The 57,671-nt window shown below is 39.7% G+C and carries 57 protein-coding genes (2 of these 57 cut by a window edge); 23 read left to right on the plus strand and 34 right to left on the minus strand.

Translation table 11 applies throughout. The annotated features are described in order from the left end of the window. Nucleotides 1-277, minus strand: the 5' portion of a protein-coding gene (locus tag FDK13_RS13145; protein ID WP_137340444.1) for a fumarylacetoacetate hydrolase family protein. 335 nt of this gene lie to the left of the window's left edge; only the first 277 of its 612 coding nucleotides appear in the window; it begins with the start codon at nucleotides 275-277; the stop codon falls past the left edge of the window. Between the two features lie 261 nt (nucleotides 278-538). Here FDK13_RS13145 and FDK13_RS13150 point away from each other — a divergent pair, with 261 nt between their 5' ends. From FDK13_RS13150 to FDK13_RS13160, 3 genes are all read left to right on the plus strand, one after another. Next, nucleotides 539-1,177: a C40 family peptidase gene (locus tag FDK13_RS13150; RefSeq protein WP_137340445.1), complete on the plus strand. Its 639-nt coding sequence runs from the start codon at nucleotides 539-541 to the stop codon at nucleotides 1,175-1,177. 128 nt (nucleotides 1,178-1,305) lie between these two features. After that, nucleotides 1,306-2,526: a hypothetical protein gene (locus FDK13_RS13155; RefSeq protein WP_137340446.1), complete on the plus strand. Its 1,221-nt coding sequence runs from the start codon at nucleotides 1,306-1,308 to the stop codon at nucleotides 2,524-2,526. Further along, nucleotides 2,523-4,184, plus strand: coding sequence for a DUF8832 domain-containing protein (locus FDK13_RS13160; RefSeq protein WP_137340447.1), 1,662 nt, complete (start codon nucleotides 2,523-2,525; stop codon nucleotides 4,182-4,184). The genes FDK13_RS13155 and FDK13_RS13160 overlap by 4 nt, the downstream gene beginning before the upstream one ends. 170 nt (nucleotides 4,185-4,354) lie before the next feature. On the opposite strand, the gene FDK13_RS13165 is transcribed toward FDK13_RS13160, so the two are convergent. Then, nucleotides 4,355-5,014 (minus strand): HAD family hydrolase, encoded by a 660-nt coding sequence (locus FDK13_RS13165; RefSeq protein ID WP_137340448.1) that lies wholly within the window; start codon nucleotides 5,012-5,014, stop codon nucleotides 4,355-4,357. Nucleotides 5,015-5,363: 349 nt separating this feature from the next. Between FDK13_RS13165 and FDK13_RS13170 the strand changes: the two genes are divergently transcribed. The 4 genes from FDK13_RS13170 to FDK13_RS13185 all read left to right on the plus strand — a co-directional run bounded on the left by FDK13_RS13170 (nucleotide 5,364) and on the right by FDK13_RS13185 (nucleotide 8,181). Then, nucleotides 5,364-5,819 carry a hypothetical protein gene (locus tag FDK13_RS13170; RefSeq protein WP_137340449.1) on the plus strand — a complete coding sequence of 152 codons (456 nt, stop codon included), beginning with the start codon at nucleotides 5,364-5,366 and terminating at the stop codon, nucleotides 5,817-5,819. A 12-nt stretch (nucleotides 5,820-5,831) separates the two neighbouring features. Continuing rightward, complete coding sequence (locus FDK13_RS13175; RefSeq protein WP_137340450.1) at nucleotides 5,832-6,311, plus strand: hypothetical protein; 480 nt, start codon at nucleotides 5,832-5,834, stop codon at nucleotides 6,309-6,311. Between the two features lie 201 nt (nucleotides 6,312-6,512). Then, on the plus strand, nucleotides 6,513-7,001 hold the full coding sequence (ispF, locus tag FDK13_RS13180; protein WP_137340451.1) for a 2-C-methyl-D-erythritol 2,4-cyclodiphosphate synthase: 489 nt from the start codon (nucleotides 6,513-6,515) through the stop codon (nucleotides 6,999-7,001). A 37-nt stretch (nucleotides 7,002-7,038) separates the two neighbouring features. Further along, nucleotides 7,039-8,181, plus strand: coding sequence for an amidohydrolase family protein (locus tag FDK13_RS13185; protein WP_137340452.1), 1,143 nt, complete (start codon nucleotides 7,039-7,041; stop codon nucleotides 8,179-8,181). Nucleotides 8,182-8,243: 62 nt separating this feature from the next. Here FDK13_RS13185 and FDK13_RS13190 read toward each other — a convergent pair whose 3' ends face one another. Then, the gene (locus FDK13_RS13190) at nucleotides 8,244-9,362 is read right to left on the minus strand and encodes a tetratricopeptide repeat protein (protein WP_137340453.1); all 1,119 of its coding nucleotides are present in this window, start codon (nucleotides 9,360-9,362) and stop codon (nucleotides 8,244-8,246) included. Between the two features lie 147 nt (nucleotides 9,363-9,509). On the opposite strand from FDK13_RS13190, the gene FDK13_RS13195 reads away from it, so the two are divergent. Next, nucleotides 9,510-10,754 (plus strand): M16 family metallopeptidase, encoded by a 1,245-nt coding sequence (locus FDK13_RS13195; RefSeq protein ID WP_137340454.1) that lies wholly within the window; start codon nucleotides 9,510-9,512, stop codon nucleotides 10,752-10,754. Between the two features lie 81 nt (nucleotides 10,755-10,835). Then, on the plus strand, nucleotides 10,836-11,159 hold the full coding sequence (locus FDK13_RS13200; protein ID WP_137340455.1) for a hypothetical protein: 324 nt from the start codon (nucleotides 10,836-10,838) through the stop codon (nucleotides 11,157-11,159). A gap of 522 nt (nucleotides 11,160-11,681) precedes the next feature. Here the strand turns inward: FDK13_RS13200 and FDK13_RS13205 are convergent. From FDK13_RS13205 to FDK13_RS13215, 3 genes are all read right to left on the minus strand, one after another. Then, the gene (locus FDK13_RS13205; protein ID WP_137340456.1) at nucleotides 11,682-12,608 is read right to left on the minus strand and encodes a glycoside hydrolase family protein; all 927 of its coding nucleotides are present in this window, start codon (nucleotides 12,606-12,608) and stop codon (nucleotides 11,682-11,684) included. A gap of 30 nt (nucleotides 12,609-12,638) precedes the next feature. Then, on the minus strand, nucleotides 12,639-13,958 hold the full coding sequence (locus tag FDK13_RS13210; protein ID WP_137340457.1) for a purple acid phosphatase family protein: 1,320 nt from the start codon (nucleotides 13,956-13,958) through the stop codon (nucleotides 12,639-12,641). Between the two features lie 213 nt (nucleotides 13,959-14,171). Next, on the minus strand, nucleotides 14,172-15,461 hold the full coding sequence (locus tag FDK13_RS13215; RefSeq protein WP_137340458.1) for a M16 family metallopeptidase: 1,290 nt from the start codon (nucleotides 15,459-15,461) through the stop codon (nucleotides 14,172-14,174). Nucleotides 15,462-15,646: 185 nt separating this feature from the next. Here FDK13_RS13215 and FDK13_RS13220 point away from each other — a divergent pair, with 185 nt between their 5' ends. Continuing rightward, nucleotides 15,647-16,642: a glycosyltransferase family 9 protein gene (locus FDK13_RS13220; RefSeq protein WP_137340459.1), complete on the plus strand. Its 996-nt coding sequence runs from the start codon at nucleotides 15,647-15,649 to the stop codon at nucleotides 16,640-16,642. A 40-nt stretch (nucleotides 16,643-16,682) separates the two neighbouring features. Here the strand turns inward: FDK13_RS13220 and FDK13_RS13225 are convergent, their stop codons facing one another. From FDK13_RS13225 to FDK13_RS13290, 14 genes are all read right to left on the minus strand, one after another. Further along, nucleotides 16,683-18,089, minus strand: coding sequence for a tetratricopeptide repeat protein (locus tag FDK13_RS13225; RefSeq protein WP_137340460.1), 1,407 nt, complete (start codon nucleotides 18,087-18,089; stop codon nucleotides 16,683-16,685). Between the two features lie 77 nt (nucleotides 18,090-18,166). Further along, nucleotides 18,167-19,165: an NAD-dependent epimerase/dehydratase family protein gene (locus FDK13_RS13230; RefSeq protein ID WP_137340461.1), complete on the minus strand. Its 999-nt coding sequence runs from the start codon at nucleotides 19,163-19,165 to the stop codon at nucleotides 18,167-18,169. Nucleotides 19,166-19,180: 15 nt separating this feature from the next. Continuing rightward, a complete protein-coding gene (locus FDK13_RS13235; protein WP_137340462.1) occupies nucleotides 19,181-19,672 on the minus strand; it encodes a hypothetical protein in 492 nt (163 codons plus the stop codon). Further along, a complete protein-coding gene (locus tag FDK13_RS13240; RefSeq protein WP_137340463.1) occupies nucleotides 19,665-20,801 on the minus strand; it encodes an AAA family ATPase in 1,137 nt (378 codons plus the stop codon). The genes FDK13_RS13235 and FDK13_RS13240 overlap by 8 nt, the downstream gene beginning before the upstream one ends. A gap of 104 nt (nucleotides 20,802-20,905) precedes the next feature. Further along, the gene (locus FDK13_RS13245; RefSeq protein WP_137340464.1) at nucleotides 20,906-21,475 is read right to left on the minus strand and encodes a carboxymuconolactone decarboxylase family protein; all 570 of its coding nucleotides are present in this window, start codon (nucleotides 21,473-21,475) and stop codon (nucleotides 20,906-20,908) included. 94 nt (nucleotides 21,476-21,569) lie between these two features. Next, nucleotides 21,570-22,718, minus strand: coding sequence for a DUF3179 domain-containing (seleno)protein (locus FDK13_RS13250; RefSeq protein ID WP_137340465.1), 1,149 nt, complete (start codon nucleotides 22,716-22,718; stop codon nucleotides 21,570-21,572). Nucleotides 22,719-22,804: 86 nt separating this feature from the next. Further along, nucleotides 22,805-24,055 (minus strand): MFS transporter, encoded by a 1,251-nt coding sequence (locus FDK13_RS13255; protein ID WP_137340466.1) that lies wholly within the window; start codon nucleotides 24,053-24,055, stop codon nucleotides 22,805-22,807. Nucleotides 24,056-24,062: 7 nt separating this feature from the next. Beyond that, nucleotides 24,063-26,321 (minus strand): CRTAC1 family protein, encoded by a 2,259-nt coding sequence (locus FDK13_RS13260; protein WP_170982790.1) that lies wholly within the window; start codon nucleotides 26,319-26,321, stop codon nucleotides 24,063-24,065. Between the two features lie 5 nt (nucleotides 26,322-26,326). Then, nucleotides 26,327-29,098, minus strand: a complete 2,772-nt coding sequence (locus tag FDK13_RS13265; RefSeq protein ID WP_137340468.1) for a TonB-dependent receptor — start codon at nucleotides 29,096-29,098, stop codon at nucleotides 26,327-26,329. A 28-nt stretch (nucleotides 29,099-29,126) separates the two neighbouring features. Then, nucleotides 29,127-29,687, minus strand: coding sequence for a carboxymuconolactone decarboxylase family protein (locus FDK13_RS13270; RefSeq protein ID WP_137340469.1), 561 nt, complete (start codon nucleotides 29,685-29,687; stop codon nucleotides 29,127-29,129). 42 nt (nucleotides 29,688-29,729) lie between these two features. Beyond that, nucleotides 29,730-30,269: a carboxymuconolactone decarboxylase family protein gene (locus FDK13_RS13275; protein ID WP_137340470.1), complete on the minus strand. Its 540-nt coding sequence runs from the start codon at nucleotides 30,267-30,269 to the stop codon at nucleotides 29,730-29,732. A 223-nt stretch (nucleotides 30,270-30,492) separates the two neighbouring features. Next, nucleotides 30,493-31,047, minus strand: a complete 555-nt coding sequence (locus FDK13_RS13280) for a hypothetical protein (RefSeq protein WP_137340471.1) — start codon at nucleotides 31,045-31,047, stop codon at nucleotides 30,493-30,495. 152 nt (nucleotides 31,048-31,199) lie between these two features. Further along, nucleotides 31,200-31,400 (minus strand): helix-turn-helix transcriptional regulator, encoded by a 201-nt coding sequence (locus FDK13_RS13285; RefSeq protein WP_137340472.1) that lies wholly within the window; start codon nucleotides 31,398-31,400, stop codon nucleotides 31,200-31,202. Further along, complete coding sequence (locus FDK13_RS13290; RefSeq protein WP_137340473.1) at nucleotides 31,378-31,902, minus strand: hypothetical protein; 525 nt, start codon at nucleotides 31,900-31,902, stop codon at nucleotides 31,378-31,380. Before FDK13_RS13290 ends, FDK13_RS13285 begins: the two co-directional genes overlap by 23 nt. A gap of 267 nt (nucleotides 31,903-32,169) precedes the next feature. On the opposite strand from FDK13_RS13290, the gene metG reads away from it, so the two are divergent. Continuing rightward, nucleotides 32,170-34,242, plus strand: a complete 2,073-nt coding sequence (gene metG / locus FDK13_RS13295; RefSeq protein WP_137340474.1) for a methionine--tRNA ligase — start codon at nucleotides 32,170-32,172, stop codon at nucleotides 34,240-34,242. A 99-nt stretch (nucleotides 34,243-34,341) separates the two neighbouring features. Here metG and FDK13_RS13300 read toward each other — a convergent pair whose 3' ends face one another. The 4 genes from FDK13_RS13300 to FDK13_RS13315 all read right to left on the minus strand — a co-directional run bounded on the left by FDK13_RS13300 (nucleotide 34,342) and on the right by FDK13_RS13315 (nucleotide 36,359). Then, nucleotides 34,342-34,677, minus strand: a complete 336-nt coding sequence (locus tag FDK13_RS13300) for a hypothetical protein (RefSeq protein ID WP_137340475.1) — start codon at nucleotides 34,675-34,677, stop codon at nucleotides 34,342-34,344. Between the two features lie 190 nt (nucleotides 34,678-34,867). Continuing rightward, entirely contained in the window at nucleotides 34,868-35,272 is a 405-nt protein-coding gene (locus FDK13_RS13305; RefSeq protein WP_137340476.1) for an Hsp20/alpha crystallin family protein, read from the minus strand. A gap of 327 nt (nucleotides 35,273-35,599) precedes the next feature. Beyond that, complete coding sequence (locus tag FDK13_RS13310) at nucleotides 35,600-35,875, minus strand: Rdx family protein (RefSeq protein WP_137340477.1); 276 nt, start codon at nucleotides 35,873-35,875, stop codon at nucleotides 35,600-35,602. 67 nt (nucleotides 35,876-35,942) lie between these two features. Further along, nucleotides 35,943-36,359: a hypothetical protein gene (locus tag FDK13_RS13315; protein WP_137340478.1), complete on the minus strand. Its 417-nt coding sequence runs from the start codon at nucleotides 36,357-36,359 to the stop codon at nucleotides 35,943-35,945. A gap of 313 nt (nucleotides 36,360-36,672) precedes the next feature. Here FDK13_RS13315 and FDK13_RS35390 point away from each other — a divergent pair, with 313 nt between their 5' ends. The 6 genes from FDK13_RS35390 to FDK13_RS13340 all read left to right on the plus strand — a co-directional run bounded on the left by FDK13_RS35390 (nucleotide 36,673) and on the right by FDK13_RS13340 (nucleotide 40,707). After that, on the plus strand, nucleotides 36,673-36,831 hold the full coding sequence (locus tag FDK13_RS35390) for a hypothetical protein (RefSeq protein ID WP_170982791.1): 159 nt from the start codon (nucleotides 36,673-36,675) through the stop codon (nucleotides 36,829-36,831). A gap of 373 nt (nucleotides 36,832-37,204) precedes the next feature. Next, nucleotides 37,205-37,594, plus strand: a complete 390-nt coding sequence (locus tag FDK13_RS13320) for a hypothetical protein (RefSeq protein ID WP_229216032.1) — start codon at nucleotides 37,205-37,207, stop codon at nucleotides 37,592-37,594. Between the two features lie 186 nt (nucleotides 37,595-37,780). Further along, nucleotides 37,781-38,311 carry a hypothetical protein gene (locus FDK13_RS13325; RefSeq protein WP_229216033.1) on the plus strand — a complete coding sequence of 177 codons (531 nt, stop codon included), beginning with the start codon at nucleotides 37,781-37,783 and terminating at the stop codon, nucleotides 38,309-38,311. Then, the gene (locus FDK13_RS13330; protein ID WP_137340479.1) at nucleotides 38,298-39,158 is read left to right on the plus strand and encodes a sensor histidine kinase; all 861 of its coding nucleotides are present in this window, start codon (nucleotides 38,298-38,300) and stop codon (nucleotides 39,156-39,158) included. Before FDK13_RS13325 ends, FDK13_RS13330 begins: the two co-directional genes overlap by 14 nt. Nucleotides 39,159-39,160: 2 nt before the next feature. Next, the gene (locus tag FDK13_RS13335; protein WP_137340480.1) at nucleotides 39,161-39,817 is read left to right on the plus strand and encodes a response regulator transcription factor; all 657 of its coding nucleotides are present in this window, start codon (nucleotides 39,161-39,163) and stop codon (nucleotides 39,815-39,817) included. A gap of 209 nt (nucleotides 39,818-40,026) precedes the next feature. Then, nucleotides 40,027-40,707, plus strand: a complete 681-nt coding sequence (locus FDK13_RS13340) for a type 1 glutamine amidotransferase domain-containing protein (RefSeq protein WP_137340481.1) — start codon at nucleotides 40,027-40,029, stop codon at nucleotides 40,705-40,707. 48 nt (nucleotides 40,708-40,755) lie between these two features. On the opposite strand, the gene rfbC is transcribed toward FDK13_RS13340, so the two are convergent. Then, nucleotides 40,756-41,298, minus strand: a complete 543-nt coding sequence (gene rfbC / locus FDK13_RS13345; protein WP_137340482.1) for a dTDP-4-dehydrorhamnose 3,5-epimerase — start codon at nucleotides 41,296-41,298, stop codon at nucleotides 40,756-40,758. A 109-nt stretch (nucleotides 41,299-41,407) separates the two neighbouring features. Between rfbC and pyrF the strand changes: the two genes are divergently transcribed. Together pyrF and lysA are read left to right on the plus strand one after the other, a co-directional pair. Beyond that, nucleotides 41,408-42,235: an orotidine-5'-phosphate decarboxylase gene (gene pyrF / locus FDK13_RS13350; RefSeq protein ID WP_137340483.1), complete on the plus strand. Its 828-nt coding sequence runs from the start codon at nucleotides 41,408-41,410 to the stop codon at nucleotides 42,233-42,235. Between the two features lie 48 nt (nucleotides 42,236-42,283). After that, the gene (gene lysA / locus FDK13_RS13355) at nucleotides 42,284-43,519 is read left to right on the plus strand and encodes a diaminopimelate decarboxylase (RefSeq protein ID WP_137340484.1); all 1,236 of its coding nucleotides are present in this window, start codon (nucleotides 42,284-42,286) and stop codon (nucleotides 43,517-43,519) included. A 108-nt stretch (nucleotides 43,520-43,627) separates the two neighbouring features. Here the strand turns inward: lysA and FDK13_RS13360 are convergent, their stop codons facing one another. The 5 genes from FDK13_RS13360 to FDK13_RS13380 form a co-directional block, all read right to left on the minus strand. Beyond that, nucleotides 43,628-45,010, minus strand: a complete 1,383-nt coding sequence (locus FDK13_RS13360; protein WP_137340485.1) for an aldehyde dehydrogenase family protein — start codon at nucleotides 45,008-45,010, stop codon at nucleotides 43,628-43,630. 28 nt (nucleotides 45,011-45,038) lie between these two features. Beyond that, a complete protein-coding gene (locus tag FDK13_RS13365) occupies nucleotides 45,039-45,812 on the minus strand; it encodes a glucose 1-dehydrogenase (protein WP_137340486.1) in 774 nt (257 codons plus the stop codon). Nucleotides 45,813-46,118: 306 nt separating this feature from the next. Then, on the minus strand, nucleotides 46,119-47,498 hold the full coding sequence (locus FDK13_RS13370; RefSeq protein WP_137340487.1) for a glutamine synthetase family protein: 1,380 nt from the start codon (nucleotides 47,496-47,498) through the stop codon (nucleotides 46,119-46,121). Nucleotides 47,499-47,511: 13 nt separating this feature from the next. Continuing rightward, nucleotides 47,512-48,135: a DUF4230 domain-containing protein gene (locus tag FDK13_RS13375; RefSeq protein ID WP_137340488.1), complete on the minus strand. Its 624-nt coding sequence runs from the start codon at nucleotides 48,133-48,135 to the stop codon at nucleotides 47,512-47,514. A gap of 45 nt (nucleotides 48,136-48,180) precedes the next feature. After that, nucleotides 48,181-49,188 (minus strand): bile acid:sodium symporter family protein, encoded by a 1,008-nt coding sequence (locus tag FDK13_RS13380; protein ID WP_137340489.1) that lies wholly within the window; start codon nucleotides 49,186-49,188, stop codon nucleotides 48,181-48,183. Nucleotides 49,189-49,379: 191 nt separating this feature from the next. Here FDK13_RS13380 and FDK13_RS13385 point away from each other — a divergent pair, with 191 nt between their 5' ends. Beyond that, complete coding sequence (locus FDK13_RS13385) at nucleotides 49,380-50,582, plus strand: hypothetical protein (RefSeq protein ID WP_137340490.1); 1,203 nt, start codon at nucleotides 49,380-49,382, stop codon at nucleotides 50,580-50,582. Between the two features lie 8 nt (nucleotides 50,583-50,590). Further along, nucleotides 50,591-51,412, plus strand: a complete 822-nt coding sequence (locus FDK13_RS13390; RefSeq protein WP_137340491.1) for a glycoside hydrolase family 16 protein — start codon at nucleotides 50,591-50,593, stop codon at nucleotides 51,410-51,412. A 56-nt stretch (nucleotides 51,413-51,468) separates the two neighbouring features. Here the strand turns inward: FDK13_RS13390 and can are convergent, their stop codons facing one another. The 4 genes from can to FDK13_RS13410 all read right to left on the minus strand — a co-directional run bounded on the left by can (nucleotide 51,469) and on the right by FDK13_RS13410 (nucleotide 53,810). Then, nucleotides 51,469-52,101 (minus strand): carbonate dehydratase, encoded by a 633-nt coding sequence (gene can / locus FDK13_RS13395; RefSeq protein ID WP_137340492.1) that lies wholly within the window; start codon nucleotides 52,099-52,101, stop codon nucleotides 51,469-51,471. A 149-nt stretch (nucleotides 52,102-52,250) separates the two neighbouring features. Further along, on the minus strand, nucleotides 52,251-52,505 hold the full coding sequence (locus tag FDK13_RS13400) for a hypothetical protein (protein ID WP_137340493.1): 255 nt from the start codon (nucleotides 52,503-52,505) through the stop codon (nucleotides 52,251-52,253). Nucleotides 52,506-52,579: 74 nt separating this feature from the next. Further along, nucleotides 52,580-52,771: a hypothetical protein gene (locus FDK13_RS13405; RefSeq protein WP_137340494.1), complete on the minus strand. Its 192-nt coding sequence runs from the start codon at nucleotides 52,769-52,771 to the stop codon at nucleotides 52,580-52,582. Continuing rightward, nucleotides 52,755-53,810, minus strand: a complete 1,056-nt coding sequence (locus FDK13_RS13410; RefSeq protein ID WP_137340495.1) for an AAA family ATPase — start codon at nucleotides 53,808-53,810, stop codon at nucleotides 52,755-52,757. The genes FDK13_RS13405 and FDK13_RS13410 overlap by 17 nt, the downstream gene beginning before the upstream one ends. A gap of 157 nt (nucleotides 53,811-53,967) precedes the next feature. Between FDK13_RS13410 and ileS the strand changes: the two genes are divergently transcribed. Together ileS and FDK13_RS13420 are read left to right on the plus strand one after the other, a co-directional pair. After that, nucleotides 53,968-57,399: an isoleucine--tRNA ligase gene (ileS, locus tag FDK13_RS13415; RefSeq protein WP_137340496.1), complete on the plus strand. Its 3,432-nt coding sequence runs from the start codon at nucleotides 53,968-53,970 to the stop codon at nucleotides 57,397-57,399. A gap of 231 nt (nucleotides 57,400-57,630) precedes the next feature. Next, nucleotides 57,631-57,671, plus strand: partial view of a DUF6934 family protein gene (locus FDK13_RS13420; protein WP_137340497.1) — the beginning only. 400 nt of this gene lie beyond the right edge of the window; only the first 41 of its 441 coding nucleotides appear in the window; it begins with the start codon at nucleotides 57,631-57,633; its stop codon lies off the right edge, out of view.

The following is a 57,671-nucleotide window of genomic DNA, read 5'->3' on the forward strand; positions in this document are numbered from 1 at the left end:
ATTGCAGATCGCGTGCTGTAAAATCAATTCCTATACCGATTTCATCATAATATTTATGCGCAAATCGTTCTTCTATATTTTTGCCAACACGATTTATTTTGATAACCAGTTCAACTTCGTGATGAATATCTTTTGAAAAATCCGGGTAGAAAAATGGTTCTCCGGCACGGATCTGGGCAGTTTCAGGTTTAAGGAAAATAACAGGCGCATCCGGGCGTTCATTTTTCAATTCTTCGATATGTTCCGTATAATTACGGCCTACACAAATAATTTTCATTAAAAAAGATTTGAGATTTAAAGGATAGTAAGATCAGAAAATCGATTCTGATTAAGACAAAACTACTGACAAAGCAGGCTCCCACATAATATTTCCTTCATTTTTTCAATCTGAAAAATATGTTTGAAATTTGAAGTTCAATGTATTAACGAATCCTTTCCTTCTTTTTTCAAATTTTGATTCAACAATTTTTAGCAGAAGTATCGTTATTTGTAGGTGTTATGGTAAGATTGAAATGAAATTAATCAACAAAAATTAGATATGAAGAAGCAGATTTCCTTTTCTTTATTCACTACGATTTGCCTTTTCGTTTTTACCATTATACTATCTTCATGCGACACGCTTCGCAAAAATCCGGCCCCGGTAGCGCAGCCCCGCAGGACGAATACAACAGCTAATAGCCGAAGACCGGCCAGCGCTCCTGCAAGAAAACCTGTCAATAGCCGCCCAACTGCACCAAAAGAAAAACCAGCTTATTCAAGTACCAGTCCATCAGGAAATTACAACCGTGAAATCCCACAAGTGGTAGAAGTTGCCAGAACGTATTCCGGAACTCCTTATCGTTCAGGTGGTAACGATAAAAATGGCATTGATTGTTCAGGATTAATATGTTCCGTTTATTCCGAAGTTGGTATCAAAGTACCCAGAATTTCCTGGCAGCAATCAGAATTTGGAACCGAAGTAGCAAGTATTCAGGAAATCCGTCCGGGTGACTGGGTATTTTTTGTGCCGGAAGCCGGCAAAGAAGGTTATGTCTCTCATGCAGGCATTGTAACGGATGTGCGCAACCAGCAGGAAATTTTCTTTATTCATGCTTCCACTTCGCGAGGTGTTCGTGAGGATAATCTTTTTTCGACTTACTTCAAAGGCAGGTTTGTAAAAGCCATGCGCCCATTTTAAACTAGCCTGACTTATCTTCTTTTGAGTAACAATATTTATTCTGTATCTTTTTATTCCCAAAAGGAATGGATAAGGAATTTTGTATCAATGGCTTATTAATAAATTACCCCCAATCATTTAAATAGAAAATGGAAAACACATTAAGTCCACCGCCCACTCCGCCCAGGCGAATCATAGCACTTCATGGCAATCAGGGAATTCCATTTTACATCTTTGCAACTGTATTTTCTTCCTTTTGTGTCATCACCGGATTAATCTGGGATATCTGCTGGCACATGAGTATCGGGCGCGACGGACTTTTTTCTCCACCGCATTTGATTATTTATCTTGGTGCAGTCGTTTCGGGAATATTTTCAGGTTATGAAATATTGAGAATTACATTCTGGGGAAACCCACTCGAAAAAAGTAAAAGCGTAAAAGTCTGGGGCTTTTTTTACAGCTCCCTTGGTGAACTGTTTTGTGTTTGGGGCGCATTGGCTATGCTTACTTCCGCTCCTTTTGACGACTGGTGGCATAATACTTACGGACTTGATATTACCATTCTTTCTCCACCGCATACGATTTTAGCCTTGGGAATTATTAGTGTGCAGTTTGGGGCAATGATCAGCGTTATTTCGTTAAAAAACCATAATAAGCTTTTCTCAAATGACAATCCTGAGAAGAAGAAAACCAGAAACAGGATTTTATTCTGGCTCTTTTCTCTTTCTGCCGGATTTCTGTTGACGATGTGGTATACCTTACTTTCCGAGGAAATGGGAATCAGGAATACGCACAAATCAGATTTCTACGTCGTTGCCTGTATCGTATTTCCATTTTTCCTGATGGCTTTGGGAAAGGCAGTTAAAAATAAATGGACAATCACGGCTGTTACGGTAATTTACAGTTTACTGATGTTGCTAACACTTTGGATCATCCCTCTTTTTCCGGCAGAACCAAAACTTGGCCCGATCGTTAACCACATTGACCATTATCAGGGATTTAAGTTTCCGTTGTTATTAATTGTCCCGGCATTTTTCGCTGATATTTTAAGAAATAAATTTGCGTACCTGAACGACTGGATTTTGACGTTGATTCTGGGAACCGCTTTTCTCCTTACATTTTTTGCAGCCCAATGGTATGCCGGAACGTTTCTGGTCGAATCTCCATATGCAAGAAACTGGTTTTTCGGAAGTCATTACTGGTATTTTGGCAGCAATCCGAATTGGGAATTTCGATATAAATTTCCAACATGGGCGCTGGATACCACGCCTGAATTAATTAAAGGATTAGGAATAGCCTGGGTCAGTTGCCTGATCTCTACCCGCATAGGTTTGAAATGGGGAAACTGGATGAATAAAATTCAACGATGAAAAAACTACTTTACTTAATAATTCTGCTCCTGATTTCCGTTCAGATTTCTTGGGCGCACATTGGAAGCTCAGGCGTACTTCTGCAAGGGCAAGCCGGTCCATACAAAGTTTTAATTGATATAACACCTCCGGAAGTCATTCCCGGAACGGCCAGAATAACTGTTTTTATTGAAAACGGAGATCCTCAGAAAGTTCTCGCCCGACCCATTACCTACCGTTTTGGAAGTCAGGGAGCTCCGTCTGCTGACGAAATTCATTCCGTTCCGGGCCAACCCGGGCAATTCCAGGGGGATGTGTGGCTTATGCAAAGCGGATCGTCCAGTGTCCAGATTGAAATATCAGGCAAAGATGGAAAAGGAGAATTTATTGTTCCTATTGCTGCCGTTTCTACTGCGCAGGGAGAAATGCCGAAAGGACTGGGATTTGGTCTTTCGTTGCTTGGAATTCTTCTCTTTTTATTAATGATAACTGCCATCGGTGCAAGTGTGAGTGATGGATTGCTACGTCCGGGTGAAGTGTTATCATCCAAACAAAAAAGAAAAAGATGGATGAACATGGGCATTGCAACCGTTGTCTGTGCGTTGATTTTGTATGGCGGAAGCAGCTGGTGGAATAGCTGGGCAGCACATTATAACAAAAATATTTATAAAGCATTAAAAGGAAATTCGTCGGTTAGCAGTGAAGATGGACAACGTATTTTTCAACTAAAAATCGATACGACCGGCTGGGAAGAAAAGAAACGCGGTACTATGTTAAGTACATTAATTCCGGATCATGGAAAACTCATGCACGTTTTTCTTGTACGAACTCCCGGTTTGGATGCTTTTGCTCATATTCACCCCGAACGAAAAGACAGCGTAACATTTCAGGCCTATTTGCCAAATTTGCCAGCCGGAAAATATCTTATGTATGCGGACGTTGTTCAATATTCAGGTTTTGCTGAAACCATTGTGGATACTTTGGAAATTCCGGAACACCTTGCAAAAGGAGCTGAAATTAAGAAAACAGCCGAAGAAGATACTTATGTGGTAACGGATGCAATTAATTCGCCAGGGAAAATCCCACTGGATGAAAATGTGGTAATTTGTGGAAAGCCGGGAACCAAGACGGTATTCAAAGATAATTCTTATGCCATTTGGGAAGGAAAACCGGATAAGCCTTTGGAAGCCGGAAAACCTTATTTATTAAATTTTGAAATATTTAATCCTGACGGAACACCAACTTTTCCGGAACCTTATCTGGGTATGATGGGACACGTGGCTGTACTTCGTTCTGATGGTTCAGTTTATATTCATTTGCATCCTTCGGGTACTTTTGCAATGGCTGCGGAACAAACTTTAAAAAACCGTCTGACCGATACAACAAAAATCATGCAAAGGCCCTCGCCGGCAATTTTCCGTGACAGCATTGACCGTTATCTGGCAAAACTTAAAGCGATGCCAACCATTGAAAGGGAAGAATTATTGATGACTGAAATGGGTATGTATAAGCAAAATGAAACAGGAGCGATGAATACTATGGATCACAGCAACCGGATTTCCTTTCCGTATTCATTTCCCAAAAGCGGACGTTACAGAATATTTCTCCAGGTAAAAAGAAACGGCCAGGTATTAACGGGTGCGTTTGACGTGCGGGTCGCGGAATCGGCTCAAATATAGATTAACCGTTTCGGGCAACTGTTGGGGCAACCCTCGTGGTTGCCCGGAAATCACCTGATATTCAATCGATCCATTATCCGGAATCTTGAATTATACGTGATTCCGGATAATTCGAAATAGGGCGACCACAAGGGTCGCCCCAACCGCCGCCCGTCCGAGGCACGAACGAATTATTTAAATAACTCCGAAACCTTTTGAAACGACATTTCAGAATAATCCTTGATATAAAAATTACAAGGCGGAAGTTCTTCAATAGCATGTGAAGTAAGCACACCAACTACCTTCATACCCGCATTCAGTGCGGCAGAAACACCCGAAAATGAATCCTCAAAAACGACACAATCTTCCGGAGAAACACCTAAATTTCTAGCAGAAGTAAGATAAACTTCCGGATCCGGTTTATGTTTTTTCACATTTTCACTGGCCAGAATCGATCCCATTTTCTCCCGTAAAGGCACTTTACTAAAAACCAGATCAAGATTCGCGACAGGCGCAGAAGTAGCGACGCCCAGTTTCACTTCATTTTGATATAAGTCGTCAATAAAAGAAAGTATGCCGGAAATAGGATCTATAAATGGCTCGTAGATTTTCCGGAACAGACTTTCCTTTTCATCTTCCATCATCTTTAACTCTTCCCCCTCAATGATTCTTTCCAAAAAGTGCGTAAGAATATAACTATTGCTTTTTCCAAACATATGCTGGGCGAAATCTTCATCAGACGGGTTTAGATTCCGGCTCGAAAAAAATTCCCGGAAAGCTCGGGAATGATATGGATTAGTATGAACGATTACGCCGTCCATGTCGAAGATAACTGCATTATTTTTTCTCATCCGGCAAAGTTAATTGATAACGTCTTTTTATGCCATACCCATATTCCCCATATTGATATGTTACTGTCCGGCACTTATTTACAGAAAATAAATAGTACAGAAAAATAATAAAATCTTTATTAAATAGACAATTAAAGCACTTTATAAAACATTAGTTATAAAATGATATACATTATGATGATTTATCGATAGAACTTTTTAATTTAGCACAGATATTTTTGCAAAAAAAAACGATAATATTTCTGCAATCTAATATTTCTCACCTGGATAAGATTTTAATTTTAGTAACAATCATCTCCAAAATTTTCACCTTACCCGTAAATCTCTATCCGTTAAAAGTCAGCGTTATATGAATGAACTTGAACGTGCAAATGATAATTCTGGCAACCAGTCGGCAATCAGAACATCCAGTCCTCTGACAACACTTGAAGTCTACGATCAATACGGTGCAATGGCTTACGGGATTATTTTACAGATCATCCCTCAACCACATTTGGCACAGGAAATTCTGGTCAATGTATTTTCGTCCCCACTACTGCAATCGTGTAATAGTTATCCCTTTACTTTTGCTGTTTGTGTGATCAAACTTGCCAGAGCTAAGGCAGTAGAAGCTAAAAGACAGATGATGGCAATTGCTCCACTTAATGATAGTAATTATTCGGCCAGTGAAAGTACACCGGAATTTATATTTGATCTGGCTTTTCGTCAAGGTTTTTCGCCTGATGAAGTTGCTGAAAAATTAAAAATTTCTAAACCGGAAGTGCTTAAGGCATTTCACGAATTTTTTAAATCTCCAAATGCATAATTGTAACACACATTGAAAACTCAAGAATTTATAAAGAGCGGGATCCTGGAGTCCTATTTATTGGGAATGACTACCGAAGCGGAGGAACACCAGGTCAATCAGATGATATTAACTCATTCTGACGTTTCTGATTATATTATAAGGTTCGAAAAAAATATACAAGGTCATTTTCTTCAAAATGCGGTTCCACCTCCTGCTGAAATAAGAGATATTATCCAGTTGCGGACCAACAAAACACATATTCAGAAAAAAGGGAATAATACTTATTATGACCTGCCTAAAGACGATACCAAAAAGAAAGATGAATACCTTGACATCGAAGTTAACGATACTTATATAAAAGTCCACAAATGGTGGCGTCCGGCTTTTGTGGCTGTGTTTATTCTATCAAAAATATTCTTGATTGCAGGACTTTACTATTACTTTAAAGCCTCCAATCAGGAAGAAGAAATTCAAAAACTCAGAACTGAGATTGCTGCGCCGAGGCGCTAGTTATCAAAAATAACAGAATCTATAATCTCCGTCATCTTCAGATTTCGGGGATTTTCTTTTATCTACCCGGCAAAAGAAAATTTTCGTTAGATCATAAATTTGTTTTCTATCCGTCCTACGGTAAAAAAACCGTCGGACGGAGGTTGTCTTTAACAAATTCAATCACCAACTTGCGTCGACTATTTATTAATCAAATTTCGCATGTTTCCTTTTCGGATTGGACAAGGTTATGATGTTCATCAATTAGTTGAAGACCGCCCGTTTTGGCTTGGCGGCATTTTAATACCTCATACACACGGTGCCAAAGGACATTCTGACGCGGACGTAGTTTGTCATGTGCTTTGTGATGCACTTTTGGGCGCTGCTAATATGCGCAACATTGGCTTCCACTTTTCAGATACCGATCCTCAGTGGAAAGGCGTCGACAGCAAAGTTTTGCTATCAAAAGTAGTGGAAATGATTCGTGAAAAAGGATTTGAAGTTGGAAACGTAGATGTTACCATCGTTCTTCAAAGACCAAAATTAAATCCACATATTCCGGAAATGAAAACCTGTCTTTCCAAAGTCATGAACGTTTCGGAAGAAGATATTTCCATCAAAGCCACAACATCCGAGCATTTAGGATTTGTTGGAAGAGAAGAAGGAATTGCCGCACATTGCGTTGCCTTAATTTACAAACCTGAAAAGTGATCACTTTTCTTTTTGACTAATTTTCAAAACCATCCCTATGAAATTAATCAGACCTTTACTTTTCTCGTTATCCTTTGCTTTTACTTTTGGAGCGGTTGTAGAAAATGCAAAAGCCCAGAATGCTATCGAGCCACTTGGTTTTGAAGAATACGATCCGGTTTCAACCCTAAAAGTTGAAGAACACAAGCTCAGACGCGCGAAATTTCCATTTATCGATGTGCACAATCATCAATATCAAATGCCAACCCAGGATCTGAAATTTCTGGTTGCTCAAATGGACAGCCTGAATATGGGGATTATGGTCAATTTGAGCGGACGCGGATGGAGTGATAATTGGGATGAAGGAACAGCAACGCTAAAAGGTTCACTTGAAAATGTCGCCAAAAACGAACCGAAACGGATCGCCATTTTTACTAATCTTCAATTTAAAGGATTTGGTGATAAAGACTGGACCGAAAAGGCAGTAAAACAATTGGAAGCCGATGTTAAAATGGGCGCCAAAGGTCTGAAAATTTATAAAAGCTTAGGATTCAGCGGCATCAAAGATGATAAAGGAAACAGAGTAGCCGTAAGCGATCCGCGTCTTGATCCGGTTTGGAAAAAGTGCGGGGAATTGAAAATTCCTGTTTTAATCCATACCGCAGACGTTCCCTCATTCTGGGATCCGATGGACCGTTATAACGAACGGTGGCTGGAATTAAAAACACATCCGGGACGCCGCCGCGGACCAAATGATCCGGTACCTTTTGATTCCCTTATTGCTGAACAACACAAGATTTTCAGAGATAATCCAAAAACCACTTTCATCAACGCACATATGGGTTGGTATCCAAACAATCTTAAAAAACTGGATAGTCTGATGATTGTTTTTCCAAATATGTATGTTGAAATCGGAGCTGTCATTGCCGAACTTGGACGCCAGCCAAGAGCGGCAAAAAAATTCTTCGACAAATGGCAGGACAGAGTTTTATTCGGAAAAGACAGCTGGGTTCCATCTGAATACAGCACCTATTTCAGAGTACTGGAAACGGAAGACGAATATTTCCCCTACCATAAAAAATACCACGCTTTCTGGCGCATGTACGGCATGGGACTTTCTGATGAAGTTTTGAAAAAGCTTTATTATAAGAATGCCCTGACAATCATTCCAGGATTAGACAAATCACAATTTCCCAAATAATGAAAAAAGGGTTGCCGAAAATTCCGGCAACCCTTTTTTCATTAACAATTAACAATTAACCATTATTTAAAGGCTTTCGCCTCTTTAATGATCGATTTATATTCCGCTTTTTCCAAAGCCTTTTTATAATATTCTTTCGCTTTACCCTTGTCTCCCGCCCTGTTCGCTATACGCGCCAAACCTGCGTATGCCATAGCATAATACTCGCGGGTATACTGATCGTCATGTGGCGTACGAAGGGCTGTCAGATATGATTTTTGGGCGGCAGTATCATTTTTTGTATCTTTTTCAAAAATGATCCCCTGGAAAGTATTGTAGGCGATTGGATAAAATCCTTTGTTATTGGCTTTTAACTTTTCCATTCCCTTTCCCGCCTCGTCATAATGTCCGGTTAAAAGTAGCGTTTCTGTGTTTACCATATTGAAAATATGATTTTCAGGATACCAGCTCGCTAGTTTTTGGGTGTAAGTAAGCGCTTTGGGGAAATTGGATTCGTGTTCCAGATAAATATGGGACAGATAAAAACAAGCTTCCGCTTTGGTGATAACGCCTTGTCTGGTAGCGATATCGATTTGTTTCAAACCCAACGTTTTGTCTCCGTTTTTGAAGAAAATCATTAAAGGTTTTACAATCCCGTGATCTTCCGGGTAGTATTCAACATAATAATTGTACATCCCGGAAGTAAAGTAAAACTCAGGATTTCTTTCGGTCAGTTTTAATCCGGTAATTAAGGCATTGTAAGCTTTTTTAGCTTCGCCGGCTGCACTCATTAATTCACCATTGTAATTGTACATCATAGCGATGTAACCTCTCGCCACAATCGTATAAAAAACAGCTTCCGGATCTTTGCTGTCTTTACCATATCTTTTGGTTATCGCTTCCAGACACTGGTTTAACTTACTGATATATTCTTTCGATTTCGCTGGATTATCTTTAATAGGAAGATACTTCCAATACATCACAAAGGAATCCAGAATGTATGAAACAGGATGATTCGGATATTTCTTTTCGACTTGATTTAATATGGCATCTGCTTCGGCATATTCATAATTATAAATGTGATCCAGGCCCTTTTGAACAAGTTTCAGAGTGACAGGATCATTGAGCAATTGTGCCTTGGTTTGCTTTGGAGCTATAAGAAATAAGATACACAAAAAACAAAACTGCAAAGTAAATTTCATGACTATCAGGTATATCGGTATAAATGGTTTGGTGGAATCCCACCTGAGCATTAGCTTTGTTCATAACCACAAAACCTGCGTACGGGTTTCTCCATATTTTTTTATTTTGGAAAGAACCGTGCCGTTACTACTAATTGACCTGATTTTATGATTCGATACGAGCACTTTACGCTGGACAATGGTCTGAAAATATATGTTCACGAGGACTTTTCGACCCCTATGGCAGCGGTCAATATTTTATACAATGTAGGCTCGCGGGATGAGGATGAAGAGCGCACAGGATTTGCGCATCTTTTTGAGCATCTGATGTTTGGAGGTTCAAAAAACATTCCAAATTACGATATTCCGGTACAAACGGTTGGCGGTGAAAACAACGCATTTACCTCTCCGGACATTACCAATTATTATATTACCCTGCCAGCCGACAATGTTGAAACTGCTTTCTGGCTGGAATCGGACCGGATGATGAGTTTGTCTTTTGATCCTAATGTGCTGGAAGTGCAGCGCAAAGTGGTGATTGAGGAATTTAAGCAGCGTTATCTGAATCAGCCTTACGGTGACATGTGGTTAAAATTAAGACCACTCGCCTACCAGAAACATCCGTATCGCTGGGCAACGATCGGAAAAGATATCGACCACATTGAACGTGCTACGATGGAAGATGTTCAGGCATTTTTCTGGCGTTTTTATCGTCCGAATAATGCGGTGATGGTTGTAGCCGGAGCTGTAAAATTGGAGCAGATTAAACAACTTTCTAAAAAATGGTTTGAAGGAATTCCGGCCGGCGCTCCATATGTAAGAAATCTGGAAAAGGAACCGAAACAGAATGAAGCACGTCACATGGAAACTTCGGCGGCTGTTCCACTGAATTCTTTAATCAAAGTTTTCCATATGCCGGGACGGTATGAGGACAATTTTTATGCTTCGGATTTATTGAGCGATATTTTAGGAAGAGGAAAATCTTCGCGTTTGTACAGTGCGCTATTGAAAGACAAAAATCTTTTCAACAGTATCAGCGCAAGTACGACATCCTCTCTTGATCCGGGATTACTTTTGATCAAAGGAAACCTGAATCCGGGCGTGACTTTGGAAGAAGCAGATGAAGCGGTGAAAGAATTGCTAAAAGAAATGGTGACTTCCGGAGCAACAGACGAAGAAGTAACAAAAGTTAAAAATCAGACCGAAGCAACCTTGGCATTTTCAGAAGTAGAGCTTTTGAACCGCGCCATGAACCTTGCTTTTGCTGCAAATGCCGGCAATGTGGATTGGGCAAATGAAGATGCCGAGATTATCAGAAATATGAAATCGGAAGATCTGCATGATGCTGCCAAGAATATTTTGAGACCGGAAAACGGATCGACGCTTTACTATCGGGCAGAAGAAAACGCTTAGTTTATAATATATTTTACAACAAAAGAGATTGGGAAAGACGAATATCTTAACCCAATCTCTTTTCATTTACTATAAAAAACAATGTCAATACCTGAAATTTATTTGCAAACCGCCTGGGGCGATTCCATTGATGACGTAGACATGGAAGATATCCATGATGTTATCGAAGAAACCCTTGAAATGGATGACGAAAACGGTCGCTTCTGGGTTGGAATATTTGTTGGCGATAACGAAGTCGTTTTGGAAAGTCGTAAGAATATGACAGTTCTGGGCATCTTCAACGACAGTGAAGAAGAAGAGATCGAAGCTCAGTTTGAAAGCTGGTCAGAAATTGAAGATTTATATAAATTGTTTCTGGCCAAAGATTTTGATCAGGTGGTTTCGATATTGAAGAAAAATAAGTAATAGATTATTTGTCGATAATATTACGGTGCTCTGCACCTTAGTATGATAAAGGGACCATTTCCCCTTGCTACAAATATTGCGGTGCTCTGCACCTTAGTGTGATAAAGGGACAAACTTTCCCTTGCTACAAATATTACGGTGCTCTGCACCTTAGTGTGATAAAGGGACCACTTTCCTTTGCTACAAATATTGCGGTGCTATGCACCTTAGTGTGATAAAGGGACAAACTTTCCCTTGCTACAAATATTACGGTGCTATGCACCTTAGTGTGATAAAGGGACAACTTTCCCTTGCTACAAATATTGCGGTGCTATGCACCTTAGTGTGATAAAGGGACAAACTTTCTCTTGCTACAAATATTGCGGTGCTATGCACCTTGCTTGATTATTTCTAACTATTCGTTGTTCTGCATCTTGATTATAAAGGGTGCAGAGCACCGAAATAATTGTAGCTATATCAAAATTACGGCAACAGGCCAGGTACAGCGTACCGTAATATTTGTAGCAACCGGATAAAAATCAATTAGTGAAAGTAAACATTCACCTCCGGGTGCATCGTATAAAACCGGAATTCCTTTCCGTCATTCACGGTAAATCCGCTTGATTTATTTCCCTTCAAAATCGGATTTTTATCATACTTTTTCCAGTGGATCAGATCCTTTGAAACGGCAACATTTGTCGTCCATTCGTGCCAGTCTTTGAAAGCGGATGCGTGGTAATAGGCGTAATACAATCCTTTGTATTTGATAACCTGATTGAAAGCGACGGCAAATTTGTCATATGTTTCCGGCCCGGAATTTAATACCGGCTCATCCTGCACATTTGTCCATACTTTCATATCTTTTGAAGTCGCCAGCCAAACATCAGAGTCATTTCTTTCATAAAATAAATACCAGGTATCGCCTTCTTTCCAAACAGCAGGTGTTCCAAATGGTCCTTTTGAAATCGGATTCCCATTTTTCAGACGAATATCCAGCGCGCCCTTATCGTCCCAGTTAATTTTATCTTTTGAGGTGAGCAGCCTTGCAATATCATCTTTACTTTCGGCGAACATGTAATAAGTCCCGGCAGATTTCAACACAAACATATCTTCCACCCAGGTTTTTTTATGAATAGGATTGTTTGGAAAACGTGTCCATTTCAAACCATCCGGAGAAGTTGCCAGCCCAAGATATTTTATTTCTTTGCCCGTTTTTTTGGTATAACCGCAATACCACATGTAGTAGGTTTTATCCTCTTTCAAAATAAAACCTCTTTCCCGGATTTGTTCATCCCAGGTTGCGGTATCACCGGTTGCCTTGAAAACCGGATTGCCATCGTAAGGTTTAAAATCTACGATTTCCGAAGGAAATTCTTGTGTTTCCTTCTTTTTTTTATCCACAGTTTTATCCCGCACATTCCAGCCAACTAAGGCGAGACCTGCCAAAAGCAGGAAAATATATCTTTTCATTACAGCAGTTTTTTGAATTTGTAAACTGGATTATCTTCTTTCCGGAACGTTCTGAGGTATTCGGTCAATCAGCTTGTTAATTTTACCTTTTTGTTTGATCAAATCAAAGGCATCATATAATTCTCCGGTAGCGGTTAATGTTTCAAAACTTAGCTTATCGTGATCAATCGTAACCACATGATAAAACTGTGTATAAAGTGCCGATCGATCCATCCAGTCACGTTTTTCTACATTGGAATCCGTCATTTTGGGACCGCTTACTGATACTACATACATCGTTGCTGAAACAGCGCCTTTTTGCGCCGTTGGAATTTTTGCCATTCCTCTCGCGTACGTATGGTCGTGACCCTGTAAAACGAGATCTACTTTATATTTGTCAAAAATCGGCTTAAAAGTTTCCCGCATACGTTTATTATCGCGTGTTGATTTTGGTGAAAAAATCGGGTGGTGAAAAGTTATGACCGTCCATTTGTTAGGATTATTGCTTAGAATTTTCTCTATCCAAATCCGCTGCTTTTCCAGGTATTCGTCTGATTCTTCGGCTCTGTCTGAGTTTAATGAAATGAATCTTGTCCCCTGAATATCCGCGTAATAACAGGTTTCTTCCAGGTCTGCCGGACCATTTTCCGGTAATGTAAACTGAGGCCGCCAGAAGACAGAAGTCAGCGGTTTTCCATCCGGCCCTTCATAATGATCGTGATTTCCAGGCGTTGGAAAACCCGGAATCATACTGTGAATAAATCCGCCAGCCTGAAACCAGTCGCCCCATTCTACATCACGGTTCGCTTTATTGATCAAATCTCCCGCATAAATCGCAAGTTTTGCATCAGGCGCTTTTCCATAAGCCTCACGCGCCACGCGCGACCACATGGAGCGGATATTAACCTGAACATCACCATAATAAAGAAAAGAAAACTTCTCTCCCACTTTTCCGGCTGTGTTGAAATGAATCCACTCACTCCAATTTTCTCCTTGTCCAACCCGGTAAGCGTATTTTGTATTGGGTGATAAATTATCAAAAACAACAGAATGGTAAATTGCAGTTGGCGTATCATTAAAAATTACTTTTTCTGACTTAGCCTTAATTCGTTTTACTTTATCAACAAAACGCGGATCAGCACTTGCAACAGCAATTTCAGCAAAACTTTCAGTAACCGATTCCCGTGTCCGCCAGTTGACGGCCATGGAAGTAGAAGGATCTTGCGTTGTGTTTAAAATAATTCTATCAGGTAATTCGGCAGGAATGTATGGATTAGTAGCCAACTGAGCCTTGGACGTCAAAAAAGATATCGTTAATAATAAAGCAAAGAAAATTCTGGAAAGGGAATATTGCAGGTTTGAAAACAACATTTGAAAAGCAATTTAATTGAAATAATAAACCAGGCGAAACGATAATCTGTATCGCCCGGTTACATGAAATCTGACATTAATATTACGCCTTACGAATAGAAACAGGCTATCAGGATTTCTTTGAGCTATTCATAAAATGACAAATCGACATAAAAAAACAGTTACCAACTTTCGCTGATAACTGTTTTCAATAACAATATCTACAATCCTGAATTACTCAGGAATAAAAGTCAGATAACTAAAATTCTCAGGATTGAACATATCCTGAGCGATCGTCTGCAATTGTTCCGAAGTGATTTCCTGAATTTCCGAGAAAATCTCCGGCAAAGTGTCAACCCGGCCGGTATCCAGCAAACTTTTCGCCATCATCAGCATAAAACTCATATTGCTTTCCTCCGACATCGCCAATTGTCCCATCAGCTGCACTTTTGTCTGATGTAATTGAACGGTTGACAATGGGATTTCGCGAATCCTTTTAAATTCTTTATTGATCAACGAAATACTGCGCGCCAATTGTTTTTGTTCCGTACCAAAGAAAACACCCAAAAATCCGGTGTCCAGATAAGGTGTATAATTTGCTTCAATGGAATAAACGAAACCATATTTTTCGCGCAGCGATAAGTTGAAACGGGAATTCATTCCCGGTCCGCCGAGTAAATTCACAAGCATGAAAAACGGCAGACGTCTGTCGTCTCCAAGCGCATAGGCCGGTTGTCCCATGGCGCATTGCGCTTGTGTGATCGAACGTTCTTTTTCCTGAATAATAGGTGAATAATTTCCGGGAGCCTGACGAATTCTTGTCGTTTTTTTGAATGAAATATCTCCTAAATATTTCTCAGCAACCTTAACCACTTTGGAAAAAGACAAACGGCTAACCGAGGAAATTACAATTTGTTCGGTATCAAGATTTTCATTGATAAACTGAAAAAGCTCTTCTCTTCCAAAGGAATTAACGGTATCCGGTGTTCCCAGAATATTGTTCCCCAACGCATGATCTGCAAAAACCAGCTGGTCAAAATCATCCTGAATGGCGTCTTCCGGAGAATCGTTATACATCGACATTTCCTCGATAATCACATTTCTTTCACGTTCAATCTGCTTGTCCGGAAAAATAGAATGGAAGGCAATATCCGCCAGTAAATCAACTGCTTTGTCAAAATGATCATCCAGAACAGATGCATGAAAACAAATCTTTTCTTTTGTTGTATACGCGTTTAATTCTCCGCCTACGTTTTCAAGACGATTGATGATATGGTATGAACTACGTTTTTCTGTGCCTTTGAAGGCCATATGTTCCCAAAAATGAGCCAGACCCTGCTGATGAGGCTGTTCATCGCGACTTCCGATATCAAGCATAATCCCGACATGCGCAATCTGCGTGTAAGGAACTTGTTTGTGCGCTATGCGAATTCCGTTAGCTAAGGTATGTAACTTATATTCTTCTGTTAACGCTAGTGAGGGAGTTTCGGCATTCGCACGTTTATGCATATTATTTCTCTTCATTCCTTATGAACACAAATTACCTGTCAATAATTTTCGGTACTGTCTGCAAAATTACAGACTTTTGTTTGAAAGAAAGTTTTTTAAGGACTTTCGTCAGTCGGCAATCGACAAATCACATTACAACAAATTGTATATCAATTCATTATACAAAATTGAATTGATATTTATTTTCTAACTGCAATAAAATGATTCCAAAGCGAATTCTTGTTATTCAAACTGCTTTTATAGGCGACGTAATTCTGGCAACTTCGTTATTGGAAAATTTACATCAGGGCTTTCCTGATGCCCGTATTGACTTTTTGGTAAGAAAAGGAAATGAAGGTTTGTTTGAAAACCATCCGTATTTGTCCAATGTTTTAATCTGGAAAAAGAAAGAAGGAAAATTTAAAAGCCTTTTCCAGTTATTAAAACAGATCAGAAAAACGGAATACCACTGGGTTATTAACCTCCAAAGATTTGGCAGCACCGGATTGTTAACTGGTCTTTCAAAAGCTGCAAAACGGACAGGTTTCGATAAAAACCCATTTTCATTTCTATTTACCGACAAATTTCCTCATAAAATTGAACCCGGTGTACACGAAGTTACGCGAAATAATGCATTGATTAAAGATGAAGTATCCGGAGCAATTTCCAAACCTAAACTTTATCCGTCCAATGCTGATTTTGATTTTGTAAAACCTTATCAATCCAAACCATACATCTGTATCGCGCCGGCTTCTGTCTGGTTTACAAAACAATATACAGAAGAAGGATGGATTCGGTTAATTAATGAAATTGATGATCAATATCAGATTTATCTGTTAGGCGGACCGGGAGATAATGCACTGGCTGAAAATATTTTTAGTCAGGTTATTACCAAAAACAAAGTCCAAAACCTCTGCGGAAAACTTTCGCTTTTGCAATCCGCGGCGCTTATGAAAAGCTCCGTTATGAATTTTGTCAATGATTCCGCGCCTATGCATATCAGTTCTGCAGTGAATGCCCCGGTTACGGCAGTTTATTGTTCCACAGTCCCAGAATTTGGTTTTGGCCCATTATCAGACGATTCACACATTATTGAAGTTCTGGAAAAACTGACCTGTCGCCCTTGTGGACTTCATGGCCATAAAGCTTGTCCGGAAGGTCATTTCAAATGTGCGGTTGATATCAAAACAAAACAGTTTCTTGAAGTACTGCCATAGCAGATTCAAGAAACTGTTTATATTTTTCAATCCCAAAAAACTACTTTTCCCGGTATTGTTCAATAATTCTGAACAACGCTTTTTGTTTTTCCAAATCAGGAAAAAAGTCGAATAACTGCAAATGTGCATCATAATCCAGCGTTAAAGCAACTTCCAGATTAATCAAAGCTTCACGATAATCACCGGAATGAATTTGGTAAACGGCCATACGATAGTAAAGATCCGCCTCTTCCGGCATTTCTTCAATTGCTGCGGTTAACAGATCACATGCTCTGGCATAATTTCCCTGTTCAAAAAGCACAAATGACCATTTCAGCCAGATATCAGGATTCGAAGGTTCAATTTCTGCCGCTTTTTCAAAAGCTTCAAAAGCCGAGACCACGTTGCCAACCCGGAATTCCGTTTCTGCCAATGCAAGCCAGTAATCAGGATTTAATTCTGTGATCTGGATTGCTTTTCTAAGAAAACCGACCGCTTCATACCAGCGGCCTAATTCACTAAAACAAATTCCCAACCCGTACCAGCCATCGTCCCACTGACTATCCATTTTCACCGCTTCCCGGTAATATTTGATCGCCGTTTCGTATTCGCCTAATTTTTCATAACACGTCCCCAGGCAGCAGCAGGTTTCAGTCTGTTTGCCTTCCAGTTCAATGGCCCTGAGATATTGCACCTTCGCCTGTTCATATTGTTCCAGGCTCATGTAAGAATTCCCCAACTGGAAAAAAGCCGATGCGAAATCATCCTTTACCAGTGTGGCATATTCATACGCATTTACGGCGTCTTCGTAACGTTCAAGTTTGCTGAACGCGATACCCAGATTATACCAGGCATTATGCGAAAATGGATTATTATCGACCAGCTCATGGTAATAAGCCAGATGACTTTCCAGCTCTCCGATCAGATCAAGACAATGCGCCAGTTCATACAAGGCGCTTTCATTATTAAGATTATTACGAAGAGAAAGCTTGTAATGCTGAATTGCTTCATCATATTTTCCCCAGTTCTGGTAAGTCTGTCCGATCTGGAAGTAGACTTCGTCTTTGTCTTCCAAACGGTTTAACAGGCTTTCCAAAACAGAAATTGCTTCCTCATATTCGCCCATCATATTGGAAATCCCGACCTGCATGAAAGAAATTTCAACATCTCCCGGGTGAAACAGAGAGGCCCGCTCCAATATTTCCATCGCCAAATCGTGTTCTCCACGGTTGGCATGAATTTGTACTTTATTGAGCAGAAGATCAAGTGAATAAGGAAAATCGGTTAACCCAAGCTCACAAGCCTGAAAAGCCTTATCCCACTCTCCTTTTTCCAGAAAATACTCCGTCACCTTCTCATATGCATCCAAATCAAAAAACTCCGACTCATTGGTTTTAAGCATTCGCTCAAACCGGAGCAATGTTTCTTTCATGTAATCTTTTCTTTCCCCGAAGTTTTTCTCCATCATACGGATTAGTAGGTTAGAGTTGAGGGTATTTTACACCACACAATAATAAAAGAAAGTTAAAAATAAATCCGGTTTATTCAAATCCTGCCGGTTAAACTTTCGCATACACGTGCAATCGTTTTCTCAATAGGTTGAAACTCAAACCCGATTGCTTTTTGAATTTTATCACTGTTGTAACGAAAGCGACGAGCACTCGATTGTGCTGTTTCTTTAGTGATCAACGGCTTGGTTCCCATCAGCCAGGTACGTACTGCTTCCACACGCCATATGACAGCGGCCAAGCCAGAACCAACCTTAAAGGATGGTCTTTTCTTTCCCATAGAATCAGCAATATTGAAAAACAGGGATTTATAAGAAATACTTCCCGCATTCAACAAAAACCGTTCTCCGGAAATTTCTGAAAAAATGAGTTTATAAACGACCTGGGCAACATCCAGCACATCAACATAATTTGCTATCCCTTCTGTATAAAAAGGTTTTTCATTATGCACATAACGGAATATTTGTGTGCTGCTTTTTGACCAGTCGCCTTCACCCAATATTAATGTAGGATTTACAATTACGGCATTTAATCCTTCGGCAATACCGCGCCAGACTTCCAGCTCGGCTAAATGTTTCGATTTTGCATATTCCGAATTTTCAGGAGAATCTTCCCAGCGCTGTTCCTCATCAATGATAAGATCTTCACCAGGAGTAATTTTGCGCGAATCAGGACGCCCTAAAGCTGCGATGCTGCTTACGTGACAAAACTTTTTTACATCATTCTGGAGGCAGACATTTACAACATTGGCAGTACCTTCCATGTTGACTTTGTACATCATTTTGCGGTCGCGGGGTACAAAAGAAACCACTGCGGCTGTGTGAATTACAAAGTCAATATCTTCAATTGCTTTTTCCAGCGAACCGATATCCAGCACATCACCTTCAACCCATTCGATTTTATTATCCAAGTCTGCCAGAAGACTTCTGTCAGAACCTGGACGAAAAAGCGCAAAAACCGTATGATTTTCTTTAAGAAATAGCCGTGCAACAGCACTTCCAACTAAACCTGTGGCACCGGTAATAAGGATTTTCATTAAAGTAATTTTATTTTACCCGACAAGCTCGTTTAATATGCTTCTTATTTTAACAAAACCCGGGGCATTTTGGTTGTCCAAAGCGACAAGTAAAGTCTGAAAATTTTCATCTTTTTCAATCTGTAAACTTTTCAGCCTGTTTCCTAACGACTTGACATCTTTAGGAAACCCGAAATCCGTCAAATCAATTCCAACCTGATCGGCATTCCAAACAAGAAAGGATTCAATCGCTTTTTGAATAACAATCAGATATTGATCTTTTCCCAATTTCTTATTTAAAATCACCTTATCCCCTGAATCAATTATTTCAAAATCATCAAAATAAGGAGGAATTCTTTTATCCTCGTCTACAAATCCAATAAGTTTGGTTGTTCTATTTGCCTTACGCATGATGACGCCTACATCTGTATAACCTGGCGCATGAATAACACGAGAATCATTTTTAGTAAGAAACAAAACCAAAGTTGTATCTGCATGACATTCCTGAAGAAATCGAAGGTCAGGCATTCGGTTCGAATTTATTCAAATTAAAGAAAATGTCGATACTGTAATCCTGAACTTCACGAAGCTCGTCAGCCGTCAACACTTTGACATGAGTTTGAAAATCTTTGTAATAAGTAAGTATCACATTCAATTCAGAATCGCCCAGTTCCTCCACCAGCGTCTGAAGCATGTAAGGACTATGTGTGCTGATGAAGTATTGATTATCTTTTTTCGATACAATTCGCTCCGCAAGCTCTTTAACATAAGGCGGAAAAGAATGAACTTCCGGCTCTTCAAAAATTAATACCGAATTGGTATTCGATTCTATGGCCGCAAGGTAAAATATGAAGCGTTGGAAAGTGTCTGCTACTGATGAATAAGGATATTGATAGATATAACCGTCAACCAATTTTTGAACAAAAAACTTTTTGTCTATTTTTGAAAAAACGAATTGCAAGCCATAGTCGTTTTTAAATAGCTCGACGATCTTTTGTTTGAGGGTGTCTGTATTTGTAACAATATCAAAAATATTCCTACCATCCGACATTAGTAAATTGTCTTCTAATACCTCCTTTCCGGCCAAAGAATCATTTCTAAATTCGTACTTCATTATGGAAAACAAATCCTCCATAAGCTTGATAGAATTTTTTGTTTTGCTTAATCCATCGGAAAATATCTGAAAATTATTGTCTACCAATAAGAATTGCAGAAGTGACTTTCCAACATCAGTTGCATTGGGCAAGCTGTATGGTAAACTTATCCCTTCTGAAAACTCACTTTCTACCTTATTTTCTGTCTGACTAATTTCCTGATATATTAAATAAATCCCAGGCTCAACTCCATCCGTATTTCTTCCTAATTTAAATAAATCAGCTTTGTATATTATTTTCTCATTAGTTACTATACCAATAAACAAATTGTTATTCTGATCATTATCAAAATGCAATTCACTTAAATCTTCAAATCTAACAACACTTTTCTCCCCAGGAATTGGATTTAAAACCCGTGGATTCAAAAGCCCAACCCCTTCTAAAATATTCGACTTCCCCACATTTGGTTTACCAATAAAAACATTCACCCGTTTACAATCAAGTTCAAGTTCCTTGATTGATTTGAAGTTTTTTATTTCCAGACGGCTGATAAAATTATTCATGAATAAGTTTCTTGCATTATTTTCAAAACTTCGAAAGATACATAAAATCCGCGTTTTAAGATTTGCTTAGTTATTCTTAAATCATTTCATTGAATATTGGATTCTCACTTCCCGATACTTTTCAAAGCATCAAACCCCGCATAACCTTCTTCGGCAATCCTGATTCCACGAGGAATATAACTTTTCGGATCGGTAGGGGCCCATGTCCCCAAACCATCAACATAACGATTGAACATACAAAAAGCAGCGGCAATCAAAACCGTATCATGAATTTCAGAATCGGTTGCGCCTTCATTTCTGGCTGCTTCAATCTGATCTGGCGTTACATTTTTTCCACCTTTCTGAACACTTGCTGCGATGGCGAGTAGTGTTTTCATTTTTACAGAAATCGGAGCATTCTCAAAATTCTTTTTTACCTGACTGATCAAAGTTCCATCATCTTCGAGATAACATTGCGCAGCTGCACCATGCACACTTTGGCAAAATAAACAGTCGTTCAGGTACGAAACGTAGGTTGCGATTAACTCACGATCACCGCGGGTCAAATCATTATCCGTTTCTCTTAACAAAGCTTCCGCCAATAAATTAAGCGGACGTGCAGTTTCCGGCCTGAAAGCCATTAGTCCACGAATACCGGGAAGCTGATTTTCTTCTGGAATGCTGATGTAGGCCATTTTTTAGTGGAAAATTGAAAGTGGCGCCGCCTGGTTGAGAGCGGCGGCAAAATTGAAAGTTGGTTTCATGGCTAATAAAACACGTTTCTTTCTATTAGTATTTTTCTGTTTCAGGATGAAAAGTTTGCCAGCTGTGCCAGAATTCCTGGTAGGCATTAACCGGTTTCAGATCAGGATTTTTTTCGGTATTAATATTTTTCCCTAACAGATTGTAAGATTTGGTACCAAGATAAAGCGTATCATTTTTAAGAATAACTCCCTCAGATTCCGATGGCCTTGCAAAGGCGAAAAAGCTTTTATCGTCTGATGCAAGCACGAGTGTCGTTGGCTGATTTCCCACAACGCTATTAATTATCCTTTCTCTTCTCAAACGGTTCCAGTCAAATGCTTTGCTTGCTTTTCCGCTTTTAATACCTACAACCCAGGATTTATCTTTCCAGGAAAGTGAATCCGTTTTGGTGAGTGCCGATTTCCCTTTTCCACTTTCATATTTGCTCATCGAATCATATTTCGCCTGGAAAGCCGGATCCGGCTGCATGATCAACGTATTCGGATGTAAGGCGATCCATTCGGATAAGGAAGTTTGTGTACTATTAATTTCTGGTAATGTTTTTCCTTTTGAAGAACCTGTAATCGCTTCACCATTTGCTTGTCTCCACCAGCTATGCGTTGATTCATCTTCAAACATCGCATTGAAATGATCCATACCAACCAACCGGAAAAGTTCAGGTTTATTATCAACAAGCGGTTCAAAAACTCGTCCTGTGCGGCAAACGGTACAATATGTGACAATAATTGGCTTTCCGTTCAGATTATCCTGAACCTGATGGTGATAACCAATAAATTGAATCGGATAAGCTTTTGCTTCCCCATTTTCGGTTACGCCAATAATTAACCTGTCTTGGTCGACTTTGTTTTCAGACGCATTTTTTAACAACAAGGTTTTAGGCTGATAAAACATCGTGTCCGCTGCCATTTCAAAATTGGTGGCATAAGCGATCCCTGCGGTTATCAAAAGCAACAAAGCAGGAATCCATTTTCTTTTTGCTTTGAAAACACTTGTCGCTCCAATTATAATTAGTACTATAAAGAAAATCCTGAATGGCCAGCGCCAGGTATGCAGGAAATAGGCCATATCAATGCTGTTCATGCGCTGACTTCCCGGCATGGGCATAATGAAATAAACTTTGGCTATTTCAAATAAAATAAGACCGATAATTCCGAGGTAAAATATTTTTTTCATTTGATCTGTTTTGTTATCGTAAAGTTGATGTAATTTAGAGAAACGGACTCGTCAAATGACAAGCCCGTTTGCTTGAATTAATTAACCTATGATAAATTCTTTATATTGCTTTCCGGGTCTCTGCTGAGCCAGGCAGTAATTAATGCGATCAGAAATGGTATTGAAAAAACTAGTAATGCGTTGCCAAAACCTCCTAAAACCGTAACCAGTGCTCCTATAAAAAATACAGCAGTAGCGGTAAAAAAGCGTCCGATATTAAAACAGAATCCCGTTGCCGTAGCGCGGATAATTACCGGAAATAATTCAGGAATATAACTGGATAAAGAGCCCTGGCTGATTCCAAAAAATAACGCCAGTAACGCTGTTTCTAAATAGATGATTTTAGAAAAGGTATGATTTGTAATAAATAAGAGACAGCATACGGCAATACAACCTGTGAAAGTGATCATCAATGTTTTTCTGCTTCCAAGATTTTTAACCAGAAAGCCCGATAAAACACCGCCGATAATTCCACCCATCCCCAAAAGAACCATGGTTAACCCACGTTCTTTTTGTCCATCCTGACCAACCGCCAGTAGCGACTGTACCCACGTTGGAAGCCAGGAAAAAATCCCCCAAAGCCCGATTAGCACGGCACCAAAAATGACAGATCCTTTAATCAGATTGGAACGATTTGTTCCATCAAAAACACTTTCCGGGGTTTTTAATGGAGCAGATTTTATCATTTGCCATGCATGTGATTCCGGCGCTAAAAACAGGATTAATAAGGCAATGGCAATTGGAAGTAATCCAAGCCCAAATGCAGGCCTCCATTCTGAAAAGATCATGTTCAAACTTCCCGTGGCGACAATACCAATCGGAAAAGAAACAGCCAGAATCCCGAGCATGACCGGACGCGTTTTCTTTTCCCAGATTTCTGAAATATAAACGGTTGAAACCAAAAGTACTCCGCCAACGCCCATTCCCGTAACAAAACGAAGTCCCATTAACGAATACCAGTTTGGTACTATAACAACAAGGCAGGTACCAATACCATAAAGTGCTGTACAAAAAGCCAAGGTTTTCACTCTGCCGACACGGTCGCTTACCAGTCCGAAAAGCAATCCGCCAAACATCCATCCATAAAGAAAAGTAGCGTTGATAAAAGCGCCGATTTCTCCCATTTCTGCTTCCGAAATTTCTCTGTGCATTAGATCAGGAATAGCAACGGGTAAGTAAACGGACATCAACGTCGATACTGTGCCGCTGAGAATGTAGGTGATCATGCAAAGTGAAAACACAAGCCATTTCCGTGCGGCTACCGTTTCAATTAAAAAAGTTTCGTTTAGTGTTTCCATTTTCGTCTTATAAGATTTTGGGTGTATTACAAACAGGAATGGAAGTATTTAAACCCATATAACTGAGTTTTTTTAGCTTGATCGCCGCTATTGTTTTTTCACCTTCTTTAATTTTATAAAGTTGATTTGGTTTTACATTTTTAAATATTTCAGGCTGTTTTTCACCTACCCAGCTAATTGCGATTTCATCAATTAAAGCAGCATTTCCGATACCAATTTCTCTTCTTAACGGCGATGCTCCGAAACTGCCACCAGAATTTAAATCCCGGTAAACAACCCGGTTCAACCCATTTTCTTTGAAACTGATTTTGATTCTTGCCCCTATCGCAGAACGATTACTTTTTGTTCCTTCCAAGTCCAGTTTTATCCAGTTATTGGCGTTTTTCCCGGGATTCATATACAAAGAATTGTTGTAGGCATCGCCCTTGTAAGCTCCGCCAACTTCAATAAAAATATCCTGATCGCCATCGTTATCCATATCAGAAAAAGCCACAGCATGTCCTTTTTGAAGATTCCCGACTCTTCCTGAAATCGTGACATCGGCAAACCTTTTGCCATCAATATTTTTGTAAAGTTTATTCGGAATAAGTGAAGTATAATCAGGATTTCCCGTACCCAGATACATATCCAGATATCCGTCATTATCAATATCCCCGAAATTTGAACCCATTGCAAAAACGCTGTGATTCAATCCCGCTTCTTCGGAAACATCTTTAAAAGTACCGTCGTGATTATTGCGGTACAAATACATTTTGCTTGATTTATTCGGGATATTCAACGCATCCGTCGCCACAGAATAGGCAAGCGTTCTATCCATTTGATAACCACATACGAAGATATCCTGCCAGCCGTCGTTGTCATAATCCCAAAACCAGGTAGGGAAAGTGGATGCACCAATATTTCCAACGCCGGAGATTTCGCTTGCGTCTTCAAATCTCAGTTTCCCATTGACAATACCTTTATTTTTCAAAAGTACTTTATACCCCGACATGGTAGAAATAAAGATATCCTGAAAGCCGTCATTGTTATAATCAGCGGCGGCTACACCTTTAATAAATGCATTCACATTACAACCCGCCTCCACAGCAACATTCGTAAACTTTCCGTTTTTATCACCTAAATATAGTTCACAACCATGCTGCTCACCCTCCTTTGCCGTTTCATTTCCAATGAATAAATCCAGCCAGCCGTCATTATTAAAATCCCTCCAGATACCGGCCTGAGTCGGATGCAAGGAAAACAAACCACTTTGAATCGTTACATCCGTAAAAGTGTTGTCTCCGTTATTTCTGAATAAGGAATTTGGCTGTTTCCCAAATTCACCTGCCATCCAGGCGCCACGCAAAACCAGAATATCAATAAATCCATCATTGTTATAATCTGCCTGAATCATGTTGAGGCCGCCTTTGAAGCGTTCAAGACCTGATTTCACAGAAATATCTGTGAATGTTCCATCCGAATTTCCTTTGAAATAATGCATACTTCCATCCAAACCCCAGTCGGACGTTACGATATCATTGTAACCGTCATTATTCAAATCGTCAATCACAACACCTCCCGCTCTGTTACGTTTGTTCAGTCCAAGCTGCGGCGCAATATCTTTAAACGGCTGTATATTTACCTCTGTCGGATCCTTATCCAATCCGGAAATCAGCCATTTTGAAGGAACATTTGCCGGATATTCACCCAAAGTCATGTACGCTATATTCAAAAGCCAGCGCGCTTCATAATCCTCAGGATTCTTTTCAAGTATGCCAGAGTAAACTTCAATAGCCCGGTTTGATCCTGTTTTAATCGTATGAATTCCCGTATTCACGATAGGAATAAGACATGATTCGCTGGTGTGGTTTCTCACACAATTCTGACGCTCACCCAAACGCATATTGGCTATTCCAAGACTTCCTTTTAACAAATCCGCATACGGCGTAAATTGAATATTAGCTAACGGTGAAATCTTTTCAAGGATATCAACTGCTTTCTGCTCTTCACCCAATTTAAGATATGCAATGGCAGACTGGTGCTGCATTACAAAACTTTTGTAAACGTCCACGTTAGTGTTATTCACAGAAGCGTAAAAAGCCAGTTCTGCTTCCGGACAAAATGGATTTAACTTATTAAAATTGTTAGTATTAATCTCATTTAGGACAGAAATCATTTTTTCTTCATTTTCCTTTTCGTGTCCACAGGAAAACAGGAACATACAAAAAGCAAAAATCAGAGCTTTTCCTGAGCTGGTTAAAATGAATACAGAGTTGGCTTTTTTCATCTTTTTCATCTGAATAACTGATCAAAATTTAAGCTCACGTAATACAATCCACCAACAGACGGAGAGCCAAATGCCTGAACAACGTAATGATTTGTCAGATTGGAGGCGCCTAATTTCACCGTCGTTTTTAAGGACGGAACCCTGTAACTTACCTGAGCATCCAATAAGCTGTATGCAGAAATTCTTCCCGGACGCAATTCTGTAAATGTGCCATACCAGTCGAAGGCGTTTTGCCAGTGCCAGGCTACACTGAATCCAAGTTTTTCTGTCAAACGCGCGTTGCTTAACGTAAGATTTGTTTTCCAGGTTGGGGTGTTAAAAGCAGGAATATTATTGGCATTTGCATCACGTAAGTTGAAATCGATCCAGGTCGCATTAGCACTCACTCTGTAATTTTTTGGCAAAGAATAAGTCAAACCTGTACTAACTCCCTGAATCGAAACCTTGTCTGCCGCATTGGTATACAACTGAAATGCCTGCGTTTTTCCATTAAGAATTTCAGCAGCAGCATCCGGGTTAATTTTTCCATCCGGAAGCAAAACATTTGCTGTTGGACGAATTACTACGGTGTTGATAATAAAATCGGTATACTCACTAAAATAATAATTGACATCGATCAGCAGTTTTTTACCAACAATTCCTTTATATCCAACTTCATAGCTTTTCACTTTTTCCGATTTGATATAAGGTACATTTGATTTTACCAATTTGTCTTTATTATTGGCAACGGCCTGTGGAAACGGTGTCCCCTGCTGAACCTGGGCGGCAAAAGCACTTGCAAATGCACTTACCGAAGCAGAAGTAAATGAGTTTTCATACGCATTCAAACCAACTGAATTTACAGGCACGCCGCCTAAAATGATGATCGGGCCAACATTCAGTTTTATATATTGATCGCTGATCGTCGGGTTACGAAATCCTGTCTGGTAGGACGCTCTGAAATGATGATTTTCGCCAGGAGAAAAAACAGCAGAAGCGCGCGGTGTAAAACGTCCGTCAAAGTTCTGGTTTTTGTCATAACGACCCGAAACCGTCAGTTTCAACATATCTTTAAATAAAGATTTGGAAGCCTGGGCAAACATTCCAAATTCATCATTTGTCAGTTTTTTGTTTAAATCATCTAGCAAAGTACCGCCTGTATCCAGATTATATTTTCTGTAATTTCCGCCCACCTGCAAACTAAAAACATGCAAAAGCGAACTCAAATCGTACATTCCTTCCACATGACGCAAGCTGCATTTACTCAAAATTCCTGCACCGCCCAAACCTCTTGTTTTGATCAGCTGCTCCTTATCCGCATCGAACTCCGCAGTTCCGGGAAGGATTCTGCCCTGATCTGCAAAAGCGCGCGCGGCAGTAGGGTCTTTCAAAGTAACTCCTGAAATTGTCCCGTTAAACGCAGCTGCATAACGCTGAAACCAGGTCGCATCAGCAACATTGGGCGCTACCGTATTTCCGTTCAAATCCTTTACCCAAAGACGATTAATAAGCTGTCCAAGTGCACGAGAGTTATAAGAATTTGTAGAAAGCTCCTGATTAGAATACGCACGAACATAAAAATTACTTCCTTTTACTTCCAGCCGGTGTTGTATAAATTTGAAATCATTTATTACAAAACGGTTGCTACCTGTATACTGCGCAGTTCCCTGGTTGAAATTCCCCTGATAAATCGCTTCAATTTTATCCGTAATCCGATAGTGAATAGCACCGTTTAACTTCAGGCTATATACGCCATACGTTGCCAGATCTTTTTCTTCATAGCCTGTACGCGACACACGACCGATATTTGGTAAAGTTTGCGCGACTTCGTCACCGTAAATATTGACAGCATTTCTTCCCGGGTTATTTGGCCCTCTGTTCGCTGCCGGTGTGTTTGGATCAATGTCGGTGTAATTGTTTGCATACCAATCCGTTCCTGTCAGGTAAGATGCATTCAGTTTAAAAGCCAGTCTATTATTAAAGGATTTGGCATATCGGATCGCCATATCGTACACCGGTTTAGCACCAAGTCCGGTACCGTCATTGATGTGATTGACTCCGAATTTTGTTTGGATGCTTAATCCCTGATAATCAAACGGATTTTTTGTGCGTGTGTATAACATGCCGTTGAAAGCGACCGGCCCGTATAATGCGGAAGCTGCTCCGGGAATCAGTTCAACACTTTCAACATCAATATCATGCGGACCAAATAAATTCCCCATCGCAAATCCCAAACCGGAAGGCTGGTTATCCACACCATCAACAAGTTGCAAAAAACGGCTGTTTCCGGTACTGTTAAATCCGCGGGTATTGATTTGTTTGTATGTCAAACTGCTGGTAACCATATCAACCGATTTCATATTGACCAAACCATCGTAATAATTTGCAGACGGTGTTTGCTGAACGCCTCTGATATCCATTTTTTCAATACTTACCGGTGAGCGAAGAATATTTTCCTCCACACGGGAAGCTGAAATAACAACCTGATCCAATTGTTCCGAGGCAGTTTTCAAAGAAACTGTAATCGACGAATTGTTATTTATTTTCACTTCCTGTTTTTCATAACCTACAAGAGAAATGACCAGGGAAGCCGGTGTGTTAATGTTTATTCCAAAATTTCCAGTCGCATTGGAAATCGTTCCGGAAAGATTTCCTTTCACGACTACGGATGCACCAGCCAAAGGCTGTTTCGTTTCAGAATCGAGAATTGTCCCCGCAACTTTGACGGTCTGGGCATTTGTGATCTGTGAAAACAACAGACTTAGTATTACTATAAATTGGTAAAAGTTTCTTTTCATATCATTTTTGTAAGGAGAGTTGTATCAATTATTTTTTCAAATGATCATACCCTTGTGGAAGCCTGTTGTAACCGTGGTTTACAATTCTTTCACCGAGATATTGATAAAATTCAGGGTTGGCAGGCGTTACACTGGCAAGTCCGTCAACGTAGCGGTTGTACAGACAAAATAATCCGGCTATCAAAACAGTATCATGGATTTCTTCATCTGAAGCACCATTTTCTTTGGCAGTTGCAATAGCTTCCGGCGTAACGGCTTTTCCACTGATCTGAACCAGTTTGGCAATTTTCAGCAGCGATTTCATCTTGTCACTTACAGGTGCGGAATCGATATCATTTTTAACCATTTCACAGGTTTCCGTTTCTCCTAAAAGTAAATCAGCAGCAGCAGTATGTGCAGTTGTGCAAAAGACACATTCGTTGTTATACGAAACTACGGTTGCGATCAATTCTCTTTCTCCCTGGGTGAGCGTAGAATCTCCTCTAAGTAAAATCTGGGTAAGTTCACGGATTGGTCCCGCGGTATGCTGGCTGTATTCAAGCAAGCCAGTAATGCCAGGCAAATGTGCCGGCAGATCGATGTATGGCATTTTTTATGAATTAGATACCTGGATAAAAGAAAAACTCGGATTTCAATAGCGGTTATAACCGACAAAAGCCATGCGCTCACCCATTTCACGGTAAGCTTCATTTTCTTTTGATGCCCAGGTACCCAATCCGTCCACATAACGGTTGAACATGCAAAAAGCAGCCGCAATCAAAACAGTGTCATGGATTTCCTGATCCACGGCACCGGCTTCGCGGGCAGCAGCGATATCTTCTTCCAAAACATGTTTTCCGCCTTTCTGTACTTTTGCAGCAATATCAAGTAAGGCGCGCAGTTTTTCTGAAACCGGAATGGTTATGAAATCCTGTTTGATATCATCCAGCAAATTAACATCGCAAGACAAATGAGCCATTGCCGTTGCACCGTGTGAAGTATGGCAAAAGTGGCAATTGTTAAGATTTGAAACATAAGAAGCGATTAGCTCACGTTCGCCACTCGTTAATGGAGACGGGCCTCTGAGCAAAACATCTGCCAAAGCTCCAAGTGGTTTTGCAGTTTCCGGTTTGAAATTAAAAAGTCCTACGATCCCCGGAAGTTCTTCGTTCGGTAGTTGTATATGTGCCATTTTGAAAATGCGCCATTTAATCAGCGATATTAAAGCTGATCGTCAATTACCGAAACTTAAACAGCCGGCAACCAACTAATTATAAAATAGTTACAAGAATTCAAAAACCATTTGCACAAATAAAATGAGCCGATGTAAAACCGCATAAACGACAGCAGACAGAATGATTTTAAAATCATTCAAAAGCCGGGTATAACTCAAAATGTACAAAAAGAAAGAAACCCTAAACTAAATCAGGCGGCGGGGAAGGAATGCTCAGGAGAGCCCTAAGCGGAGTTAAGTTTTTGTAGGTTGAAGTGTAAGTCGACTTTTCATACCATTCCATTATATAGAAAACATGCTTCTTGCTGGAAGTCATATATTCTTTAAGGAAGCTTTTAAGTATTGTTGAAGGAGATTTTTTGTGGGTATCAGAAGTATTACCGGAAACTTCGTCGTTGATGTGAGAAACAAGGCTCATAAAACGATCACGGGCATTCTGGTCAAATTCACAATGAACATACATCGTATCATTAATCAGCTGCCTGGATTTCATTTGGTAATATTCACCTTCGTGCTGAATTTTACCTTCGGCTGGTTCCGGATTATCCCAGGTTGTCTGATATGGAAGCGATACGGGCACTTTAATGACAATGTCTTTTGAGAACGCGTGCCTTTCAATAAAATCTTCATTTCCTGCACTTACGGCATACTTGTCTTCCAACAAATAGACTACCGAATAGCCCATCATGTTGTAAAGCAAAAGCCCAAAAAGCAATATGGAAAGAATTCGACCCAAGGTTACAATAGTAAAAGTATTACTTGCAATTGTACAAATATATAGAAATGAATAGAATTTGCAAGTAAAGAAATCCCGGAGAAGGTATTTTTTGAAAATAAGACTTCTCCGGAGACACTAAAAAAATCATTTTCATTCAATTAATTCCAATATCAGTCACCCTCCTCTAACTCAAATACTTCATTTACAGTCTTCTCAAATTGTTGGGCGATCTTCATTCCTAATGCCAGCGTCGGGGAATATTTTCCGGCTTCAATAGCATTAATTGTTTGTCTTGATACCTGAACACGGTCTGCCAAATCTGCCTGGGTAATATTTAAAATGGCACGCTCAATTCTTATTCTGTTTTTCATGACAAACTCCTTTCTTTTTCAATTCAATGGCTGGCTGTACCAATAAAAGCCAATAAAAACGTGTGATAAAAATGAGAAGAGGCGTAAAAATGTTATAGATCATGATCAGGAAAAACGACGTCCCGAATACCAGCATAATACATAAAAACAGAATGAAATAATTAGCATATATCCCCCATTGTAATGATTCCAGTCTGATTTGAGCAATCCGTTCGTCTTCAACTTTAAGTCTGGAAAAACCAATAATGAATAAACCTGTGATCAATGTGAGGCCCAGTAAATCCTGAATGTTGCGAAAACTGACTGTTCCATCCGGCTTAACCGCGAAAATATTCCGAAACATTTCCCAGTCGGGATATTTGAAATGCAAACGTGTTGGAATTTCGGTAATCGGAAAATTAGCACCATCAACCAGCATCCAGATTGCCAGAGGCATTGAAATAAAAGTCAGGATAAATCCATAAGATCGCCAGGAATTTGGCAACAGATATTTTGTTTTCATAAATACGGAGGTTTTAAAAGTATATCAGGATAACGCTATAAATGTAAACTATATTTTAACTAATGTAAAATATAGTTTACATTTTATCCAACAAAACATACATATAAATTTCGTAGAAAAAACATTTTACAAGTCACCTTTCTTCACTACTTTTTAACAGACCCTATTAGCGACACTAACTTCCAATTTTTGTTGTTTTAAAATGTACCCTCCCACAAACCGATTTGATTAACTTTGCACGATAAACTAAATAAGAGTTAAAAATTAATGGCAATTATTGACCCTAAACGCTATACCGTCACCGCGGCATTGATTTATGCCAACGGACCTATTCATATTGGCCACCTTGCCGGATGTTACGTTCCTGCGGATATTTACGTACGTTATCTTCGTTCAAACGGAAAAGACGTCGCATTTATAAGTGGTACTGATGAACACGGCGTACCTATTACGATCCGCGCGAAAAAAGAAGGACTTACGCCTCAGCAAGTTGTAGATAAGTATTACACACAAATCCACGATTCCTTTAAACAGCTTGGCATTTCCTTCGATGTTTATTCGCGCACCAGCAAGAAAATCCATCACGAAACTTCCCAGGAAATTTTTAAGGATTTGTATGACAAGGGCGTTTTTATAGAAGAAACCACCGAACAATATTATGATGAAACCGCTCAACAATTTTTAGCAGATCGTTATATTGTAGGAACTTGCCCGGTTTGCGCAAACCCGAATGCCTACGGAGATCAGTGCGAACGCTGCGGATCTGCGCTTAGCCCGACAGAACTTATTGAGCCGCATTCCATGCTTTCAGGAGCAAAACCGGTGATGCGTCCAACGACCAACTGGTTTTTACCATTGGATAAATTGCAGCCTCAGGTTGAAGAATATGTAAACGGTCACCCGGAATGGAAAACGAATGTTTTGGGACAATGCCAATCCTGGCTGAAAGAAGGCCTGAAACCCCGGGCCATGACCCGCGATCTTGATTGGGGAATTCCTGTTCCGCTTCCTGATACGGACGGGAAAGTACTTTATGTTTGGTTTGAGGCACCTATCGGATACATTTCTGCTACCAAAGACTGGCTGATCCAGAAAAACGGCACGGATGAAGGATGGAAAAAATGGTGGCAAAAAAATGAGGATGGTGTTGAGGATACAAAACTTGTCCACTTCATTGGAAAGGACAATATCGTTTTCCATTGTATCATTTTCCCGGCGACAGTTATTGCTGAAGGAAATCTGATCCTGGCGGATAATGTTCCGGCTAACGAATTTATGAATCTGGAAGGTGATAAAATTTCAACTTCGAGAAACTGGGCAGTGTGGCTTCATGAATATCTGGAAGAATTGCCGGACAAACAGGACGTTTTGCGTTATGTGTTAACGGCAAGCGCACCTGAAACGAAGGATAGCGAATTTACCTGGAAGGATTTCCAAACCCGTAACAACAGTGAACTGGTTGGAATTTTTGGTAATTTCATCAATCGTGCTGTTGTACTTACACAGAAATTCTGCGACAATAAAGTACCGGCGTTGGGCGAATTGACAGAAATTGATCAGATTGTTTTAGCTGAACTTGCAGCTTTCCCTGCAAAAATCGGTGAAGCGATTGAAAATTATCGTTTCCGCGAAGCGCTCACATTTATAATGGATCTTGCGCGTCTTGGAAATAAATATCTTGCCGATACACAGCCATGGCATGCGATCAAAACAGATCCTGAGCGCGTTAATACAATCATGAATATTGCATTACAGATTTCTGCTTCACTATCGATCGTTTCAGAACCTGTACTTCCTTTTACAGCGGAGAAAATTCGCACACAATTGGGTGTTAAAAGCAAAAACTGGGCTGATGCCGGAAAATCAGATTTGCTAAAAGCCGGTCAGGAAATCAGTGAAGCCAGTCTGCTTTTTGAAAAAATTGAAGATCACGTTATTGAAAAGCAAATTCAGAAACTGCATGACGCAAAACGTGCTAATGAGCTGGAAGGAAAAGTGGTTGCAGCAGTAAAACCTGAAATTCAGTTTGATGATTTTGCCAAAATGGATATTCGGGTTGCGACTATTCTGGAAGCGGAAAATGTACCCAAAAGCAAGAAACTACTGAAATTAAAAGTTGACATCGGCAGCGAACAACGCACCGTGCTCAGCGGAATTTCCGAACATTTCAAAGCCGAAGAAATCATTGGAAAAAAAGTGCTTTACCTGGCCAATCTTGCTCCACGCAAAATGATGGGCATGGAAAGTCACGGCATGATCCTGATGGCCGAAGATAAAGACGGAAGTCTTGCGTTTGTTCAGCCAGGCAAAGAAGTCTGGAACGGCGGAACTGTCAATTAGTTTCGATATAAAGTTGAAAAAGAAAAGCCTGCCGCGATATTCTGCGGCAGGCTTTATAGTATAGGAGTTATTAGATTTTCAATGTTAAGGGAGTGAAAATCATTCAAATTCTTTTTTCAATTTATCGTACAAAGCATTCACGCGATCTACTAAAACTTTGCATTCAACATCACTCATTTGTTCAATGGTGTTGGTAACGGCGTTGGAAACAACTCTTCCTTCTTCATTTATTTTAGCCCCAAGCTTACGTGTAGAACCAAGAATATTTTCCCATTCTTCTACTAAATCGTCAGAGAAGTATTTTGGTTCAATAATGTTAAAATAGGCGGCCTGGGATTTAAGCTGTTCTTTAAGTTTTCCTCTGTCCGCGGACACACGAAGACCTTCGGCTAGCTTTGAAAATTCAATAAAGGCAAAAATATTCGACTTTTTCATATGATGTGTTGAGTAAGGGGAGGTTCTGAGTAAACAAATATACACAGATCGCACTTTAATTTTTCATCAAATGATGTAGGTTTACTATATCTTAACATTAACTATTAGATGAATACCATTCTAAAAAGAAAAACCCCACAATTTACAATTGTGAGGTTTCTATGTTTGACAAGTCTGGTATTTTTCAAGTCTACCAACGTTCGATATCAACTTTTCTGCGGAAATCATCTTGTTGGTGATTAAATGGAAGGAACAATACCAATTGACGTTTTTCACTATCATATCTGGCTGTAATATTATCAGCATCCACTCCATCCGGAATTGCTAATGTGCTGATAAAACGAATTGTTTTCCACTGCTCTTCACCTCCTTTTTCCTGATTAAATATTGGCAAGAGGTGATATAATCTCATTTTGTCTTTTACAATTTCCAATTGAAGGTCTTCTGACTCTATACCGGGCGCCTTCACTGTAACTTCGTAACCATCCGTTCCTTTTTCAAGGTGTACGATCGGTTCACTTATCCCTCCGTTAATGGTATTGCTAAAATCAATATGCATCAACATCTCCCGTGGTATTTTTATCTTGCTTTCCATGGTGTTTTGCGTTTTGTGTTCACAGATATTCATTAAACAAAAAATAATGTACCAGTAATTCCTTTTTTACTTAGAGTTGATTTCAGCAAGAAGGTTTAATGACGCTAAACAATTTCAAATCAGTAAATTAACTCACAAATCTAAATAAGTAAATATTTGAATAAATTAATAAATTAATACCGACTGACATTCTTGCAGACTAAAATTAAAAAAATGCCATTATGTCGCACTATTGCTTATTCAATTATATCCAAATATTAGTTATCTGATAGCAGTAAAATTGATCCTCAAACCAAATTTTATACCTGATCTACGATAAGAAATCCATTAACGATCATTATGCCCTAAATTCCGTTCCGGAGCAATCTGATCACGAACGCGTTGTTTCATTTCCTTCGGTTCCGGAAAATGCCCTTCCCGTTTCCTGTCCCATAAAAGATTTTCGTCAAGCCTAATCGTGTACCGCCCCGAGACGTCGGAAGGAATTAAAGTCACCGCATGTAAGTCATCCGAGAAAGTTGTCAGCAGTTCCTGGGCCATCCAGGCAGCACGTAAAAGCCAGCCACATTTTGGGCAATATTCTATAATTATCGTGGGTTTCATTTTGAGTTATTTTTTTGATAAAGTTAATTAAACGTTCTTTATCAAAAAGGCCTCAATCGACCACGAGCTAGAAATCAGCAATAAACAATGCCTTTGTGTTGGGAGCCACAGCCACCCGGGTTGTCTTGGTGCTGATATCAAACGACTGCCTGAATCGCTTTTCACCATCAAATAACTCGAATGTATATTGCCCATCCATAAAAGAAGATAAGTCAAACAGCTTTTGGTATTTTTTATAAACCAGGGCCGTCTCAGTGAATATCAGATTGTTGTTTCCATCTGAAATCCGGACAAGAACTCGGTCTGTCTCCGGCCAGCTGTATGAAATTTTAAATTTCATCGGCCTGACCTGCATGACGTAGAAGTCTGAATAAAAAGCAATGTCACTTTTCCGGGTTGTGTTCTGCGAATGGGCTTCGGATAGAGCCGCCAGGATCAGAATCAGGCAACTTACTTGGCGTAGAAGGTAAAAATTATTTTTCATAGAAATCCAGGTTTATTTACATTAAACAACTGTCACTCCTTAATCAAAATATCAAAAACAATAAGTATTGTTTCACTGTTAAAACTATAAAGTATTGATTAACAAATCAATACGAAAAACAACCAGCAGCAAAACTTATTCTTAAAACAAATTTAAAACCGGAAATAGTACAACAATTATTGTTGCAATAATGAAGATTGTTCTGATAGTACAATTATGTGAGAGCCCACAAGATGGATTTGTAATCCTCCGGGTTCTGGCCGTAACATAATTAACTGCTAACCGTCAGAATATTGAATCAAAATCCAATAAAATGGCCTCAGACCAATATTTTATCAGGAACCAGGACGGATTGTATTATCTGACAATTACTGTTGTGGGTTGGGTCGATATTTTCACAAGAAAGGCGCATAAGCTGAAAATCATTGATTTGCTGCGCTATTGTCAAAAACAGAAAAGACTTCGAACGTAACAAATAAACATTAAAACAAAAGCCGCCACAGAGATCTGCAACGGCTTTGTACCTGTTCCTAACCTTTTAACTTTTCTATAATGTGCCGGGGTAAGTTGATACTGTATTACAAAGGTAAATACAGTATGAGTTGCATTTTAGCGTGAATACACGTGATTTTAATAACAGGTAAATGGCATTTGTCCAAATCGTAATTATCCCTGATCTGGTAGGTAAAATTACGTGTTTTACTTTTCGACTTATCAGTAATTTACTCAAAAACAACAAGTTACAAAAACAAAAATATCCAACAAATCCAAGCAGCTTGGCATTCGTAATACTTAGAAGTAATTTTATAGTAACTAATTTTAACTCTCTTCTTAAAAATATAATCATGGCAAAGTTCAGTGGCAACGAAGGCAGACTGATTTCTTCATTGGAAGTAAAGGAATTGAGAAGTCCTCATCATGCATTAGAAAAAAATATTAAGGCCCGTGGTGAAAATTTTATCCAGGCTGAATTTTTCGGTTTAAACACTTTTAAGAAACTCATAGACCCATTAGGCAAAGATTGTGTTGGTTTTCGTGTGTATTATGGTGCACAACACGAAGATCATGACGGCGAAGAAGTTGTAATTGGAAAAGGAAAACATACTTCAAGACTTATCATTGTGCCCGTTGATGCTAACGGAAAAGATATTTCGAAAGGAGCTGGCCTTAAAGATATGCCGGCAAACGACGATGCAATGGCCGGTGGACCAACTTGCCCATCTCATTGTAATTAACCGCTCTCAAATATGGTGCTGATTGAATCCTATCTTACTTTCATTCACAACCATTTAATTGTATGCCTTGCAGTTTTTATAACAATAATCCCTTTATTTCTGATTTTTTACAGAAAAGCAAACGTTGATCCTTCATTTTATCTTCTTCAGATTTATCTGATAACGAAGTTGATAATTGATCTAATCATGTTTCATTATGCTACGCAGAGAACAAATAATTTAGTGTATTACAACCTTAGCATTCCACTTCGATATGCTTTGCTTAGTGGCATGATTTATTACAAAATTGAGTCTGTCGCATACAAAAAAGGGATTATTTATTCGATCATTGGATTTTTGATTTTTACAATCTGGGATGTATTTTATTCCAATTCCGATATTAAAGATCTGCATAACCATAGCATGGTTGCCTATGCCACAACAGTGGAATGTTTATTGATGTTATTTTGGGTACTTGCATATTTCTATGAAATAATTCGTATGCTCAAAATCCCCAATTTACTAACATTTCCATTTTTTTGGGTTTGCTCCGGTTTATTATTGTACTATTCAAGCTTCATTTTTATAGCACCAATTTTACACTATACCGAGAAATGGGAGAATCCGCTTTATATTGGATTTCTGGATTTAGTTCCTTACATTTTTGAAACACTTTGCCTGTTATTTTTCAGCATCGGAGTTTGGATATTTTCAACACGTTATTATGCAAAACAGTGACGGATTAACCTGGGCAATACTAATCGCTACACTTGCAATGTTGATGATGGCATTTTTTGTAATCCTTTTCGTAATGTTTTACCAAAAGCGGCAATTGCAACAGGAAAAAAACCTGCATGAAATAGAAAAAGATTATCAGCGCCTATTACTGGACACTGCTCTAAATTCGGAAGAAACTGAACGCAGGAGAATTGCGCAGGAACTTCATGATGATATCGGTACAATGCTTTCTCTTACCAAGCTAAGCCTGAATCAGCTCAGCAAACTGGTAACTGAGTCTGGCATAAAAGAGGACCAGATCATGCGAAAATCCCAGGCGCTGGTTGAGGAAACAATTTTACATGTCAGGCGAATTACCCGGGATCTAGTTCCTACAACACTGGAACGTTTCGGACTGGCTGCGGCTATCGAAGAATTTATCAATAAACTTGAAAACAGCAAAGATTTAAAGATTTCGTTTATTTCTAATACCGAAGAAGCTCCACGTCAAAGCCAGAAAATAGAATTGACTATTTACAGAATTATGCAGGAACTTGTTAATAATTCAATCAAGCATTCGCAATGTTCAAGGATTGAAATTAACTTGCATATAAATAGTACGATCATTGAACTTCAGGTAACTGACAACGGAATCGGATTTGATCCGGAAGCTTTAAAAGACAACAACCTGACAGGTTTGGGACTACTTGGAATTGAAAGCCGGCTGGCCATTGTCGACGGCACAATAAACTATGAAAAACCTAAAATTGGTGGCTCGAAAGCATTTGCACTTGTGCCTGTTGTACCTGCATCCGATAGCAAACCTGAACCATTACATCCATTCCGCCGTCAACGCGTGACAATTTAAAAATAAAGACCATGAAACTGGGCATAGCCGACGACCATGAATTGTTCAGAAAAGGATTCATTTCCATGCTGAGTAATGTTCCGGATTTTGACTTCGTTCTGGAAGCGGCAAACGGGCAGGAACTCCTGGACAAGCTTCCGGATAATATGCCTGACATTGTTTTTATGGATTTACAAATGCCTGTCATGGACGGAATTCAAGCAACAGAGCTGGCATTTGAGCGTTATCCGGATATCAAAATTATCGTTGTTTCGATGTACAATGAGGATCGTTTTGTGATTCATATGCTGGAAAAAGGCGTTCAGGGCTATTTATTGAAAGATACAAGTCCGGACGAAGTGGAAAAAGCGATCCGCCGTGTGGCCGAAGAAGGTTTTTATTACAACGATTTTGTTTCCAAAGCAATGCACCGAAAAATGGTGAACCGCCAGCCCAACAAACATCCGTTTTTCCCAAACTCCTGCAACGTAGCACTTTCAGCCCGTGAAAAAGAAGTTCTTCAGCTAATCTGCGACGGACTATCGACTGTGGAAATCAGTGAAAAATTATTTATCAGTGTGCGTACCGTAGAAGGCCACCGTTTGCGTGTACTTGAAAAAACAGGCACAAAAACTACTGCGGCAGCCGTTGCTTTTGCATATAAAAATCAACTCCTTTGATAGCTGTTGGCGATTAGCTTTTGGTTATTAGGCAGCCCGATCAAATTTTTTGGCGTATACATTCACCTCGAAATCTTTACCGCTATCGGTATATCACAAACTTTTTATTTTATCTTTCCAAAGTGTTCAGATAAACTTTGACACATGCTGAATAACAGAATTACCCCCCATTCTATCATTCCAAATTCTCTCATTCAATCATTGATAAAATGAAAGTACTTATTGTTTGTACCAACCATGATTCTTATCCTTCCAAAACAGGAAAAACAGGATTATGGATGAGCGAGTTAACGCATTTTTATGATACAATGACGAGACGAAGAGTATTGGTTGATATTGTAAGTCCAAAAGGCGGGACAATTCCGATCGATGAAAGAAGTTTTGACCTGAAAGACGAAATCAACCAGAAATGTTTTAACGATGCTGCGTTTCTTGCCAAGTTTGAGAAATCACTAAGCCCTTCCGAAGTCGTAGCAAAAGATTATCGTCTTATATTTTTTACAGGAGGAGATGGCGGCATGTGGGATTTTCCGGACAATACAGAATTACAGGAAATCACAAAAACGATTTATGAAAATCAAGGCATGGTAACAGCCGTTTGCCACGGTGTAAGCGGACTTTTGAATGTAAAACTTTCAGACGGATCTTATTTGATCAATGATAAATACCTGACAGGATTTTCGCACGTGGAGGATACCCTGATGAGTTTTGTTAGCGAAATACCTTTTCACTTAGAAGATAAACTTAGGGAACGCGGCGCACATTATACCAAATCCATGATTCCTTTTATTGAATTTATCGAAATGGATGAAAGGCTGATTACCGGACAAAATCCAAATTCTGCCGGAAAAGTAGCTTCAAAAGCTTTGGAAGAACTTTTTGAAAAATAAAAAAATAAGACCGCCAAATTATTTCGGCGATCTTATCCTTCAAATATCTTAAACGTATTTTTCAAATAACGTTTTAAAAGAAGGCAGGATAATATCCTTTTCTGAAACAATCGGATTCTCAACGCCCCAGTCAATTCCCAAGTCCGGATCATTCCATAACAACCCGGATTCAGCTCCTTTATTGTAGATGTTGGTACATTTATAACTAAACACAGAATCTTCAAGCGCTACGAATCCGTGAGCAAAACCTTCCGGAACATAAGCCATATTATTTGTATCACTGCGCAGTTCAAAAACTTCATGTTTGCCAAATGTCGGAGAGTCCGGACGGATATCTACCGCTACATCCAGCACACGTCCTGAAATCACGCGAACCAGTTTTCCCTGAGCAAATGGCGCATTTTGAAAATGTAAACCTCTCACCACACCTTTGATCGAGAATGACTGGTTATCCTGAACAAAGTTTGTCGGCAAGCCTAATTTCTTAAATAATTCTTCATTGTACGATTCGAAAAAGAATCCTCTGTCGTCCTGAAAAACGCGTGGGATAATTTCTACTAAACCGGCAATGGAGGTTTCGCGGATCTGCATAGTTATGTTATAAATTATCTTTTTTAAAGATTGTAATCATTTAATGTGTGTGCAAATTTATGAATCTATTTGCAGAGGTTGTAATTTCGGCACATTATTTCGAAATAACATGACATACGAAGCGCTTTTTGAACACATTTCCCAAAAGAAATCCTATCTCTGCATAGGCCTGGACACAGATATACGTAAAATCCCTGCTCATTTGTTGAAAGAGAGCGATCCGGTATTTGAATTCAATAAACAGATTATTGACGCAACTGCCGATTATTGCGTTTCTTATAAACCAAACATTGCTTTTTACGAAGCATTAGGTGCAAAAGGTTGGGAAAGTTTACAAAAGACGATTGAATATATTCCTAAAAGTCATTTCACAATTGCCGATGCGAAACGAGGTGATATTGGAAATACGTCAGGACTTTATGCCCGTACCTTTTTCGATCCATCATCGTCAGGACTAAATTTTGATTCGGTTACAGTAGCGCCTTATATGGGCAGCGATTCCGTAACACCGTTTCTTGATTTTGAAGGAAAATGGGTAATTCTGCTGGCTTTAACTTCTAATTCCGGAGGTGCAGATTTTCAAAGACTTGAAACAAAAGACGGGTTGGTATACGAACAGGTTCTAAAAACTTCACAAACCTGGGCCGGTGCCGATCGGATGATGTACGTCGTGGGAGCAACCCAGACGAAAGATCTGGCTAATATCCGCACCATCGTACCCGATCATTTTTTGCTTGTTCCGGGCGTTGGAGCGCAAGGAGGAAATCTGGAAGAGGTTTCCCGTTATGGTATGAATAAAGCCTGCGGATTGCTTGTGAACGCATCCAGAAGTATTATTTACGCAGGAAACGGTTTAGATTTCGCAGAAAAAGCGAAAGAAGAAGCCCAGGTTTTACAAAAAGAAATGGCAGTTTATCTTGATAAGTATTGTAACTAAATCGGGATTAAATCATTTAATTATAAACGAATACAATTCAATTTCCCAATGCAGCTTTCAGAACAAAATACATATACAATACAAAATATCGATCCGGTTCAGCTTATTGAAGAATACGGCAGTCCGCTTTATGTTTACGATGGCGAAACAATTCGTCGCAAAGTAAAGGAATTGCAAAATGCTTTTTCAAGCATTAACATGAAAATCAAATTCGCCTGCAAAGCAAATACCAATCTTGCGATCTTAAAATTGATGCGTGAAATTGGTGTAGAACTTGATGTAGTTTCAACCGGCGAACTGGAAATGGGAAAACTGGCTGGATATGATACAAAACAAATCACGTTCACGCCAAGCGGTGTTCCTTTTCATGAAGTAAAAACAGCTGTTGAAGCAGGCACAATTGTCAATGTCGACAGCATTCCGCTGCTTGAATGGTTTGGACAAACGTATGGAAACACAAAACCGTGTTTGATCCGTCTGAAACCAAATGTTGCTGCAGGTGGAAATATAAAAATCATGACAGCACATGCAGATTCCAAATTCGGGATTTCTGTTTTGCTATTGGATCAGATTCTCGAAGTTGTCAAAAAATATGATATCAAAGTAATCGGCTTACATCAGCATACAGGATCTGATATTAAAGATGCCGAGCCTTTTTTGCAGGTTGCTGATATTGTTTTTGAAGCTGCTTTACAATTCCCGGATCTTGAAATTATTGATTTAGGCGGAGGATTTAAAGTTTCCTACAAACCAAATGATCCTATCACGGATATGGAGCTTTTGGGAAACAAAATTTCGGAGCGTTTCAAAAATTTCTGTGCAAAATATGGCCGCGAGCTACAATTATGGTTTGAGCCAGGAAAATTTCTGGTAAGTGAATGTGGGTATCTATTGGTTAATACAACGGTCGTAAAAGAAGATCCGGCCCGCACATTTGTTCATATTGATTCAGGTTTAAATCACCTGATCAGACCGATGATGTACGGTTCTTATCATCATATTTTAAACGTTTCAAATCCGGCAGGAGAAGAAAAAGATTATACAATTGTTGGCTATATCTGCGAAACAGACACATTCGCAACCGATCGTCCATTACCCGAAGTTCGTCAGGGTGATGTCCTGGCATTTCTAAACGCAGGTGCTTACGGTTTCACAATGAGCTCAAACTACAATGCCCGCTTCCGCCCTGCCGAAGTTCTGGTAGATAACGGTATTGCCAAATTGGTCAGAAGACGCGAAACACTGGAAGATTTGCTGCGCACGCAAGTAGGTTTCACAGAGTGACACAGAGGTAAAAAGAGGGGCACAGAGTAACAAAAAAGAGAGGTACACAAGTTTAAGTAAAATCAAACTCTGTGTACCTCTTTTTTAACTCTTAGTCCTCTGTGTAACCTAACTTATTTTCAAGTGGAAAGATTTTGCTTTTGTCAAAGCCTCGTATCCTACTTTTGAAAGCGTCACTCCCCTACCCGAATTTTTAACACCTGTCCAGGCTAAGGCCGGATCCAGATAATCGCAGCGGTTCATGAACCAGGTTCCGGTTTCTACCTGCGCTCCGATTTCCAAAGCTGCATCAATATCGCTGGTCCAGATAGAAGCAGTCAAACCATATTGGCTGTCATTCATCAATTGGATCGCTTCCTCATCACTTTTCACAGACATAATACCTACAACCGGAGCAAAACTTTCTTCCGTCATCACCTGCATGGTATGATCTACATTGACCAAAACCTGAGGTGCCATGTATGGTGTTCCTGCTTTGTGTGCCGGAAAAAGCGCTGTATCAATCAATGCTTTTGCACCCTGACCTACGGCTTCCTCAATTTGTTTTTGAGCAAAAACAGCAGCAGAAGTTCTTACCATTGGTCCCAAGGTCGTATCAGCATTAAGCGGATCGCCCAAAGTATATGTTTTTGTCAGCGCAACAAAACCTTCAACAAAGGCTTCATAAACATCTTCATGAACATAAATCCTTTCAACGCCGCAGCAAGACTGGCCAGAGTTAAAGAACGAACCATCCACTAAGTTTTCAACCGCATCAGCAACATTCGCATCCGCACGAACATAAGCAGGATCTTTTCCACCCAATTCTAAACCACCAACAATAAAACGCTCATTGATTGATTTCTGAACGGCGTGACCGCCTTCTACCGAACCAGTAAAAGCTACATAGGAAGTTCTCGTATCTGCAATAACCGTTGCTACTTGCTCGTGACTTAAATGTAAATATTGGAACACACCTTCGGGCAAACCTGCGTAAGCGAAAGCCTCAGCGTAACGTTCAGCACAAAGCGGCGTTTGCTGTGCATGTTTTAAAATCACCGTATTGCCAGCCATAATTGCCGGAATAACAGAATTGACAGATGTCAGATAAGGATAATTCCATGGCGCAACCACGAAAACTACCCCAACCGGATCCCGACGGATGAATCTTTTAAAACCGGCGATTTCCTCCACTTCAACATCAGCTAAAGCCTGCTCTGCAACAGAAATCATGTATTTCGCACGCTCCTGAAATCCTTTCTTAATTTCATTCGCTGTATAACGCACAGGCCGGCCCATTTGCCAGGTCAGCTCTAAACCAATTTCGTCAGCATTATTCACAAAATATTCCACCGCTTTTAAACAAAAAGCAGCACGTTCCCGAACCGTTGTTTTCTTCCATTCTTTTTGTGCTTCGGTTGCTTTTGCCAAAGCACTTTCAATCATTTCGTCTGTCGCAAGCGGCCGCTCCAGATATATTGACCCATCGATAGGGCTTATTGTTTTTTGCATGATTCAAAAAATTTGATCTATCTTGATCTTATAATGGTGTTACGTAAGCAGATGTAATTCCCCCATCAACCAGAAAATCAGTACCTGTAACAAAAGAAGATTCATCCGATGCAAGGAATAAAACAGCAGATGCCATTTCCCTAGCTTCGCCAAAACGTCCCATTGGAATATGAACCAGACGACGTTGTTTTTTCTCCTCAGTATTTAAAAATTTCATCAATAATTCCGTCCGCAAAGGTCCAGGGCACAAAGCATTGATCCGGATATTTTCACGTGCATGAATGATTGCCAATTCCCTTGTTAAAGCCAGAACTGCCCCTTTACTGGCCGTATAAGCAACTTGCGGTGTTGCAGCCCCAAGAATTGCAACGAAAGAAGCCGTGTTAATAATAGAGCCGCCGCCAGCACGCTGAAGGGCAGGAATTCCGTATTTACAACCTAAGAAAACTCCTTTGGCATTGATATTCATCGTCAAATCCCAGATGGATTCTTCGGTTGTCATCGCATTATCATCATCACTATGCATGATACCCGCGTTGTTGAACATGATATTTAATTTTCCAAATTTCTCTTCTGTAAATGCTACCATCGCTTCGCAATCCGCAGCCTTGGAAACATCGGCATGAAGATAAAAAGCTTCTCCGCCTTCGGCTGTGATCATATCTGCTGTTTCCTGTCCGGCAACATCATTTACGTCTGTAATAACTAGTTTCGCTCCTTCTTTGGCAAATAAAAGAGCAGTTTCACGGCCAATTCCACCACTTCCACCGGTGATGAGGGCTACTTTATTTTCTAAACGCATTGGGTTATGTATTAAGGGATTAAAATTTTATAGTAATTGAGTTTGTTAAAATTGGTATTTTAATAATATCCGGATAATTCCAGGAGGCTCCTACGGAGCCAAACCTTGCCCGGTAATAATTCATTTCTATAAACAGGGAGCCGCTAAGCGGCTGAATAATTCCTAATTCTTTGTATTAATTCCCATTCAAAAAATCTCCTTTCCTAAGACCCCACTCCATCGGAGCATCCTGTTTATAGCAATCAATTCTCTTCTCGCAAAATCCAGGCTCCTTAGGAGCCCTCCTGCCGCGGTCCAAAATTTCTCCTAAATCCTTTCAAAATATCTTTTCCTCTCCCAATCAGTCACCGACATMTCGTATGCACGTTGTTCTGTTTTGAAAAAATGCGAATAATGTTCAACCACATCTTTTCCAAACGTTTCCCTTGCAAATTCACTATGCTCAAAAAGCGTTGTGGCTTCTGCTAATGTATACGGAACTCTTGGCAAATGTGCTGCGGCATAGATATCACCTACAAAACATTCCGGCGGTTCAATTTTATTTTTAATTCCTGCCAAACCTGATGCTAATGAAGCAGCAAAAGCTAGATATGGATTACAATCAGCACCCGGAATTCTGCATTCGATGCGCATACTTGCCCCATGTCCAACGACACGGAAACCCGCAGTGCGATTATCATAACTCCATGCAAGTCGCGTCGGGGCCCAGGAACCATCTACAAATCGTTTGTAAGAATTAACGGTTGGCGCATAAAAAGGCATAACATCCGGTACATGTTTAATCCATCCGCCCAGAAACCAACGAAAAATATCCGACCCTTTCACCGGGCCAAATTGCTGATCACCGGCAAAAGCGTTTTTTCCATCTTTCCACAAACTCATGTGAATATGACTGCTAGAACCTGCTTGTCCCGTCGCAAATTTCGCCATAAATGTGACAGAAAAACCCATTGCATCGGCTACTTCTTTCATGCATTGTTTGTAAATAACATGATTGTCGGCCATAGGCAACGCTTCCGCATAACGTACATTTAATTCATGCTGGCCAAGTCCCCATTCGCCTTTTGAAGTTTCGATGGGAACACCCGAATTTTTCAAATGTCTGCGGACTGTGGACGTATATTTTTCATTCCGTGTGCCTTGAAGAATATGATAATCTTCCAAATAATATCCGGCGGGTGTTAAATCCTGGTAATGTTTTTGAAATGCTCCTTTGTAAGTATCTTCAAGCAGATAATATTCAAGTTCCGAGGCCGCAAAACATTTCAAACCACCAAAATCTGCGGCATTTTCAAGCTGTTTGTTTAAGATGGAACGTGGAGCAACCGGCACAGGTGCGTGTTTTTTTTCATCAAAAACATCACAAATAACCAATGCCGTTTTTTCAAGCCAATCCGCCATTCTCAATGTTGACAGATCGGGAACCATATGAAAATCGCCGTAGCCCAATTCCCAATTAGCATAAGTATAGCCCGGTACAGGCTCCATTTCCATATCGGTAGTCAGCAAATAATCACAGCCGTGCGTGCCGGAATCCAAAACACTGTCTATAAAATAATCTGCATCCACCCGCTTTCCCATAAGCCTTCCATAATGATCAGTGAAGGCTACGATTACGGTTTCAATTTCTTCAAGCTTAACTTTATTTTGAAAATCTTCCTGGGTAAGAAATCCTTTAACGGGCATAGGAATGATATGATTAACGTAATTTATCTATTTTAGCATTCATCGGAAATTTCAGCATTACCTTTTTGCCAGACGCTTTTTCAAGCATTGGCGTCAATATTTTCGTGGCATTTTCTTTCGTTTGTTCCAAAATACCCATATCCAATGCCGATTTTTGAATTTGTTTTTCAGCTTGTAAATATGCCTCATTCACCAGCTTTCCCTCTTCCATAAAAGCATATTCGGTATTATAAACTTTGGAATGTTCATGGTCAATTTTGAAAACACAAAGCTCTGGTTCGGGCATATGCACTACCAGCGTTTCTTGTTCTGACGTAATATCTGAAATCTGAATTTTGCTTAGATCAACACAACCGATCGCTTCTCCCTGCACAATCAAAACAGCTTTTGCATTTGGAAGCCAGGTTTTCACAACTTCCTGTTCCACTACATCTTTAAAATTGTATTTTACCAGTTCCAGTTTTCCCATAGCAGTCATTTCCTGCAACACCAGGGTATGAACCGTTTCTGTTTTATTTTTTCCCGAAACCCAATCCGGAATCCAGTTTCCTGAACTGAAATTATCCCACATCGATTTTAATCCTACCAGAATAAGTACAAATAAAAGTAAACGTAAGATGAACGGAATCAATCGCATAGTAATCTGTTTTGTTAAGAATATCGATTTTCAGAAAATCTCCGGCTACTCAGAATCCGCAATTTTCCGATTTTTTCTTGCCATACGCTGTGCCAAAACACTTGCAGCGATGAGTTGCAAAGCATGATATAACATGATCGGCAACAACATTACACCTGCATAAGATGCTCCTGAAAACAGTACCTTTGACATGACCGCGCCCTGAATCAAAGATTTTTTCGAACCACAAAATACTGCTGTTATTTCATCTTCCCTACTAAAATGCAACATTCGACTAAAAAAGCTCAGCAACAGATAGATGGCAAAGAACAAAGTAATCATTCCTGCACCTAAAAACAGGATGTCCCGCAGCTCAAATCCACTAAACAAATGCTCTCCGAAAGATTCACAAAACGATGTGTAAACAATCAATAAAATCGTAAACTGATCAAAATAGCGGATATTTTTTTTGTACTTTTCTGCAAATGCTCCCCAGGACTTATTCATCAATATACCTAAACCAACAGGAAGTATTACTTGCAAAGACAGCTTTCCGACTACTCCCAGCAAATCATATTCACCGGACGCATTGTCCAGCACCAGTCCCATCCAGAGCGGAGTAATAAAAACACCCATCAAACTGGAAATACTGGCATTGAAAATTGCCGCCGGAATATTTCCGTTTGCAATCGAAACCATAACCACGGAGGATGAAACAGTAGATGGCAAAGTGGTAAGGAAAAATATAGACAACCACAACAATTCATTTTCAGAGCCTTTAAAAAGCGGACGAACGGTCAGGGCAAGGAGTGGGAAAAGTACAAAAGTTGAAAAATGGATCATCGTATGGAGACGCCAGTTAGTCAATCCTGCTTTAAGTTTTTCAGGACTTAACCTCAATCCGTAAAAGAAGAAAATGACCGAAACACCATATGTTGCAATCTCTCCCAACGGCACCGGACTACTTTTCATGCCGGGATAAGGATAAACATATGCAAGCCCGATCATACTTATCAACGCCAGCAAAAAACCATCCAGACCAGCCTTCCCGACAATATTAATAATCTTCTTCATTCTGGCTTAAACAACATGTATTAACAAAATCTTATTATAAATAACAAGATTTAACCGTTTAATAAATTAAAAGTCTAAAGAACAACATTAAAGCAAATTATAGCCTTGCCCCTCAATGTTTTTTGGAAAAGAAGTTCTAACTATTTTATCTTAGCATACTACTTTACGTTATTACCCCTAAATAATAAGCCATGCTTTTTGAAAATTTCTACCGTTTACTGATTGGGTGGATTGAGTTCAAATTAAGGTCCAGAAATTGGATTCTAATACTGACTTTATTTTCTGTCGCTCTCTCAATTTTCCTCGCATTTCCTCCATATACCGTTTTATGGCATCATCTGAACCATACAGGAAATCTGGACGCGTGGACTTTTATTCAACATCAGGCAGAAAATCTTTTACATCCGACCGACATCGGATATGGCGTATATGTACGACGGGATGCTATGATTTACAGGTGGACGCTTCCCTTGCTTTCTTACGTTACCCGTCATAATGTTGTTTTAATCTTACTTTTCCAGGGTCTTATCGGTGTTGCTTTTATTAATCAGATCGCGAAATATGTGTTTTCCATTTCAAATGATAAAGTAACGACCTGCCTGTTTGTCTTATCACTTTCCAATATTTTTATCGGTGTATGGCCTTATGCAGATATTCATGGTTATGGCGATACATTTGCTTATTTTTTCCTGCTAAACGCCCTTTTCACACGTAAGCGTGCGGCCGTTTTCTTTTTAATGCTGGCCGCTTTTTTCACTGATGAACGTGCAGTGATCGCTGGTGGTTATGTACTGCTTTGGTGCATTGTCAACAAGGCTTATGAAACAGGTGATTTCAGATTCTGGACTTTGATCAAAAATGCTTTTGGGGGGCGAGGATGGGTAGTTTGGGTTAGCTGGATCGTCTATTTTGCAATTCGTATATATATTGGGAAAACTTATTTTCCGGATCACCGCTACACTTACAACTGGGCTCCGATTTTATTACAGGATGGAAATCGCTACGGCTTGGGCAGTAGTCTGTGGAGTGTTTTTGAAGGAATGTGGCTTTTACTTGGCTCTGCTTTCCTGGCTTTGCTATTAACCAAAAGATACGCATTACTTTTCGTTCTTTCAGTTGGTTTTATCATCCTGACGTCAACAGGAATTTACGTTCATGATATCGACAGGGCATTATCATATGGTTTTCCCTTTTTGCTGATGTCCGTTTTTGTACTTTTCAAAAATAGCTCACTTCGCTCGATCCGGATCATTTTTTTGTTTATGGCATTTATCTGTGTGTTTCATCCGCTTGTATTTACAATGGGTTACAACAGGATAATTTGGCTGGAGCCGTTACCAATGCGGGTAATTATGGGCCTCGACAGGCTTTTTCACTGGAATCTGTTTAACTAACTGTTATCATGAAAACCGGACAATACTTCATCATTTTATTACTTGTTTTCATCTCAATAAATTCTTTGAAGGCGCAGGAAAAACTTGTCTGGTCCGATGAATTTAATATTGACGGCAAACCGGACTCTAAAAACTGGAAAGCAGAAAAAGGTTTTGTCAGAAACCATGAAGATCAATGGTTTCAGGAAGACAATGCTTTCTGTAAAAATGGCTTTCTGATCATAGAGACCAGAAAAGAAGAAATGAAAAATCCCGGCTATATCGCCGGAAGCAAAAACTGGAAAGAAGAAAGGGCCACTGCTCATTATACTTCGGCCAGTCTGATAACGCAAGGCATGCAAAGTTTCAAATATGGCCGTTTCGAAATGCGTGCCAAAATTGATACCCGTTCCGGTTTGTGGCCCGCTTTCTGGACTTTGGGGAATGAAGGAGAATGGCCCGATAATGGTGAAATTGATATTATGGAATTTTACCGGAGTATGCTTCTTGCCAATGTTGCCTGGGGTTCATCCGAAAAATGGAAAGCAACATGGAACTCTGCAAAAAAACCAATTTCAGAATTTAAGGATCCTGAATGGGCTTCGAAATTTCATGTCTGGAGAATGGATTGGGATGAGAAAAGCATTAAATTATATGTTGACAATGTTCTGATGAATACACAGGATTTGGACAAAACTTACAATACGATAGATCCAAAGTCCAATGGATTTCGTCAGCCGCATTATATAGTACTAACACTTGCCGTTGGTGGCGACAATGGCGGAGATCCTGATAAAACTAAATTCCCCGCACGTTTTGAAGTAGATTATGTTCGTGTTTATCAGAAATGATAAAGTGTAAGCACTTAAATGAAAATGGCGCAGGGCTTAATTTTCTGCGCCTTTTTTTATTCAAAATCATATCGGTAAATATCGGCAATTTCAGTACCCGCCGGCATATCAACGATTGGCTTGATAATTCCATCGTTAAGCCCGAAAACCCATCCATGCAAATGCAGTTTCTGTCCGTGGTTCCATGCTTTCTGAACAATGGTTGTTTTCAAAAGATTGTTCACTTGCTCCACTACATTTAGCTCCACCAGTCGGTTAACACGGGCAGTCTCATCTTCAATCGCATCCAGTTCGGCTGCATATTTTTGGTAAACATCTTTAATATTGCGTAGCCATTTATTGATCAATCCCAGATCCTGGTGCGTCATCGCTGCCTTAACCCCGCCGCAGCCGTAATGTCCTACAACGAGAATATGCCTTACTTTTAAAACTTCAACAGCGTATTGGAGTACGCTCAACATGTTCATATCCGTGCTGACAACAAGATTTGCAACATTTCTATGAACAAACATATCGCCCGGACGTGAGCCCGTTAGTTCCTCAGCCGGCACGCGACTATCCGAACATCCGATCCAAAGAAAATCAGGTTTTTGATCTGCGGAAAGTCTGTCGAAATAATTTTCATCCAGTTTCAGTTTTTCAATCGCCCAGTCTTTATTCGCTTGCAGAAGTCGTTGATATAATTCCATTTAATTTTGAGATTGGTATTTCGTATGGCAATATAGCAGAAATATAGGTTTGTATCGCTGAAATGGGTGTTTTGATTGTGTTATTGGAAATTTCAATCTTCCATTCCGAACATATAAATAATATTTAACCCATGCCGGATATTTGTCTCCTAAAAGGTTCGTGCATTTCCAACCAAAAGTTTAGCATTAAACCTTACCTCAAATTCTAACTCGGCATTCAGGGATTGCGCTCTTCCCACGGGATAAATACTTTTTGCATTACCAAAGCTGATTATTGCTTCTAATTCATAATTATCGAAAGATACGCCACTACTCATAAATTCAATAATTGTACTTGCTAATTGCTTTTGAGCATCAATTCGTAAATTTCGTCTTTGTTTGACACCGACATTCTTTATTTCCAAAAAGCAAAACACGTCAATGCTAAATATTGCGCAATCGCAACGCTTGGCGTCTTTAACATTAAAAATACAACTGTCTATCGCGACAAAACTAATTTCTTTGTTGCCAGGATTAAGAACTGCAAAGTTACATCTTGATCCACGTTGTTACTTACGTAACAACGCTTTGGCTCTTCATCACTGTCATAAATTTCAAAGGATTTTTCAAATGTTTGCAAGCATCCACTATCACTCACTTTGGGAAAAGCATCTTCAATGGCTAGTTTCATTTTTTGTCCGATAAATTTCCATTAAAGCATTAAACTCATCACCAATATCCTCAGAAATTCCATCTAATTCATTTTCCGCAATAAGTCCTGTAATTGGACTTGTAATAGAACGCACCGTTCCATCAGCTACAAAATAAGCAGCAAATTCGTCAGGATTTAACCAGGATTCTTTGGGGATTATTTTTGCGATTTCTTCTGTTTGTTCAGAATGTTTTTGAGCAACTTTATATGCGAAAAGAAGATTATTTAGAGAAGAAAGGACGTATGGACTATGCGTTGTTAAAAGTAATTGGCTACCCTTTTTAGTGCATTTATCAGTTAAATCATAGATCAAATTTTTCTGTGTTGATGGATATAAATTGAGCTCGGGCTCCTCAATTATAAAAAAATTATCAACCTTATTTACATTGTTCTCAATAACTAGTTTCATCGGAAATATTGACTGATAACCGCTTGCACTTTCGCTTAAAAGAATGTCACCTGATTTTCCATTTGAGATATAGTCATTGCCATTTTCGTTTTTATAAAAAAGGGCTAAATAAGTTACTGGTAAAGAATTAATTTTCTTTTTTGCTACTGAATACTCTCTTGCAAATTCAAGAATGAAGCTAGGTATGGAAACTTCCTGGGTTAAAAGATCAAATATCGAATCTATAAAAAGTGGCACAAAAGTTCTCTCTGCTGGAATATAAAAGTGCTTAAAATCATCAAAATCTTTGGCCTTTATTCCAGTAGTTGAAGTAGCAAAATTGTAATTTAATTTAAGATCCCGATATGATATTTTACGAGTAAACGAATCTGCCACTCTGCTTTTTTCCAAAACAGTTTTAGTACTAACATATTTACGGCTTATACTATATTTTGAAAGCAGCTCTATAAGATTCTCTTCTCCGTTTTGTATGGAGTTAAATATCGCCACCAACTTCGCCAGCGTACTCTTCCCACTCCCCTGTGGCCCAATCAATACAGTCGTTTTTTTTATATCAAGTTCCGCGTTCTTGATAGGCCCAAAATCTCTTACGATCAGTTTATCTGCCATTTCTGTTGTCCATTTTTACAATATTACAAAATCTAACCTGTAATCATTGTTCCGCCTCCTTCCCTTTCACCCAAAAAATCCGTAAATTTGCGCTCTGAAATTTAGCAAGTGCCAAATAACGAAGCTTAAAGCTTACCGCTGATAGCTAACAGCCAATATGAACTACAAAGAGTATAAAAACCTCAGTTATCCACAGATTGGTGATGATATACTGAAATTTTGGAAAGACAATAAAATTTTTGAAGCGTCGATCGATACGCGTGAAGGTTCGCCTTCCTTTACTTTTTATGAAGGTCCGCCTTCGGCAAACGGAACACCTGGTATTCACCACGTGATGGCGCGTTCGATCAAGGATATTTTTTGCCGTTACAAAACCCTTCAGGGCTTTCAGGTAAAGCGTAAAGGAGGATGGGATACGCACGGACTTCCGGTAGAATTGCAGGTTGAAAAAGAACTTGGAATTACCAAAGATGATATTGGAAAAACAATTTCGGTAGAAGAATACAATGAAAGATGTCGCCAGACGGTCATGAAATTCACGGACCAATGGAATGATCTTACGGAAAAAATGGGCTACTGGGTGGATCTTGAAAATCCATACGTAACCTACGAAAATGAATACATCGAAAGCCTTTGGAGCTTGCTTAAAAAGCTTTACGACAAAGGTTTACTTTATAAAGGTTACACAATTCAGCCCTATTCTCCGGCTGCCGGAACGGGACTTTCGTCGCATGAATTGAACATGCCCGGCACATACAAAGATGTGAAGGATACGACGATTGTGGCGATGTTTAAGGTGAAATCCTTGGAAAGTTATCCTGTTTTTGCTGATGTTTCCGGTTTGGTTGATCTGCGCATATTGGCATGGACGACAACACCGTGGACTTTGCCTGCAAACTCAGCGTTGACAGTTGGTGCCAACATCAATTATGTATTGGTAAAAACATTCAATCCTTATACATACGAGCCCGTTGAAGTGGTTTTGGCTAAGGATCTGATCGGAAAATATTTTACCGAAAAAGGAAAAGACGGAGATTTCGAAGGCTATGCGGCGAGCGATAAAAAATTGCTTCCGTGGACTGTCTTGAAAGAATTTAAAGGAAAAGATCTGGAAGGCGTTGAGTACGAGCAATTGATGCCATACGTTCAGCCGGACAAACCCGCTTTCCGCGTGATTATCGGTGATTTTGTAACTACAGAAGATGGTACCGGCGTTGTTCATACTTCTCCAACTTTTGGTGCGGACGATTTCCGGGTTTCTCACGCCAATGGTATTCCGAGTATCATGGTGAAAGACGAAACCGGAAAAGAGGTACCGATCGTTGACCGTCGCGGACGTTTTGTTAAAGAAATTACAGATTATGCAGGCCGTTTTGTGAAGCCTGAATATTATTCGGCAGAAGAACAGGCTGATCCTGAATTCCGCGCAACGGACGTTTTGATCGCGATCAAACTGAAAGAAGAAGGAAAAGCGTTCAAAGTTGAAAAATACGAACATACGTATCCGCATTGCTGGCGTACGGACAAACCGGTTTTATATTATCCATTGGATAGCTGGTTTATCAAAACGACTGCGATGAAGGATAAGCTGGTTGAATTAAATAAAACGATCAACTGGAAACCGGAAAGTACGGGTACAGGCCGTTTTGGAAACTGGCTGGAAAACCTGGTTGACTGGAATTTGTCACGTTCTCGTTACTGGGGAACACCGCTTCCGATCTGGCGCAGTGAAATTGGCGAAGAAGTTTGTGTTGGTGCGATCAGCGAACTGAAAGAATTCCTTGAAAACGCAAACGCTTCAGGTAAATTATCAGCAGAGCAAGCAGAAAGCAATGCCGTTTACCTTACAAAACTTGGCGAAGGAGATTTTGATCTTCACCGTCCTTATGTTGATACTATTTATTTCGTCTCATCTCAGGGAAATATCATGTTCCGTGAGCCGGACCTGATCGACGTTTGGTTCGATTCTGGTGCGATGCCCTATGCACAATGGCATTACCCGTTTGAAAACAACGAAACGTTCAACGAAAGTTACCCGGCAGATTTTATCTCCGAAGGGGTTGACCAGACACGTGGCTGGTTTTTCACTTTGCATGCAATTGCCGGCATGTTGTTTGATTCGGTAGCGTTTAAAAACGTTGTTTCAACCGGTTTGGTTTTGGATAAAAATGGTAACAAGATGTCCAAACGTCTTGGAAATGCTGTTGATCCATTTGAAACGCTGGGGAAATATGGTCCTGATGCGACGCGCTGGTACATGATCACCAATGCGGAACCTTGGGATAACCTTAAATTTAACATCGACGGAATCCAGGAAGTACAGCGCAAGTTTTTCGGAACACTGGTAAATACTTACAATTTCTTCGCCTTGTATGCGAATCTCGATGGTTATAATTTCCACGAAGCAACGTCTGTTCCTGTGGAAAGCAGAACGGAATTGGATCGTTGGATTTTGTCAAAACTAAATACGCTGATCAAAGAAGTTGGCGAGCAGTTTGATGATTATAACCCAACAAAAGCAGGACGTCTGGTTCAGGATTTCGTGACCGATCAGCTTTCAAACTGGTATATCCGTTTGAACCGTCGCCGTTTCTGGAATCCTTCAAGCGAAAACGCTGGCTTGACAGAAGATAAAAAAGCGGCTTATGAAACGTTGCAGCATTGTCTGGTTACGGTATCTCAGCTGATGTCGCCAATCGCTCCGTTTTTTGCGGAATGGTTGTATAAAAGCCTGACGGATGGAATCAGAGAAGAAGCTAAAAAAGCGGATTCTTTATTAAAATTCGATTCCGTTCATTTGACTTACTGGCCGCTTGTTGAATATAACGACATCGATCTTGATCTGGAAGAAGCAATGGAAATGGCACAGTCGATCAGTTCGCTGGTTCACTCGATCCGTAAAAAACATAAATTAAAAGTACGTCAGCCACTTTCCAAAGTACTGATTCCGGCTTTGACAGAAAAAACCAATCGCCAGATTAAGCAGGTTGCTTCGATTATTTTATCGGAAGTAAATGTTAAAGACGTTGATGCAATCAACGATAACGACGGATTTTTCCATAAAAGAGCGAAACCTAACTTTAAAGTTCTGGGTAAGAAATTCGGAAAGGATATGCAGGCTGTTGCAGAGAAAATCAAACTTTGGGACAATACAGAAATCAAGCAATTGGAAAAGGACGGCCAGTATTTGATTACTGATCTTCATCCGGTGGCTGCGATTTTGATCGACGAAGTTGAAATCTATACTGAAGACGTTCCGGGATGGTTGGTTGCGAGCGAAAATGGTTTAACGGTTGCACTTGACATTACCGTTACCAACGAACTGCGTCTGGAAGGTATCGCGCGTGATTTCGTAAACCGTGTTCAAAATCTTCGCAAAGATAGTGGATTTGAAGTAACGGATAAAATCAAAATCACGCTTCAAAACAATGATGAATTATTGGCAAGCGCAGTCACTGCGAACCGGGAATATATCTGTCAGGAAGTTCAGGCATTGGATCTTAGCCTGGTTGGAGACCTTAACGGTTCTGCCAATGAGATTGAAATGGATGAATTTTTATTGAAAGTGAAGATTGAGGTTGTTTCTTAGGTTTTAAGAAAACGCAGCGTTAGAGGAGTTTAAAAAGGAGGTTCACAGAGATTTTTGTCTTTGTGAACCTCCTTTTTCTTTTGGTTGTGTAACTTATGTTGATCTGTTACGTATTAGATAAGAATCTGTTTGGCGAAAGATTAAATTATGTTCTGATGAAAATCTTAAACTCTGTGGCTCTCTTTTTCCTCTGTGGGGCTGTGTAACCTAAGACAATAGTCTCGTTTATTAATGAATTACAAACCATACGCACTAAATATAAATGAAGACCA

Origin of the sequence: Dyadobacter frigoris, assembly GCF_005280585.1 — a bacterium.
GTDB lineage: Bacteria > Bacteroidota > Bacteroidia > Cytophagales > Spirosomataceae > Dyadobacter > Dyadobacter frigoris.

Excerpts from the sequence above, each read along its gene's own strand:
- FDK13_RS13150 (WP_137340445.1), top strand. The coding sequence starts at position 539 with ATGAAGAAGCAGATTTCCTTTTCTTTATTCACTACGATTTGCCTTTTC.
- FDK13_RS13155 (WP_137340446.1), top strand. The coding sequence starts at position 1,306 with ATGGAAAACACATTAAGTCCACCGCCCACTCCGCCCAGGCGAATCATA.
- FDK13_RS13160 (WP_137340447.1), top strand. The coding sequence starts at position 2,523 with ATGAAAAAACTACTTTACTTAATAATTCTGCTCCTGATTTCCGTTCAG.
- FDK13_RS13165 (WP_137340448.1), bottom strand. The coding sequence starts at position 5,014 with ATGAGAAAAAATAATGCAGTTATCTTCGACATGGACGGCGTAATCGTT.
- FDK13_RS13170 (WP_137340449.1), top strand. The coding sequence starts at position 5,364 with ATGAATGAACTTGAACGTGCAAATGATAATTCTGGCAACCAGTCGGCA.
- ispF (WP_137340451.1), top strand. The coding sequence starts at position 6,513 with ATGTTTCCTTTTCGGATTGGACAAGGTTATGATGTTCATCAATTAGTT.
- FDK13_RS13185 (WP_137340452.1), top strand. The coding sequence starts at position 7,039 with ATGAAATTAATCAGACCTTTACTTTTCTCGTTATCCTTTGCTTTTACT.
- FDK13_RS13190 (WP_137340453.1), bottom strand. The coding sequence starts at position 9,362 with ATGAAATTTACTTTGCAGTTTTGTTTTTTGTGTATCTTATTTCTTATA.
- FDK13_RS13195 (WP_137340454.1), top strand. The coding sequence starts at position 9,510 with ATGATTCGATACGAGCACTTTACGCTGGACAATGGTCTGAAAATATAT.
- FDK13_RS13200 (WP_137340455.1), top strand. The coding sequence starts at position 10,836 with ATGTCAATACCTGAAATTTATTTGCAAACCGCCTGGGGCGATTCCATT.
- FDK13_RS13205 (WP_137340456.1), bottom strand. The coding sequence starts at position 12,608 with ATGAAAAGATATATTTTCCTGCTTTTGGCAGGTCTCGCCTTAGTTGGC.
- FDK13_RS13210 (WP_137340457.1), bottom strand. The coding sequence starts at position 13,958 with ATGTTGTTTTCAAACCTGCAATATTCCCTTTCCAGAATTTTCTTTGCT.
- FDK13_RS13215 (WP_137340458.1), bottom strand. The coding sequence starts at position 15,461 with ATGAAGAGAAATAATATGCATAAACGTGCGAATGCCGAAACTCCCTCA.
- FDK13_RS13220 (WP_137340459.1), top strand. The coding sequence starts at position 15,647 with ATGATTCCAAAGCGAATTCTTGTTATTCAAACTGCTTTTATAGGCGAC.
- FDK13_RS13225 (WP_137340460.1), bottom strand. The coding sequence starts at position 18,089 with ATGATGGAGAAAAACTTCGGGGAAAGAAAAGATTACATGAAAGAAACA.
- FDK13_RS13230 (WP_137340461.1), bottom strand. The coding sequence starts at position 19,165 with ATGAAAATCCTTATTACCGGTGCCACAGGTTTAGTTGGAAGTGCTGTT.
- FDK13_RS13235 (WP_137340462.1), bottom strand. The coding sequence starts at position 19,672 with ATGCCTGACCTTCGATTTCTTCAGGAATGTCATGCAGATACAACTTTG.
- FDK13_RS13240 (WP_137340463.1), bottom strand. The coding sequence starts at position 20,801 with ATGAATAATTTTATCAGCCGTCTGGAAATAAAAAACTTCAAATCAATC.
- FDK13_RS13245 (WP_137340464.1), bottom strand. The coding sequence starts at position 21,475 with ATGGCCTACATCAGCATTCCAGAAGAAAATCAGCTTCCCGGTATTCGT.
- FDK13_RS13250 (WP_137340465.1), bottom strand. The coding sequence starts at position 22,718 with ATGAAAAAAATATTTTACCTCGGAATTATCGGTCTTATTTTATTTGAA.
- FDK13_RS13255 (WP_137340466.1), bottom strand. The coding sequence starts at position 24,055 with ATGGAAACACTAAACGAAACTTTTTTAATTGAAACGGTAGCCGCACGG.
- FDK13_RS13260 (WP_170982790.1), bottom strand. The coding sequence starts at position 26,321 with ATGAAAAAAGCCAACTCTGTATTCATTTTAACCAGCTCAGGAAAAGCT.
- FDK13_RS13265 (WP_137340468.1), bottom strand. The coding sequence starts at position 29,098 with ATGAAAAGAAACTTTTACCAATTTATAGTAATACTAAGTCTGTTGTTT.
- FDK13_RS13270 (WP_137340469.1), bottom strand. The coding sequence starts at position 29,687 with ATGCCATACATCGATCTGCCGGCACATTTGCCTGGCATTACTGGCTTG.
- FDK13_RS13275 (WP_137340470.1), bottom strand. The coding sequence starts at position 30,269 with ATGGCACATATACAACTACCGAACGAAGAACTTCCGGGGATCGTAGGA.
- FDK13_RS13285 (WP_137340472.1), bottom strand. The coding sequence starts at position 31,400 with ATGAAAAACAGAATAAGAATTGAGCGTGCCATTTTAAATATTACCCAG.
- FDK13_RS13290 (WP_137340473.1), bottom strand. The coding sequence starts at position 31,902 with ATGAAAACAAAATATCTGTTGCCAAATTCCTGGCGATCTTATGGATTT.
- metG (WP_137340474.1), top strand. The coding sequence starts at position 32,170 with ATGGCAATTATTGACCCTAAACGCTATACCGTCACCGCGGCATTGATT.
- FDK13_RS13300 (WP_137340475.1), bottom strand. The coding sequence starts at position 34,677 with ATGAAAAAGTCGAATATTTTTGCCTTTATTGAATTTTCAAAGCTAGCC.
- FDK13_RS13305 (WP_137340476.1), bottom strand. The coding sequence starts at position 35,272 with ATGGAAAGCAAGATAAAAATACCACGGGAGATGTTGATGCATATTGAT.
- FDK13_RS13310 (WP_137340477.1), bottom strand. The coding sequence starts at position 35,875 with ATGAAACCCACGATAATTATAGAATATTGCCCAAAATGTGGCTGGCTT.
- FDK13_RS13315 (WP_137340478.1), bottom strand. The coding sequence starts at position 36,359 with ATGAAAAATAATTTTTACCTTCTACGCCAAGTAAGTTGCCTGATTCTG.
- FDK13_RS35390 (WP_170982791.1), top strand. The coding sequence starts at position 36,673 with ATGGCCTCAGACCAATATTTTATCAGGAACCAGGACGGATTGTATTAT.
- FDK13_RS13320 (WP_229216032.1), top strand. The coding sequence starts at position 37,205 with ATGGCAAAGTTCAGTGGCAACGAAGGCAGACTGATTTCTTCATTGGAA.
- FDK13_RS13325 (WP_229216033.1), top strand. The coding sequence starts at position 37,781 with ATGTTTCATTATGCTACGCAGAGAACAAATAATTTAGTGTATTACAAC.
- FDK13_RS13330 (WP_137340479.1), top strand. The coding sequence starts at position 38,298 with ATGCAAAACAGTGACGGATTAACCTGGGCAATACTAATCGCTACACTT.
- FDK13_RS13340 (WP_137340481.1), top strand. The coding sequence starts at position 40,027 with ATGAAAGTACTTATTGTTTGTACCAACCATGATTCTTATCCTTCCAAA.
- rfbC (WP_137340482.1), bottom strand. The coding sequence starts at position 41,298 with ATGCAGATCCGCGAAACCTCCATTGCCGGTTTAGTAGAAATTATCCCA.
- pyrF (WP_137340483.1), top strand. The coding sequence starts at position 41,408 with ATGACATACGAAGCGCTTTTTGAACACATTTCCCAAAAGAAATCCTAT.
- lysA (WP_137340484.1), top strand. The coding sequence starts at position 42,284 with ATGCAGCTTTCAGAACAAAATACATATACAATACAAAATATCGATCCG.
- FDK13_RS13360 (WP_137340485.1), bottom strand. The coding sequence starts at position 45,010 with ATGCAAAAAACAATAAGCCCTATCGATGGGTCAATATATCTGGAGCGG.
- FDK13_RS13365 (WP_137340486.1), bottom strand. The coding sequence starts at position 45,812 with ATGCGTTTAGAAAATAAAGTAGCCCTCATCACCGGTGGAAGTGGTGGA.
- FDK13_RS13375 (WP_137340488.1), bottom strand. The coding sequence starts at position 48,135 with ATGCGATTGATTCCGTTCATCTTACGTTTACTTTTATTTGTACTTATT.
- FDK13_RS13380 (WP_137340489.1), bottom strand. The coding sequence starts at position 49,188 with ATGAAGAAGATTATTAATATTGTCGGGAAGGCTGGTCTGGATGGTTTT.
- FDK13_RS13385 (WP_137340490.1), top strand. The coding sequence starts at position 49,380 with ATGCTTTTTGAAAATTTCTACCGTTTACTGATTGGGTGGATTGAGTTC.
- FDK13_RS13390 (WP_137340491.1), top strand. The coding sequence starts at position 50,591 with ATGAAAACCGGACAATACTTCATCATTTTATTACTTGTTTTCATCTCA.
- can (WP_137340492.1), bottom strand. The coding sequence starts at position 52,101 with ATGGAATTATATCAACGACTTCTGCAAGCGAATAAAGACTGGGCGATT.
- FDK13_RS13405 (WP_137340494.1), bottom strand. The coding sequence starts at position 52,771 with ATGAAACTAGCCATTGAAGATGCTTTTCCCAAAGTGAGTGATAGTGGA.
- FDK13_RS13410 (WP_137340495.1), bottom strand. The coding sequence starts at position 53,810 with ATGGCAGATAAACTGATCGTAAGAGATTTTGGGCCTATCAAGAACGCG.
- ileS (WP_137340496.1), top strand. The coding sequence starts at position 53,968 with ATGAACTACAAAGAGTATAAAAACCTCAGTTATCCACAGATTGGTGAT.